Source organism: Xanthomonas codiaei (genome assembly GCF_002939785.1).
Classification (GTDB): domain Bacteria; phylum Pseudomonadota; class Gammaproteobacteria; order Xanthomonadales; family Xanthomonadaceae; genus Xanthomonas; species Xanthomonas codiaei.
In genome coordinates, this window is the sequence record NZ_MDEC01000017.1 from 55,864 (window position 1) to 101,496 (window position 45,633).

33 protein-coding genes, 3 other RNA genes and 1 pseudogene (1 of these 37 only partly in view) are annotated in these 45,633 nt (G+C 64.5%); 23 read left to right on the top strand and 14 right to left on the bottom strand.

Translation table 11 applies throughout. The features are described 5' to 3' along the window. Positions 1–210, bottom strand: partial view of an amino acid aminotransferase gene (locus XcodCFBP4690_RS13170; protein WP_104541387.1) — the 5' portion only. Its footprint begins 993 nt before the window's first position; only the first 210 of its 1,203 coding nucleotides appear in the window; it begins with the start codon at positions 208–210; its stop codon lies beyond the left edge, outside the window. Between the two features lie 156 nt (positions 211–366). Here XcodCFBP4690_RS13170 and XcodCFBP4690_RS13175 point away from each other — a divergent pair, with 156 nt between their 5' ends. The 5 genes from XcodCFBP4690_RS13175 to adh all read left to right on the top strand — a co-directional run bounded on the left by XcodCFBP4690_RS13175 (position 367) and on the right by adh (position 5,531). Further along, positions 367–2,493 (top strand): TonB-dependent receptor family protein, encoded by a 2,127-nt coding sequence (locus XcodCFBP4690_RS13175; protein ID WP_167394611.1) that lies wholly within the window; start codon positions 367–369, stop codon positions 2,491–2,493. Positions 2,494–2,877: 384 nt separating this feature from the next. Next, positions 2,878–2,953: non-coding RNA, sX9 sRNA (locus XcodCFBP4690_RS13185), on the top strand. 152 nt (positions 2,954–3,105) lie between these two features. Next, positions 3,106–3,429: a hypothetical protein gene (locus tag XcodCFBP4690_RS23105; RefSeq protein WP_244183652.1), complete on the top strand. Its 324-nt coding sequence runs from the start codon at positions 3,106–3,108 to the stop codon at positions 3,427–3,429. Then, the gene (locus tag XcodCFBP4690_RS23110) at positions 3,407–3,610 is read left to right on the top strand and encodes a hypothetical protein (RefSeq protein ID WP_244183653.1); all 204 of its coding nucleotides are present in this window, start codon (positions 3,407–3,409) and stop codon (positions 3,608–3,610) included. Before XcodCFBP4690_RS23105 ends, XcodCFBP4690_RS23110 begins: the two co-directional genes overlap by 23 nt. 391 nt (positions 3,611–4,001) lie before the next feature. Beyond that, positions 4,002–5,531, top strand: coding sequence for an aldehyde dehydrogenase (gene adh / locus XcodCFBP4690_RS13195; RefSeq protein ID WP_104541455.1), 1,530 nt, complete (start codon positions 4,002–4,004; stop codon positions 5,529–5,531). A gap of 152 nt (positions 5,532–5,683) precedes the next feature. On the opposite strand, the gene XcodCFBP4690_RS13200 is transcribed toward adh, so the two are convergent. The 3 genes from XcodCFBP4690_RS13200 to XcodCFBP4690_RS13210 all read right to left on the bottom strand — a co-directional run bounded on the left by XcodCFBP4690_RS13200 (position 5,684) and on the right by XcodCFBP4690_RS13210 (position 7,983). Beyond that, positions 5,684–7,018 (bottom strand): peptidoglycan-binding domain-containing protein, encoded by a 1,335-nt coding sequence (locus XcodCFBP4690_RS13200; RefSeq protein WP_167394612.1) that lies wholly within the window; start codon positions 7,016–7,018, stop codon positions 5,684–5,686. 134 nt (positions 7,019–7,152) lie between these two features. Beyond that, positions 7,153–7,713, bottom strand: coding sequence for a hypothetical protein (locus XcodCFBP4690_RS13205; RefSeq protein WP_104541393.1), 561 nt, complete (start codon positions 7,711–7,713; stop codon positions 7,153–7,155). Between the two features lie 194 nt (positions 7,714–7,907). Continuing rightward, positions 7,908–7,983: non-coding RNA, sX9 sRNA (locus XcodCFBP4690_RS13210), on the bottom strand. A gap of 136 nt (positions 7,984–8,119) precedes the next feature. Between XcodCFBP4690_RS13210 and XcodCFBP4690_RS13215 the strand changes: the two genes are divergently transcribed. Continuing rightward, positions 8,120–8,515 carry a DUF779 domain-containing protein gene (locus tag XcodCFBP4690_RS13215; protein WP_104541395.1) on the top strand — a complete coding sequence of 132 codons (396 nt, stop codon included), beginning with the start codon at positions 8,120–8,122 and terminating at the stop codon, positions 8,513–8,515. A 50-nt stretch (positions 8,516–8,565) separates the two neighbouring features. Here the strand turns inward: XcodCFBP4690_RS13215 and XcodCFBP4690_RS22740 are convergent, their stop codons facing one another. After that, complete coding sequence (locus XcodCFBP4690_RS22740) at positions 8,566–8,727, bottom strand: hypothetical protein (protein WP_167394613.1); 162 nt, start codon at positions 8,725–8,727, stop codon at positions 8,566–8,568. Positions 8,728–8,879: 152 nt separating this feature from the next. Here XcodCFBP4690_RS22740 and XcodCFBP4690_RS13225 point away from each other — a divergent pair, with 152 nt between their 5' ends. From XcodCFBP4690_RS13225 to ligD, 3 genes are read left to right on the top strand one after another with little or no spacing between them, the layout of a single operon-like run. After that, on the top strand, positions 8,880–9,278 hold the full coding sequence (locus XcodCFBP4690_RS13225) for a hypothetical protein (RefSeq protein WP_104541399.1): 399 nt from the start codon (positions 8,880–8,882) through the stop codon (positions 9,276–9,278). Beyond that, positions 9,278–10,228, top strand: a complete 951-nt coding sequence (gene ku / locus XcodCFBP4690_RS13230) for a non-homologous end joining protein Ku (protein WP_104541401.1) — start codon at positions 9,278–9,280, stop codon at positions 10,226–10,228. Before XcodCFBP4690_RS13225 ends, ku begins: the two co-directional genes overlap by 1 nt. Positions 10,229–10,232: 4 nt before the next feature. After that, the gene (ligD, locus tag XcodCFBP4690_RS13235) at positions 10,233–12,416 is read left to right on the top strand and encodes a DNA ligase D (protein ID WP_244183655.1); all 2,184 of its coding nucleotides are present in this window, start codon (positions 10,233–10,235) and stop codon (positions 12,414–12,416) included. Positions 12,417–12,822: 406 nt separating this feature from the next. Here the strand turns inward: ligD and lldD are convergent, their stop codons facing one another. Next, the gene (gene lldD, locus XcodCFBP4690_RS13240) at positions 12,823–13,983 is read right to left on the bottom strand and encodes an FMN-dependent L-lactate dehydrogenase LldD (protein WP_104541403.1); all 1,161 of its coding nucleotides are present in this window, start codon (positions 13,981–13,983) and stop codon (positions 12,823–12,825) included. A gap of 263 nt (positions 13,984–14,246) precedes the next feature. On the opposite strand from lldD, the gene XcodCFBP4690_RS23280 reads away from it, so the two are divergent. Then, the gene (locus tag XcodCFBP4690_RS23280) at positions 14,247–15,023 is read left to right on the top strand and encodes a serine hydrolase domain-containing protein (RefSeq protein WP_279628110.1); all 777 of its coding nucleotides are present in this window, start codon (positions 14,247–14,249) and stop codon (positions 15,021–15,023) included. Then, positions 14,959–15,456 (top strand): serine hydrolase, encoded by a 498-nt coding sequence (locus XcodCFBP4690_RS23285; RefSeq protein ID WP_279628111.1) that lies wholly within the window; start codon positions 14,959–14,961, stop codon positions 15,454–15,456. The genes XcodCFBP4690_RS23280 and XcodCFBP4690_RS23285 overlap by 65 nt, the downstream gene beginning before the upstream one ends. Before the next feature lie 33 nt (positions 15,457–15,489). Here XcodCFBP4690_RS23285 and XcodCFBP4690_RS13250 read toward each other — a convergent pair whose 3' ends face one another. The 3 genes from XcodCFBP4690_RS13250 to XcodCFBP4690_RS13260 form a co-directional block, all read right to left on the bottom strand. Beyond that, entirely contained in the window at positions 15,490–17,007 is a 1,518-nt protein-coding gene (locus XcodCFBP4690_RS13250) for a carotenoid oxygenase family protein (RefSeq protein WP_104541405.1), read from the bottom strand. A gap of 24 nt (positions 17,008–17,031) precedes the next feature. Next, positions 17,032–17,424: a DUF2141 domain-containing protein gene (locus tag XcodCFBP4690_RS13255; protein WP_104541459.1), complete on the bottom strand. Its 393-nt coding sequence runs from the start codon at positions 17,422–17,424 to the stop codon at positions 17,032–17,034. Between the two features lie 234 nt (positions 17,425–17,658). After that, positions 17,659–18,225 (bottom strand): methyltransferase family protein, encoded by a 567-nt coding sequence (locus XcodCFBP4690_RS13260; RefSeq protein WP_104541407.1) that lies wholly within the window; start codon positions 18,223–18,225, stop codon positions 17,659–17,661. A 177-nt stretch (positions 18,226–18,402) separates the two neighbouring features. Between XcodCFBP4690_RS13260 and XcodCFBP4690_RS13265 the strand changes: the two genes are divergently transcribed. Both XcodCFBP4690_RS13265 and XcodCFBP4690_RS13270 read left to right on the top strand, forming a co-directional pair. Further along, the gene (locus tag XcodCFBP4690_RS13265; RefSeq protein WP_104541409.1) at positions 18,403–19,629 is read left to right on the top strand and encodes a sensor histidine kinase; all 1,227 of its coding nucleotides are present in this window, start codon (positions 18,403–18,405) and stop codon (positions 19,627–19,629) included. Further along, positions 19,626–20,258, top strand: coding sequence for a response regulator transcription factor (locus XcodCFBP4690_RS13270; RefSeq protein ID WP_104541411.1), 633 nt, complete (start codon positions 19,626–19,628; stop codon positions 20,256–20,258). The genes XcodCFBP4690_RS13265 and XcodCFBP4690_RS13270 overlap by 4 nt, the downstream gene beginning before the upstream one ends. A 1,211-nt stretch (positions 20,259–21,469) precedes the next feature. On the opposite strand, the gene XcodCFBP4690_RS13280 is transcribed toward XcodCFBP4690_RS13270, so the two are convergent. Further along, a complete protein-coding gene (locus XcodCFBP4690_RS13280) occupies positions 21,470–21,871 on the bottom strand; it encodes a hypothetical protein (protein ID WP_104541413.1) in 402 nt (133 codons plus the stop codon). Further along, positions 21,868–25,218: an nSTAND1 domain-containing NTPase gene (locus XcodCFBP4690_RS13285; protein ID WP_104541415.1), complete on the bottom strand. Its 3,351-nt coding sequence runs from the start codon at positions 25,216–25,218 to the stop codon at positions 21,868–21,870. Before XcodCFBP4690_RS13285 ends, XcodCFBP4690_RS13280 begins: the two co-directional genes overlap by 4 nt. A gap of 283 nt (positions 25,219–25,501) precedes the next feature. Between XcodCFBP4690_RS13285 and fabV the strand changes: the two genes are divergently transcribed. Then, complete coding sequence (gene fabV, locus XcodCFBP4690_RS13290; protein WP_104541417.1) at positions 25,502–26,719, top strand: enoyl-ACP reductase FabV; 1,218 nt, start codon at positions 25,502–25,504, stop codon at positions 26,717–26,719. 153 nt (positions 26,720–26,872) lie between these two features. Here fabV and XcodCFBP4690_RS22455 read toward each other — a convergent pair whose 3' ends face one another. Together XcodCFBP4690_RS22455 and XcodCFBP4690_RS13300 are read right to left on the bottom strand one after the other, a co-directional pair. Beyond that, the gene (locus tag XcodCFBP4690_RS22455; RefSeq protein ID WP_146091901.1) at positions 26,873–28,363 is read right to left on the bottom strand and encodes an ankyrin repeat domain-containing protein; all 1,491 of its coding nucleotides are present in this window, start codon (positions 28,361–28,363) and stop codon (positions 26,873–26,875) included. 155 nt (positions 28,364–28,518) lie between these two features. Continuing rightward, positions 28,519–29,541, bottom strand: coding sequence for a sugar kinase (locus XcodCFBP4690_RS13300; RefSeq protein ID WP_104541421.1), 1,023 nt, complete (start codon positions 29,539–29,541; stop codon positions 28,519–28,521). A 284-nt stretch (positions 29,542–29,825) separates the two neighbouring features. Here XcodCFBP4690_RS13300 and XcodCFBP4690_RS13305 point away from each other — a divergent pair, with 284 nt between their 5' ends. The 8 genes from XcodCFBP4690_RS13305 (at position 29,826) to XcodCFBP4690_RS13340 (ending at position 44,660) form a co-directional block, all read left to right on the top strand. Beyond that, on the top strand, positions 29,826–32,606 hold the full coding sequence (locus tag XcodCFBP4690_RS13305; RefSeq protein WP_104541423.1) for a TonB-dependent receptor: 2,781 nt from the start codon (positions 29,826–29,828) through the stop codon (positions 32,604–32,606). A 239-nt stretch (positions 32,607–32,845) separates the two neighbouring features. Continuing rightward, positions 32,846–36,043: a TonB-dependent receptor gene (locus tag XcodCFBP4690_RS13310; RefSeq protein ID WP_104541425.1), complete on the top strand. Its 3,198-nt coding sequence runs from the start codon at positions 32,846–32,848 to the stop codon at positions 36,041–36,043. 12 nt (positions 36,044–36,055) lie between these two features. After that, positions 36,056–37,030, top strand: coding sequence for a pectinesterase family protein (locus XcodCFBP4690_RS13315; RefSeq protein ID WP_104541427.1), 975 nt, complete (start codon positions 36,056–36,058; stop codon positions 37,028–37,030). Continuing rightward, positions 37,030–38,058 (top strand): pectate lyase, encoded by a 1,029-nt coding sequence (gene pelA / locus XcodCFBP4690_RS13320; RefSeq protein WP_104541429.1) that lies wholly within the window; start codon positions 37,030–37,032, stop codon positions 38,056–38,058. The genes XcodCFBP4690_RS13315 and pelA overlap by 1 nt, the downstream gene beginning before the upstream one ends. 64 nt (positions 38,059–38,122) lie before the next feature. Then, positions 38,123–38,198, top strand: a non-coding RNA gene (locus XcodCFBP4690_RS13325) — sX9 sRNA. 77 nt (positions 38,199–38,275) lie between these two features. Then, the gene (locus XcodCFBP4690_RS13330) at positions 38,276–42,121 is read left to right on the top strand and encodes a LamG-like jellyroll fold domain-containing protein (protein ID WP_104541431.1); all 3,846 of its coding nucleotides are present in this window, start codon (positions 38,276–38,278) and stop codon (positions 42,119–42,121) included. A 547-nt stretch (positions 42,122–42,668) separates the two neighbouring features. After that, positions 42,669–43,451, top strand: coding sequence for a hypothetical protein (locus XcodCFBP4690_RS13335; RefSeq protein ID WP_104541433.1), 783 nt, complete (start codon positions 42,669–42,671; stop codon positions 43,449–43,451). A 147-nt stretch (positions 43,452–43,598) separates the two neighbouring features. Next, positions 43,599–44,660, top strand: coding sequence for a ParA family protein (locus XcodCFBP4690_RS13340; protein ID WP_104541435.1), 1,062 nt, complete (start codon positions 43,599–43,601; stop codon positions 44,658–44,660). 46 nt (positions 44,661–44,706) lie between these two features. Here XcodCFBP4690_RS13340 and XcodCFBP4690_RS22745 read toward each other — a convergent pair. After that, positions 44,707–44,856, bottom strand: a pseudogene (locus XcodCFBP4690_RS22745) (IS4 family transposase); the annotation flags it as partial. 124 nt (positions 44,857–44,980) lie between these two features. Here XcodCFBP4690_RS22745 and XcodCFBP4690_RS22750 point away from each other — a divergent pair. Beyond that, positions 44,981–45,565, top strand: coding sequence for a hypothetical protein (locus XcodCFBP4690_RS22750; RefSeq protein ID WP_167394614.1), 585 nt, complete (start codon positions 44,981–44,983; stop codon positions 45,563–45,565). The last annotated feature ends 68 nt before the right edge of the window (positions 45,566–45,633 follow it).

The following is a 45,633-nucleotide window of genomic DNA, read 5'->3' on the forward strand; positions in this document are numbered from 1 at the left end:
GATGGGCAGGTAGCCGCGCGGTTTGGCCTCCTGCGCGAGCTGCTGCTCGATCCTGTGCACGGCGCGCAACAGCGGGATGCGCCCGTTTTCGTCGTAATAGATGCCCACGCCAAGATTGACCTTGTTGGGGCGGCTATCGGCGTTGTAGGCCTCGGTCAGGCCCAGGATGGGGTCGCCTGGAACCTGTTCTACGTTTGCAAAGAAGGACACGGCATGACTCGCTGAAGGACGAAAGAGTGGGGTACTTCCGGATGGTTGGCCGCTGCAGGGCCAAACCACTTCATCGTAGCAGCCCATGGCGGGCGTAGCATGCTTCGTTCCGTACGCAACGATGCGGCCGCAGTACGGATGAGGGACACTACGCCCATGCCCAGACTCACCCTGTTGGCCGCTGCCTGCGGCCTGTTCGCCGCGAGCGCCGCGGTGCCCGCCCTGGCCGCCGAGCCGGCACCCGCGCCCCAGACACTTCCGGCCGTGCAGGTGGATGCCGCCCGGGTGCACGGGGTGGACGACTTCGACCTGCCGGCCTCGTTCACCGTGGTGGCGGCCGACGACGACAACCGCCGTGGCGCGCAGGTGTCCGAGTTGCTGGACGGCATCCCCGGGCTGGTGGCGCGCGACCGCCAGAACTACGCGCAGGACACCCAGCTGTCGATCCGCGGCTTCGGCGCGCGCTCCACCTTCGGCGTGCGCGGCGTACGGCTGCTGGTGGACGGTATTCCGGCCAGCATGCCCGATGGCCAGGGCCAGCTGTCGCACTTCAACGTGTTGGGCGCGGCGCGGGTGGAAGTGTTGCGCGGGCCGTTTTCTGCGCTGTACGGCAATTCCTCCGGCGGCGTGCTGCAGCTGTGGAGCGCCGACGGCGCCCCAGACGACCCCTGGCGGCTGCGCGCCACCTACGGCAGCAACGCCACCGTCAACGTGGGTGCGCAATTGCTCGGCCAGCAGGGCGCGGTGCACTACAACCTGGCCGCCAACCATTTCGAGACCAACGGCTTCCGCGACCATAGCCGCGCCAGGCGCGATTCGGTCAACGCCAAGCTGGGTGTCGACCTGGCGCCCGGCAGCCGGCTGGATCTGGTGCTCAACCATCTCGATGCGCCCGATGCGCAGGACCCGCTGGGCCTGAGCCGGGCCCAGTTCAACGCCGATCCGCGCCAGGCCACGGCGGTGGCCACCCAGTTCAACACCCGCAAGTCGGTACGCCAGAGCCAGGCCGGGGCCATCTTCACCCAGCAGTTCGACGGCCAGACGCTGCGGCTGATGGCCTATGGCGGCACGCGCAGCGTGGAGCAGTTCCTGTCGGTGCCGGTGGCAGTGCAGCGCAACCCGCTGCATGCCGGCGGGGTGATCGATCTGGACAGCAATTACGAAGGTGCCGACGCGCGCTGGGCCTGGCAGGGGCAGGCGCTGGGCCGGCCGCTGCAGCTCACCGTCGGCGCCAACATCGACCGCCAGCGCCAGCATCGCACCGGCTACGAAAATTTCGTCGGCGATACCTTGGGCGTGCAGGGCGCGCTACGCCGCAACCAGCGCGACCGGGTGGAGAACGTGGACCAGTTCGCGCAGGCCTGGTGGCAGTGGAGCGCGCGCTGGTCGGCATTGCTGGGCGTGCGCCATAGCCAGGTGCGCTTCGCGTCGGACGACCGCTACATCGTGGGCCGCAATCCCGACGACAGCGGCCGGCGCGAGTATTCGGCCACCACGCCGGTGGCCGGCATCGTGTTCCGCGCCACCGACGATCTGCGCTTTTACGCCTCGGCCGGACGCGGCTTCGAAACGCCCACCTTCAACGAGCTGGGCTATCGCAACGATGGCGCGGCCGGTCTGGCGCTGGACCTGGGCGCGGCCACCAGCCGCAATTATGAGATCGGCAGCAAGTGGCGCGCCCAGAGCGGCGCGGCGTTGCAGGTGGCGCTGTTCCGTGCCGACACCGACAACGAACTGGCGGTGGCCAGCAACACCAACGGCCGCAGCACCTTCCGCAACATCGGCGCCACCCGCCGCCAGGGCGCGGAGCTGAGCTGGCAGCAGCCGCTGGGCGCCACCCAGCAGCTGCAGCTGGCCTACACCTTTGTCGATGCCAGCGTGCGCGATGGCTATCTCACCTGCGCCAGCAGCGGCTGCGCGGTGCCCACCGCGCCAGTGGCCAGCGGGTCGCGCCTGCCCGGCGTGCCGCGGCAGCAGCTGTTTGCGCGTTGGCAATGGCAACCGATGCAGTGGCAGTTCGCCGCCGAAACGGTGGCCTCCGATGCCACCGTGGTCAACGACCTGGCCACCGAGCGTGCGCCGGGCTATGCAGTGGTCAACCTGGAAGCCTCGCGCCGCTGGACCACCGCGCACGGGGCGCTACGCACGTTTGCGCGCATCGACAACGCGCTGGACCGCCACTACGTGGGCTCGGTGATCGTCAACGACGGCAACGGACGCTATTACGAACCCGGCCCGGACCGCACCTATACGATGGGGTTGCAGTGGGATTTTGGTGGGTGAGCAGAGAGCGACCGTGCGCGTCCTTCGACGCGCATGCCGCTGCACTGCGCTTATCTGAAAAGCGCGTTTGGTGGGCCAACCGGCTATCCGGCTCGTGTCCACCGCAGACGCGCGTGCGGGCGCGCAGAAGCGCCGTCGATCACGCACCAGCAGACCGGTGTCTCTTGCGCGATGAAGGCCGTTACTGGCGGGATACCAACTGCTGGATCTCAGCCGCCGGCTTTTCGATCCTGCTGGTGTCGAACGCAACCGGGCGTGCCAACGTGCTCGCAGGACAACCGCGCACGGATGGCGGCCCTGGTCCAGGCCCGACCACACGACTAAGAGCAGCCAGCAAAACTACTGCACGGCAGTCAGGCGGGCGCGGCCTTGCCCGGAATCGGCATGTAGCACTCGTACACCCCGGTTCCCTCGCGCCATCCGCACCCACCTGACGACCGCTCGCTACGTTTTGTTGGCCGCTCTAAGTAACACGCGAGTGCAGCGCGGCAGACGGCACGCGTGTGCGTGCGGCAGTGTGGGCGTGGCGGCCAACTGGCCCCGCACGACGGTACAGGCACCTCGACCTTGCGTGCTAGCCTTGGCCCCTCACTCAGGGCATGGAGCGCGACGATGATGAAATGGAAGCAGAACCTCGGTGCGTCAGTGATCGTGGTCGGTCTGCTGGCTTGCGGCGCGGCATGGGCAGATCACGTGGACCTGCGCATCGTGCGCGACTACCCCGCTGGTTCGCCGGCCATCGCGCAGATCCACGGTTGGTTGCTGCAGCAGTCCCGGTCCAGTGACCAACCCAGGCAGATGCCGCCGCCGGCCACCGTGACCGGCCTGGGGGATGTCCGTGTCAGTGCGGCGTCCTTCGATAATCCCTTGGGGACGCGTACCGATGCGGGCACCAGACGCAGCGCCGTTGCCAGTGAGCGGCCGGCCGCGCGATGAGATCACCATCGATGCCTGCAATGCCGGCCAGCGCTACCGCTGGGTCTACGCGTGGCAGCAGGTCAATGGCGCTGCTGCATGGCAGCTGCGCTCCTATCGGCAGACAACCGTCGCCGACTGCAAGACATCTGCGGACGAGCCGGTGCAGGCCGAGGCAGGCGCCAAGGCACGGGGATCGTAGGGCCACGTAAAACGCCGCGGCAGATTCGTGTCCGTGTGAGCGAGTCCGGCGGATAGTCGTTCGGCGCGGTGGTCATGCTGATGGCGGGCGCCAGCGGCGCATGCCTGCGGGGTGGTCGCGGTAGTGTCTGGGGCGCCGCCGTTGAGGCCTCGACGCCGCCTTCGGGTACGGACGCATCGTCATCTCCTGGATTGACCGGGACTACGCGCCCCTCGCGGTCTTGCAGCACGATCCTGGCACTGCCGGCGATGATGCGATGCAACCGGATGTGAGCTCGGATGCAGTGCTCATTGCGCTTGGATGATGACGCAGCGCAACAGCATTGTTGCCGACATTGCGCTCGCCCCGCGGCGGGTATACACGTGGGCCGTCATCTCAGCCGGAGCCCATGATGAACGCGCAACCTTCCACCAAGCCGCTCAGCACCGACCCGCAATCGATCTTCAAGCCGCGCTACGACAACTTCATCGGTGGCAAGTGGGTGGCGCCGAACAGTGGCCAGTATTTCGACAACACCACGCCGATCAGCGGCAAGGTGTTCACCTCGATCGCCCGCTCCAACGCACAGGACGTCGAAGCTGCGCTGGATGCCGCGCATGCGGCCAAGGGCGCGTGGGGCAAGACCTCGACCACCGAGCGTTCCAACGTATTGCTCAAGATCGCCGACCGCATCGAACAGAACCTTGAACTGCTCGCCTACGCCGAGACCTGGGATAACGGCAAGCCGGTGCGCGAAACGCTCAATGCCGACGTACCGCTGTGCGTGGACCACTTCCGCTATTTCGCCGGGGCCATCCGCGCGCAGGAAGGCGGCATTTCCGAGATCGACAGCGACACCATCGCCTATCACTTCCACGAGCCGTTGGGCGTGGTGGGGCAGATCATTCCATGGAATTTCCCGCTGCTGATGGCGTGCTGGAAACTGGCACCGGCGCTGGCGGCCGGCAACTGCGTGGTGATGAAGCCGGCCGAGCAGACGCCGGCCTCCATTCTGGTCTTGATGGAGCTGATCGGCGATCTGCTGCCACCCGGCGTGCTCAACGTGGTCAATGGTTTTGGTCTGGAAGCGGGCAAGCCGCTGGCCAGCAATCCGCGCATCGCCAAGATCGCCTTCACCGGCGAAACCACCACCGGCCGGCTGATCATGCAGTACGCCAGCCAGAACCTGATTCCGGTCACGCTGGAGCTGGGCGGCAAGTCGCCGAACATCTTCTTTGCCGATGTCATGGCCGAAGACGACGATTTTCTCGACAAGGCGGTGGAAGGCTTCGTGCTGTTCGCCTTCAATCAAGGCGAGGTGTGCACCTGCCCGTCGCGTGCGCTGATCCAGGAATCGATCTACGACCGGTTCATGGAAAAGGCGCTCAAGCGTGTGGCGGCGATCAAGCAGGGCAACCCGCTGGATCCCAACACCATGGTCGGTGCGCAGGCATCGAGCGAGCAGCTGGAAAAGATCCTGTCCTATATCGACATCGGCAAACAGGAAGGTGCACAGGTCTTGATTGGTGGCGAACGCAATACGCTCGATGGCGATCTGGCTGAGGGTTTCTACGTCAAGCCCACGGTGTTCAAGGGCCACAACAAGATGCGCGTGTTCCAGGAAGAGATCTTTGGCCCGGTGGTGTCGGTGACCACGTTCAAGGACGAGGCCGAGGCGCTGGCGATCGCCAACGACACCTTGTACGGCCTGGGTGCCGGCGTCTGGAGCCGCGATGCGGCGCGGTTGTACCGCATGGGCCGCGCGATCCAGGCCGGCCGCGTGTGGACCAACTGCTATCACGCCTATCCGGCGCATGCCGCCTTCGGAGGCTACAAGCAGTCGGGCATCGGGCGCGAAAACCACAAGATGATGCTCGATCACTACCAGCAGACCAAGAACCTGCTGGTGAGCTATTCGCCCAAGGCGCTGGGGTTCTTCTGAGGGACGAGGTGTGCAGCCCGCCCGCAGGGCGAGGCTGCACACCCTTGCCGATCGCCTGCGGATGAGCGTGCCGGCATCGACGTCTGCAAGGCCACGCTCCGGTGCAGTGCCAATGGCCGCATTGGAGCGTGCGTAATGTCAGAACTGGACGCCTACATCGCCATGGCGCGGTTGGTGTCGCGTGCGGGCGCCTGGTCGACACTGCCGGCCAGATCCTGTCGCAGTCTCTGCGTGGACTGTTCCAGGGTCTGCTGCGCTGCCTGATCGCGATCGACATAGGCGCGGCGGTGCGCCGGGTCGTCCAGCCGACCTTCCACCACGAACAACCCATCGCCGGCCTTGTTGGGGGTGACATGGTCGATGCGGCTCAGCCCGCTGAGGCTGGCGTCCTGCACCAGCGTGCCGGCGGTCTGCTCCAGTTCCTTGCGGTCCTTGAAGCCTCCCGAAGGACCGAGCTTTTCCAGCGCACCTAGCGCTTGCTGATACATCGGGTACTGCGGGTGCCCCTGGTCCGACAGCAGCAGTGGGCGCGATGCCTCGCTGCGCTGGCCCGGCACAGCGGTGGCTGCCTGGTCAGGCTGCCGAGGGTGTGCCGCGGCGAGCGCCTTGAAGGTGTCGCGGCCGACGATGCCATCGTCGCTCAGCTGGTGATCGCGCTGGAATGCCTGCACTGCCTCGCGGGTGCGGTCGCCGAACTTGCCATCGGCACCCAATGCCTGGCCACGGGCATCGGTGTAGCCCAGCGCATTGAGACGCTCCTGCAGCGCTTTCACTTCTGCGCCATGTTCGTCCTTGCGCAGAACGCCATCGGCCATGGGTGCGGCGCTCACGGCCGTGGCGCCTCCCGGGGCGGCAACCGTCCGACCGTTCCCGGAAATGTCCGATACCTGCGCCGGGCCGGTGAGATTGGGCTGTGCGTGCTGGGGGCGCTGATCGGTCGTGATCGCGCCGCTATCCATGTCGCGGATATAGCGGTCGGCCTGCGGCAGGTAGCTGGTGTTGATGTCCACATGCACGTGCTTGCCAAAGGCTCTGGGATCCCCTTTGTTGAAGCCGCCCTGGATGCCGACCGACTGCCCGTATTCGATCCGGTCACCTGTCTCCAGCTGCGTATTGCGCGGGTCCAGATGCCGATACTGGGCAATCATCTCGCGGCGCGGGTCGGAGGCTGGCTTGTCATAGATCTGCACGATGCCATCGCGTGGATCGACTTTGCCGATGTAACCGCTGGCAATGGCCGGCACTGGTACCTCGTCCAGATTGCCGGCTTTCAGCACAAAATCCTTGGAGACATAATGGTCGCCGTCATGCGAGACGGTTGCCGAGCCGCGGTAGTTGCCGAGTAGTTCTTCGCGTTCACCGTTGACTGTGGCATAGACGCGGCCACGCTCATTGCCGCGGGTAGGATGGTGGCGCTCAAGATCCGCATAGTCGTGAGCCGTTTGAACGCCGTGTCCTACCGACTCCACGATTCTATACCTGGGCATCGTACTTCTCCTTTGTCGATGGGCTTGACTCATTGCAGTCCCCGCAGCGCGGCGGGGACTGCAGCATTTGGAGCGGCCAACAAAACGTAGCGAGCGGTTGCCTGGCGGCCGCGTAGTCGTTTTGCCAGCTGCTCTTAGCGCAGATGCTGTGCCAACTGCCAGCAGTCCTGGGTATATTCGAATATATATGCTTCAGGCGCACCGAACGTCTTGAGGACTTCATCATCCGCGGAAAACTCCGCTCTGACAAAGTCCACGCGCATCCGGTCGCCCTCCAGCTTAAAGTCCAGCTTGACCCGGTCGAGTTCGCTCGGGTCCTTGTCCGGCTCGTTGTAGGACCAGCTGTAATCGATCAAGGTCAATCGAAACGGCTCGCTCTGGCGATTTACCAGCTTGGAGGGGTCACGCAGGTCTCGTTCTTCCACCACTGGGGCACTGTAGGCGGCACGCACCGCTGGATCGGCAACCATCGCCTCTAGAAACGCGGTGAATCCATCGTCGGTTTTCTTGCAGGCTCCCGGTGATAATTCGGGACGATGGGCGGCCGTGGCGGGGCGTGCTGTCGGTTCTGGCACGTCTGCAGCAGGCGTGGCCGCCGGGCCAGCCGTGTTGGTCGCCGTGGGAGTGGATTCAGGTGCCTGGCAGCCCTGCAGAAGCAAGGCCAGCAGGGCGGCAGTAATCAAACGTTGAGTCATGGTGGTGTTCCTTCCCTAGGACATTCAAGTTCATGGTGAACCGGCAGCGGGGCAGGAGCCGTGCGCCAGCTGCAGGCACGTCCGTCCCGCGCACGTTGGCAGGCAGTATAAAAATGGGATGTGAGGGAGGCTCTTACAGGGGCGCCCGGTTCGCTCGCCTCCATCGCATCGGCATCAGCGTTTGGATCTGGAGCGGCCAACAAACCGTAGCGAGCGGTCGTCAGGTGGGTGCGGACGGCGCGATGGAGCCGCAGTGTAAGCGTGGTACATGCCGCACCGAGCACCGACCGCGCCCGCCTGGCGGCCGCACAGTCGTGTTGTTGGGTGCTCTTATATGCATGCCAGTACGCGTGCCTGGCGTATCGTGCTCGGCGTGGCGGCCGGAGATGGCTGCGGGAGTGGGCCGATGCAAGACAGCAACACGCGAACTGAGTTACCGGCGCAGGTGATGGCAACGCTTGCCGCGCAGCAGTTGATCGACACGCTGCGTGCGCGGCATGGCGACCTGCTGTTCCATCAATCCGGCGGTTGTTGCGATGGCTCTTCGCCGATGTGCTTTGCAGTGGGCGATTTCATCGTGGGCGACCGCGATGTGCTGCTGGGGGAGATTGCCGGTGCGCCGTTCTACATCAGCCCATCGCAGTTCGCCTATTGGAAGCACACCCAGCTGATCATCGACGTGGTGCCCGGGCGCGGCGGGATGTTTTCGCTGGAGAACGGCGAGGGCGTACGATTCCTGGTGCGCTCGCGCCTGTTCAGCGACGAGGAGATGGCGCAGCTCTCGGCGGCCAGGCGGGTGTGATGCGCTGAGCCAGCATGCGCGGCTGGGAGATCAAACGAACGCGACAGGTGTCACGGTGTGCTGCCTGGCGTCTTGGCCGGGGTATCGTCATCGGCGGGAATCAGGGTGTCTGGCGCGTCGCCGGCGCCCCGGTCCTCGTACTGTTCGGCATCGCGTTTGCCGCGTTGCTCGCCCGGTTGGGCGGGTTGCTCGCGTAGGGGATCGCGGGTCATGGCCAGTCTCCTGCAGTCCATCGGAAAGCCCGAGTTCACCGCGCGCGCGGTGAAGGCCGCGCAAATCGCAAAATCCATGCACATCTCTCACGTATGGATCACGGCAGCGGCGGTACTGATGACAGCCCCATGCCGCACCGTGGAGCAGACCCATGCGCACCCTGGACCGCCGTCCCGACCGCCGCCTGTTCAGCGCCCACCTCGACCCCGCATCGCCCAGGCGCGCACAGCACAACGTGCTTGTTTCCGATCCGGTGGGTGTGGCCCAGGACTTCCACTATTACAGCCTGGCCGATTACCAGCGCCGCCGTCGCCGTGGCGGGCCGACCTGGCGCGATCTGTCGCCGGTCTATGCGTTTGCGCGCGTCACCCACGCAGCCGACTGGCCGCGTGGCGCCGATGCGCAGTGCGAGCAGGCGCTGGCGGCGCAATGGGAAAGCATGCGCGGCAGCTCGCGTCTGGATTGGCCGCATGCACGCGATATCGTCGAGGATGCCTGGCTGGCGCTGGACCATATTCCCGACGCCGCCGTCCACGGAGCAGCGCACTGATGGCACGACCGATCTGGACCGGCACGTTGTCCTTTGGCCTGCTCAATGTGCCGGTGTCGTTGATGTCGGGCGAACGCAAGGTGGATCTGCACTTTCGCATGCTGGATTCGCGCGATAAGAAGCCGATCCGATTCGAGCGTGTCAATGCCGATACCGGCGACGAGGTGCCATGGAAGGAGATCGTCAAGGCGTTCGAGTACGACAAGGGCAGTTATGTCATCGTCGAGGAACAGGACATCCGTTCGGCCGCGCCGGAGAGCCACGAAACCGTGGAAGTGGAAACCTTCGTCGACGCGGCCGACATCGACCCGCGCTATTTCGAGAAGCCCTACATCCTGGTTCCCGGCAAGAAAGCCGAAAAAGGTTATGTGCTGCTGCGCGAAACCCTGCGCGATACCGGCAAGGTCGGCATCGCCAAGGTGGTGATACGCACCCGTGAATACCTGGCCGCCGTGATGCCGCAAGGCGATGCCTTGATCCTGCTGCTGCTGCGCTACCAGCAGGAGCTGGTGGATCCGCAGGACTACAAGCTGCCGGCCGGTGCCGTGGGCGACTACCGCATCACCACCAAGGAACAGCAGATGGCCAGGCAGCTGATCGAATCGATGTCCGGCACCTGGCAGCCGGAGGACTACCACGACGAGTTCCGCGGCAAGCTGGAAAAGATCCTGCGCAAACGCATCCAGGCCAAGGGCGGCACCACCAAGGTGGAGGCCGAGCCACCGCAGCACGAAGACGCCACCACCAACGTGGTGGATTTCATGTCGCTGCTGCAGAAGAGCCTGCAGGCCAATACGCGTACGCCGGCCAAGAAGACCAGCGCTGCCGCCGCGTCGGCGCCGGCAAGGAGGACAGCCGCCAAGAAAGCCGCGAAGAAGGCGACCAAGAAGACTGCCAGCAAGGCGACCAAGAAGACGGCAAAGGCTGCCCCGCGCCGCAAGGCCGGCTAGGCCGATGGCCGCGCGCAACCGCAGGGCCAAGGTTCGCATCGACCCGCACCTGGCGCGTGGCTCTGGCAGTCCGGACAGACGCGCTACAACGGTCTCGCAAACCAGCAAGGTACCGAGCACCCGGCGCAAGCCGAACGACAGCCAGTGGCGCACCCGCGCACTCGCACTGGACGGTGCGCGTGACGCCCGCTGCCCCACCGGCCTGCGAGCGCAGCTGACCTTGCTGCGCGAACAGGCACCGGACGGCGATGCCTGGCTGCACGAAATCAAATGGGACGGCTATCGCCTGCTGGCCGATCTGGTCGACGGTAACGCGCAGCTGCGCTCGCGCAACGACCAGGCATGGACAGATCGCTTTGCGGAGGTCGTCGACGCCGTGCAGGCACTGCCGATACGCGATGCGCGGCTGGATGGCGAGCTGGTGGTGCTGGATGCGCAGGGGCGCAGCGATTTTTCGGCCTTGCAGCAGGCGCTCGACGGCACTGCGCCGCAACCCTTGCGCTACCTGGTATTCGACCTGCTTGGCGTGGCCGGAGTGGACCTGCGCAACACGCCGCTGGTGCAGCGTAAAGAGCTGTTGCGCGCGTTGCTTGGCCAGACGCCAGGCACGCTGGCCTATAGCGACCACGTGATCGGGCGTGGCCCCGACGTCTTCGCCGCCAGTGCCGACAAGGGCTGGGAAGGCATTGTCAGCAAGCGTGCGGAGGCGGTCCATCACGGTGGTCGCAGTGCCGACTGGGTCAAGACCAAGCACGCAGACAGCGACGAGTTCGTGGTGGTGGGATATACCGACCCCAAGGGCGCGCGCAACGGGTTCGGTGCGCTGCTGCTGGCGCAACCGGAGGGTAAAGCGCTGCGTTATGTGGGGCGTGTGGGCACCGGCTTCGATGCCGCGTTGCTTGGCGAGATCATCGCCCAGCTACGCGCGTTGCGCAGCGATACCGCCACGCTGGTATTGCCCGCGCATCTGCCTGGTCGCCCACGCGATGTGCATTGGGTACGGGCGGAGTTGATCGCCGAGATCGCCTTCCGCGGCTGGGCGCGGCAGGGCTTGTTGCGGCAGGCTGCATTCAAGCGGCTACGACCGGACAAGCCGGCGAGGGACCTGGGTGGCGACCGCGGCAGCCCCGGCACTGCAGCGCGCACCACCACACGTAAGCAGCGCGTCGCGCGCCAGGCCACGAGCAGCCAGGTGACCACGTCCAATGCAGCCGACGGGCCTGCGCAGGAACGCGTGAGCGATGTGCGCTCCAGGCGCAGCAGCACCTCAGCGGCAGTCGCCACGTCCGCTGCACGATCAGTCACGTCCCGTGCGGCGACCGGTGTATCCGCAGACGGCGTGACAGTGACCCATCCCGAGCGCGTGGTGTTTCCTGCGCAGGGCATCAGCAAGGGCGAGGTGGCCGCCTACTACCGCGCTGTGGCGCCGCTGGTGCTGGCCGAAGTGGCACGCAGGCCGCTGTCGTTGCTGCGCTGCCCCGATGGCGTGGGCGGCGATTGCTTCTTCCAGAAGCACCAGGCCCGTCAGCTGGGTGCGCATATCAAGACGGTCGCGCTCCAGCAGAAGAGCGGCACCGAGGACTATCTGTACATAAACGATGCGGCGGGCTTGCTCGAACTGGTGCAGATGAACACCCTGGAGCTGCATCCCTGGGGCGCAGGCATCGACGATCCGGAACGCCCGGACCGCCTGGTCTTCGATCTGGACCCGGGCGAGGGTGTCGCCTGGAGCGAGGTGGTGGCGGCAGCGCGCGACATCCGCACCAAGCTGCGGGCAGCGGGCTTGGAAAGCGTGGTGCGCCTGTCCGGCGGCAAGGGCCTGCACGTCGTGGTACCGATCGTGCCGGAGGCGAGCTGGGAGCAGGCGCGCGACTTCTGCGAGGCGTTTGCGCAGGCGCTGGCCACCCAGGCGCCGGAGCGCTACGTGGCGACCATGAGCAAGGCCAAGCGAGAAGGCGTGATCTTTATCGACTGGCTGCGCAACGGGCGCGGCAATACCAGCGTGTGCTCGTGGTCGCTGCGCGCACGCGAGAAGGCCACCGTAGCGGTACCGCTGCGCTGGGAGGAGCTGGGCAAGCTCAGCGGCCCGGATGCGTTTGCGTTGGACAAGGCGCTGCAGCGTGCCAGGCGTCAACGCCGCGACCCCTGGGCCAGCGTGTTGGCGCTCAAGCAATCACTCCCCAGCTAGCTGCTGCTCACGGCAGCGCACGTCCCGTAGGAGCGTGCCTGCGCGCGATAGCTGTCCCGGTAAAGCCCGGTCGCGCTCGGGCGCGCTCCTACGCAGAAAGCGGCCCACGTCAGTGCGACGTGATTGCGTGTATCGATAAATCTGCCGCGTCAGCAACCGCAAGAATCGAAATACGTAACCCGCAATGCTCGGACGATTCCCGATTCCCGATTCCCCCTTGGTGCGACGCCCCTTGGGTATGTCGATCAGTTTCCCGCGTCGGCGAACCTCAAGAATCGAAATAGTAAACGCGCGACGCTTTGACGAATCCCGAATCCCGAATCCCGAATCCCGAATCCCGAATCCCGAATCCCGAATCCCAAATCCCAAATCCCAAATCCCAAATCCCAAATCCCAAATCCCGGCATCAAGGCGACACCACCCCCTCGCGCGTCACCCGGCTCAGGGCATCGGCGCTGATCTCGGCGATGGAATGCGTGCCGGTCAGCGTCATCGCCACGCGCATTTCCTTTTCGATCAGCGTCAGCAGGTTTTCCACCCCGGCCTGTCCGCCTGCGGCCAGCGCATAGACGAAGGCGCGGCCCAGCAACACCGCATCGGCGCCGAGCGCGAGCATGCGCACCACGTCCAGCCCGCTGCGGATGCCCGAGTCCGCCAGGATCTTCAGCTCGCCCTTCACCGCATCGGCAATGGCCGGCAGGGCGCGTGCACTGGACAGCACACCGTCGAGCTGGCGCCCGCCGTGGTTGGAGACCACGATGCCATCGGCGCCGAAGCGCACCGCATCGCGCGCATCGTCCGGGTCCAGGATGCCCTTGATCACCATCGGCCCGGTCCAGAAGTCGCGGATCCATTCCAGGTCCTTCCACGAGATGGAGGGATCGAAGTTGGCCGCCAGCCAGCCGATGTAGTCCTGCAGGCCGGTGGGGCTGCCGCGGTAGGCGGAGATATTGCCCAGGTCGTGCGGTTTGCCGAGCAGGCCCACGTCCCAGGCCCAGCGCGGATGCGTCACCGCCTGCAGCATGCGTCGCAGCGATGCATTGGGCCCGCTCATGCCCGAATGCGCATCGCGGTAGCGCGCGCCCGGCGTGGGCATGTCCACGGTGAACACCAGCGTGGTGATGCCGGCGGCCTTGGCACGCTCCAGCGCGTTGCGCATGAAGCCACGGTCCTTGAGCACATAGAGCTGGAACCACATCGGCCGTTCGATCGCCGGCGCCACTTCCTCGATCGGGCAGACCGACACCGTGGACAAGGTAAACGCAATGCCGCGCGCCGCCGCCGCACGGGCGGCCTGCACTTCGCCGCGCCGCGCGTACATGCCGGTCAGCCCCACCGGCGCCAGCGCCACCGGCATCGCCAGCGTCTCGCCGAACAGTTCGGTGCTCAGGCTCAGGTCGGACATGTTGCGCAGCACCCGCTGGCGCAGCGCGATATCGGCCAGGTCCGCCACATTGCGCCGCAAGGTGTGCTCGGCATACGCACCGCCATCGATGTAGTGGAACAGGAACGGCGGCAGGCGCGCCTGGGCAGCGGCACGGTAGTCGGAAGCGGCGGAAATGATCATCGAGGACCAGGCGAGGCAGGGGAGCGGCCGAGTGTAAGGCGATCGGCATGCGAGGGCATCGCGCGGCCGGCCGGTCATCCGCTCCATGCCGGGGTTTTGCTCCGTGCATCGCCGGTTTCGTCGCCATTGGCAGGGCTTGGCCTCATGGCGCTGATCTCCGGTGCCTGCGGGCAGCAGGATGCAGTCGTGGCCCGCACGCCAATGCGGTCCTGTCCGCATCGGACATCGCAGGCTGCAGGGCGGCCATCCAGGAGACAGTGGCAATGCGCGCAGCGAAAACGATCGGACCGTCTGCATGGCTGGCAGCCAGCCTGGCCCTGGCCTGGATCGCAGACGCGCTGGCAGCCGATGCACCGATGGGGACCAGCGTGCCATCCAGCTTCGAACGGCGCATCGAGCAGCGCATGCAGGAGGCCGGCGTGGTCGGCATGGGCGCGGCCATCATCCGCGACCATCGCGTGGTGTGGAGCGCTGGCTTCGGTTTCGCCGATCGCGCACGCAACCTTGCCTTCACGCCGGACACGGTGATGAACATCGGCTCGGTCAGCAAGACCGTCACCGGCGTGGCGCTGATGCAGGCGGTGCAGGACGGCAGGCTGCAGCTGGATGCGGACATCAATTCCTACCTGCCGTTCGCCGTGCGCAACCCGCAGTTCCCGCAGGTGCCGATCACGCTGCGGCAGCTGGCCACGCATACCTCCAGCCTGGCCGACCGCTGGGAGGTCTACCGCGACACCTACCGCTGGGAAGGGGCCACGGCCGAGCCGCTTTCGGACTTCCTGCGTGGCTATCTGGCACCGGGCGGGCGCGACTATCTGCCGCAGAACTATCTGCCCAACCGGCCCGATACGCATCGCGCGTATTCCAATATCGGCGCGGGCCTGGCGGGCTATATCGTCGAGCGGGCGGTGGGCCAGCCGTTCGAAGCTACACGCGCGAACGCATCTTCGCGCCGCTGGGCATGCAGCGCACCGCCTGGCATGTGGCCGAGCTGTCGGCCGGCACGCACGCCATGCTGTATGTCGGCCACATGGGCCTGAGTGTGCCGGTGCGACCGTACGAACCTATCCGGACGGTGGCTTGCGCAGTTGCGTCAACGACCTGTCCCGGCTGTTCATCGCGCTGCTCGATGGTGGGCGCTATCAGGGCACCCGCATTCTCGATGCGGCCACCACCGCGGAGATGCTGCGTTTTCAGTGCGCCGGTAGCAACGTGCCCGACAACGTCGTCGTCAGCGAAAAGAATGCCGGCATCTTCTGGTCCACCAAGTTCAATGTCACCCGCATCGGGCATGGCGGCTCGGATCCGGGCGTGCGCGCAGAGATGCTCTCGGATCTGGACCACGCAAACGCGGTGGTGACGCTCAGCAATACCTCGCTGGACGGCAGCGACGCCAAGGCGCAGGTGGAGCTGTACGACATGCTGTGGGCGCACGCGCTGGAGCTGCGCCCACAGGCCGCGGCGGCGCGCTGACTGACAGCGCATCGGCCGACGCGGCGCGCCGCGCTAGGCGTTGAAGGCAAACTGCCCGTGGAATCCCAGCGGCACTGCGTACGGCAGCCAGGCTTCGGCGATGGGGCCCGCATCGACGTGGCGCGCGTCCAGCACCATCAGCCCGGTGCGTGCACGTCGGGTGTCCAGCACGGTGCCGACCAGCCAGCCATCGTCGGGACGGTCGCTGCCGGGCCGGGGCACGAACACGTGTTCTTCGGCCAGCACATGCGCGCCATAGCGATGCACCTGGCGCCGGTCGCGCTCCAGGTCGTAGGCCGCCACGGCATTGAGGAACGGCGACTGGTTCGGCCCGTCGATGCACGGCGCGTACAGGCGCGCACCTTGCGTGCCCGGCGTGCGGCGGTCGAACAGCGGCAGTTCCAGGTCGTCCACCGGATGCGCCTGCCAGTGCGCACGGCCACTGGCCAGGTCCAGATGCAGGCTGCGCAGCTGCACCGGGGCCGGCGCCGCCGCCGGGTCGCCGTGCATGGCCGCACGCATCGGCGAGCGCGCTTGTTCCGGGTCGGTATGCACGATGGCGCGCACCACGATGCGGTCGCGTTGCGCGTAGGCATCGGCGAAGTGGTAGGCCACCGCGAAGTCGGCCTCGAACCAGCGCGGCTGGTCCAGCGCATCCTTGGGCACCACCGCAATCCGGCACGGCGCCTCGGGCGTGAAGCGCAGTTGTTCGAAGAAGGCGCCGTCGCCATCCAGCCGCCGATACGGCGCCAGCACCAGGATCAGATGCCGCTGCGTCATCGCAAAGCTGTGCAGGTAGCCGGGCGCGTCGGTCTGCAGCAACTGCACGGTGCGCAGCGTGGCGTCGGCATTCAGATGCCATAGCAGCACGCCGGTGGCGCCCACGATGCTGATCGACCCGAAGTTCCAGGCGCTGCCGTCGGCATCGATCAGCGGATGCGCCGAGAACGGCATGGCTGCCAGATCTTCGCGCCAGGTCACCGGGCCGAGCGTGCCCAGTGCATCCGGGTCCACCTCGATCGCCGAACCGGCTTCCCACAGCGCAAACAGGCGGCCGTTGAGCCGCATCACCGAGGTATTGGCGGTATTGACGTCGTCGTTGTTGCGCGCCGGCTGCATGTCGGGCACCGAGGTGCCGGCGGCACGGTACAGAAAACGCCCGGCCTGTTGCTCCTGGGTGAACTTGTGGGTGGCCACCATGCGCCCCAGGTGCCGCACCTGGGGGCCGCCCAACTGCCAGCGATGCAGCATGCCGTCGCCATCGAACCAGTGTTCGTAGCGGAACCCGGCGCGCTCGGTCCAGGCAGGTCCATTGCGATACAGGCTGCCTGCCAGCCCGTCCGGCAGGGTGCCCTGCAGCGGCACGCTGGTCGGCCCCAAGGTGGCGCTGTCCACACTGCGCCAGCCCAGCAGCCACGGTGTGCGCTGCAACTGCGCATGAAACGCGGCAGCGTCCGCTGCATCGGCCGGCGCGCTGCGCAGTGCCAGGCTGCCGAGCGCGGCGCTGCCGGCGGCAGCCAGCACCGATTGCAGGAAGCGGCGGCGGTGCATGCGGTGCTCCTTTCGCGTGGCAGCTCAGCGCATCTGCACGGCGATGCGTTTACCGGCCGCCGGCAGCGCGAACACGATCTCGTCGAAGCCGGGTTTGCGCATGCCGGTGGGGTTGTTGCTGAAGCCGTAGCCTTCCACCGGCATGCCGATCAGGTTGGTATCCAGCTTGCCGTTGGCGTTCTCGTCGTGATTGATCATCACCGCATAGCGCCCCGGCGGCAGGTTCTTGAACTGGACATGCGGCGCGGTGCTGGCGATGGGCACTGTCTGCGCCTGCACCGGCGGCTGGCTGCCATCCAGTTGCGCGGCGCTGGCGATGACCGCGATACGCAAGGTGCCCTGCTGCGAGCGCAGCCCGGTGATGCCCACATCCAGCTCGACGGCGTAGGCGGCAGCGCTGCCGAGCAGGCCGACCAGGGCGGCGGCACAGGCAAGGGTGCGGGCAAGCATGCAATGCTCCTGACAGTGTTGGACGGCGAAGGCTGGGGCCGATGGTACGCAGCGGGTCACGGCCGTGGCGGTGGCGCCGGTCGCAGATCGGCCCATACGCAGCCTGCCCACACACTGCGGCAGGGCGTCGATCCCACGCCGTGCGGGGCCGAACCTGTGTGCGAGCCGGCGAAGTGCGTTCGTCCGCAGGAAGCGCTGGTTTCACCACACCAGCGGCAGCAGGCGATGGCTGTGCGCCGCGTACGCCGGGTAGGCGATGGGAAAGGCGCGCTGCAACGCGGCTTCTTCGATGCGGATGCGGCGCAGGAACGCCCAGGTCACCGGCAGCACGATCGTCAGCAGCGACGCGGCATTGCCCATGCCCAGCGCAAGCCCGTAGAAGGCCATCAGCGCGCCGGTGTAGGACGGATGCCGCAGCCAGCGATACGGGCCGCTGCGCACCAGCTGATGACCGGCCTGGATGGTGACATCCACCGTGAACCAGCGCGCCAGCACCGTGATGGCCCACACGCGCACCGCCAGCCCGCCGCCGATCAGCGCACACGCCGCCCACCGCAGCGGTTCCTGCCAGGCATGCGGCCAGTGCATGACGCCGGCAGACGCCAGCCCCACCGCCGCCGCAATGGACAGCGACAGCACCCGCCACAGCTGGCCCAGGGTGCCGCGGTCGTGCGCGCCGCCATCGGCCGCACGGCGTTGCTGGCGCAGCCACAGTTCGTAACCGATCCACAGCAGGCTGAGCGCGGTGAGCAGAGGGGATGCAGACATGGGAGAGCTCCGTAGTGGATGGAAGACAGCGTGGATGGATGACGAGGACGCAGACAGCAGGTAGCAGGTAGCAGACAGCAAGCGGTTGAGATGGCGGCAGCGCCACTGCCATCCAGCGCGTGGTCCATGCCAGGCGCTGCGCTGTTCTCACCTGGCATCGGTGTCCAGCGGCCAGTGATGCCACTGTGCCCAGCGCCGGTGCGACCCACAGGAGCCGCAGGTCATCGATCCCACCTGCCAGAAGTCACTTTCTGCGCGCACCCCATTGCCGGGCAGCGGCGCGGCGGTCAGCATCGCCGCATGAAACATGTCCTGCGCGAGGTGATCCAACCCCTGAGCCTGGCCGGGCTGCTGGCGATCGCGGCGGTGGCGCTGTCGTTCAACGCCATCCCGTCGACGCACGGTGGCTGGCGGTGGGTGGGCCTGGCCGGGTTTACCGTCCTGTTCCTGCTGCACGACCTGCTGCCGCGCCAGTACGTGGTGCGCAATGTGTCGTTGCTGCTGCAGGCCGCACTGGCGCTTGGCCTGACGGCGCTGCAGCCGCGTGCCGGCACCACCCCGGTACTGCTGGTCATGCTGGTGGCGCAACTGGCGATGGTGTGGCCGCCGCTGCGGGTGGTGGCGATGGCGCTGGCCATGAACGCGATCATGTACGCGGTGTTCGTGCGCGCCGGCTTCGACAACGCGCTGCTGTCGGTCGTCGTCTACGTCAGCTTCCAGGCGTTTGCCGCGCTCACCGCCTATTACGCGCGCAGTGCCGAGCGCGCGCGCGACGCATTGGCCTACGTCAACGCCGATCTGCTGGCCACGCGCGCCTTGCTGGCCGACAGCGCGCGCGATGCCGAGCGCCTGCGGCTGGCGCGCGAGCTGCACGACGTGGCCGGGCACAAGCTCACCGCCATGCGCATCAATCTGCGCCTGCTCGCCGCCGACCCGGCACTGGCAGGGCGCGACGACATCCGGGTGGTGGAGCAGCTGTCTGCCGACCTGTTGTCGGACATCCGCAACGTGGTGCAGTCCTTGCGCGATGACCACGGCCTGGACCTGCACACCGCCCTGCGCGCGCTGGCCGCACCGTTCCCGCGCCCGGCGTTGCGGCTGCAGATCGATCCCGACGTGCGCGTGACCGACGCCCGCGTGGCCGAGCTGCTGCTGCGGCTGGTGCAGGAGGCACTGACCAACGCGGTGCGGCATGCCGATGCCAACGAAGTGGCCGTGCACCTGCAGTGCCAGGACGCGCAGCTGCGCGTGGACATCCACGACGACGGCCACCGCGCCGAGCGCATCCGCGAGGGCAACGGCATCACCGGCATGCGCGAGCGGCTGGCGGCCCTGCACGGCCAGCTGCAGCTGGAGCGCACCGCGCAGGGCGGCATGCATCTGATTGCTACACTGCCGCGATGAGTCCACTCCGCATCGCCCTGGCCGACGACCAGGTCCTGGTCTGCGCCGGCCTGCGCGCCTTGCTGCAGCAGCAAGGCGTTGCGGTGGTCTGCGAGGCCGACGACGGGCAGGGCCTGCTGGACGCGCTGGCCACCACCACGGTGGACGTGGTGCTCAGCGATATCCGCATGCCCGGCATCGACGGCATCCAGGCGCTGCAGCAACTGCGCGCCCGCGGCGACCGCACCCCGGTGCTGTTGTTGACCACCTTCGACGACAGCGACCTGCTGCTGCGCGCCAGCGAGGCCGGCGCGCAGGGCTTCCTGCTGAAGGACGCCGCACCGGAAGACCTACGCGACGCCATCGCCCGCGTCGCCGCCGGCGACACCCTGCTGCAGCCGGTCAGCACCGACCCGGTGCGCGCCCGCTACCAGTTCCGCGACCAGCAGGCCCCGCGCGAGACCTTCAACGAACGCGAGGTCGCCATCCTGCGCCTGCTGGCCGGCGGCTACTCCAACAAGGAGATCGCCCGCACCTTGTTCCTGGCCGAGGGCACGGTGAAGAACTACGTGTCCGCCATCCTGGAAAAGCTCGGCACCCGCGACCGCACCCGGGCGGTGTTGAAGGCGATTACGTTGCGGGTGATTTGATTGCCTGGAATCGGGAATCGGGAATCGGGAATCGGGAATCGGGAATCCTAAGCCCCTCTCCCTGCGGGAGAGGGGTTGGGGAGAGGGTAAGGGGCGAAGCCACCTAGCAATGGATCACACCAGGCTTCGCCCGTACCCTCATCCGCCCTTACGGGCACCTTCTCCCGAAGGGAGAAGGAAAGCATCAAGCCCGCTCCTGCCGGGGGCGAGAAGGCACCGCTTGCGCGCCACTGGCGCGCGTGCCTTGGAGCGCCCGCGCTGCTGGCGCGGGCTGGCGTGAGGGGGCGGGGCGAAGCCACCTAGCGATGGATCACACCAGGCTTCGCCCGTACCCTCATCCGCCCTTACGGGCACCTTCTCCCGAGGGGAGAAGGTAAGCATCAAGCCCCTCTCCCTGCGGGGCGAGAAGGGACCGCTTGCGCGCCACTGGCGCGCGTGCCTTGGAGCGCCCGCGCTGCTAGCGCGGGCTGGGGCGCGGAGCGGGGGTTGGGATGAGGGGACGGGGCGAAGCCACCTAGTGATGGATGACACCAGGCTTCGCCCGTACCCTCATCCGCCCTTGCGGGCACCTTCTCCCGAGGGGAGAAGGTAAGCATCAAGCCCCTCTCCTGCGGGGCGAGAAGGCACCGCTTGCGCGCCACTGGCGCGCGTGCCTTGGAGCGCCCGCGCTGCTAGCGCGGGCAGGGGCGCGGAGCGGGGGTTGGGGTGAGGGGACGGGGCGAAGCCACTCGGGACACCCGTAGGTCCCCGAATGGGGCTGAGCTATCTATTTGTTTTATATGAAATTTAAAGCGTCAATCAGCCTCAGGCAGCAACCGTAAGGTTGCCGTCAGGTCAGGCGCCGCCCCAGACAGCAAGGTCGTCCGGCGGCCTCTGGAGCCGCCCGGAACCGCGTCGCGCTCCGGCCTGCTGCGGAGCCCGTCATGCGCCCCTTCCGATACCTTGCCTTGCGGTTGATCGTGGCTGTCATGGTCGTCTGGTCGTTCCCGACCCAGGCCGAATTGCCCGGTCCGTGGGTCCAGGCCGCCCTGCTGGCTCAGACGCCGGGTTGAGGCTGCTGCACGCCGTCGCCGGTACGACGCTGGCGTGCCGGACCAGTGGTCCATGGGCAGAGGGAGTGGCTGGGCGAGGACCGCCGTCGGCGGCCCTCGCGGTGCTGCGTGGACCGATGCCGGTGGGGGATGCACATCCCCGTCCCGGCGAGGGCAGGTTCACGGGGTGATCTGCGGATCGTTGCCCACCTCGGGGTCGCAGCTGAAGGTTTCGTGGCGTTGAAGGTCTTCGACGACCACCATGAAGAAGATCAGCGTGGAGCGATCGTTGGCATTGCGGAACGAGACCCAGCGGCCGTCGCGGTCGTACTTGATGTTGCTGATCTGGTTCTGCGAATCGGAACTGATCAGGTTGCGGATCTTGAAGTTGAAGCCCACCGCGTCGTCGAACCGGTAGCACATGGTGACATTGCGCTGGTCGCCGGGCACCAGCATCAGCCCTGGCTTGAAGTGGTACTGGTACTTCCCGTGGCCGGTATTGCCGCCGATTTCCACATACGCCACCGACATGTCGCAATGAATGTGCGTCTCGGGGTGGCACTTGGTTTCCTGTTCCGTCATGACGAGGTCTGTTCCTTGGGGAGCGGGGCATAGAAGGAAACGAACCCCGGATGACGGTAGCCCGCCTGATACAGCCACCCGAGTTGGTGCATGACTATCGCCTGCCGACCCAGATGGATCTGCGCGCGGATCCAGGGATCGAGCAAGGCCTTGTTGTGGCTGGCGCCGGCGTCCTGGCCCAGCACCGCCACCGCGCGTTCCCAGCATTGGCGCGCTGGACCGGCCTGGCCGGTTGCGGCGTGTTGCTCTCCTTGCCACACCAGTGCGTGCGCCAGGGTGGTCGGCCCCAGCGGATCCTGCGGCCGCGCGCGATGCAGCGCCTCCAGCCGGGCGACGCTGGCCTGCAGGGCTGCCGCGCGCGCGGGCGATGCGGCCGGCTGCAGATACGCCAGGCGCAAGCCGATCACCGCATCCAGCCATTGCCATTCCGGTAGCGCCTGGCCTTGCTGCAGCAACGGTGCCAGGCGTTGCCGGGCCTGCTGCAACGCAGTTTGGCCCTGTGCAGGGCGTCCATCCAGTGCCGTCGCCCAGCCGATCTGCGCGTAGGCATGGGACAGGTCGCGCTGCCATTGCAGGTTGTCCGGTTGCAGGGCGACCAACGGTTGCAGGATCGCCACGGTGGCCTGCGCATCGGCCTGGGCCTGTGCGGTCTGACCGCGCGCCAGCGCCAGGTTGGATGCCAGCAGCAACGAGGTGGCCAACCGCCGCCGCCATGTGTCGGCATCCGGCGTGGCCGCCACCAGCGTGCGCAGCATTGCGATCTGTTCGCGGTACCCGGCTTCGGCATCGGCCAACAGGCCTTGGGTTTCCTGTGCGGAGCTGCGCCACGACAGGCCATTGATCAACTCATAGCGCACGCTGGTGTTGCCCGGCGCGGCGGCCAGCACCTGCTGCTTGAGCGCGATCGAGCGGGTGAACAGGGGAATGGCGCTGGCCGCAGCGCCCTGGTTCTGCGCCAGCGAACCGAGATTGGTGAGCGCGTAGGACAGCTCCAGCTGCCAGCGCGGGTCGTGCGGGGCGGTGCGCTGCAGGGCCTCGGCAATGGCCAGGTAGCGCGACCAGTGCTCGCGCGCCACTGCCGGTTGCTTGCGTTGGTACGCAAGATACCCGCGCCAATAGGCGGCCTGCCCTGTCTCTGCGCGCGCTTCCAGCAGGTTCGGAGCATGCTGCACTGCCTGCTCGGCGATGCGCGAGGCACGCAGGAACGCCGCCTGCGCCTGATCCAGCTTGCCCTGGTTCATCAATACCTCGCCGGTGGTGCGCAGGGCACGGGCGTGGTTGACCAGCTCGGTCGGCTGCATGCCGATACTCGGCAGGTTTTCCAGATAGCGCAGCGCGCGGCTGCCCACGCTGTCGAGCAACTTGAGGTTGCCCACCGTGCGCAACTGCTCGGCCAGGTCGCCCAGCATGTAGCTCACCAGTTGCTGCGCCTGGTCGCGGCGTTCTTCTGCCGCCTGCTGCGCCTGGCGCGCCTGCCAACCCAGCAGCAGCGATGCGCTGGCCAGCAGCACCAGCAAGCCGGCGGCGGCGCCATACAGGCCGCGACGGCGCTGCTGGGAGCGCTCGCAGGCACGCAGAAAGGCCAGCTCCGCTGCGTCCAGATCCTGCGGCATGCGCCGCGCCGCTTCGCGCGCTTCGCTCAGCGGGCGCCCGCTGTTGAGCAGGTGATCGCTGCGCCGGCCTTCGGCGGCCCAGCGCTGTGCGGCCAGTTGCAGCCGCTTGCGCGCCTGCAGCAGGCGACGGTTTTCGTGGATCCACTCGGCCGCGCGCGGCCACTGCCGCAGCAGCGCTTCGTGCGCCACCGCGAAGCCCGGTTCGCCGGCCACCAGCTCGCTGACGAACAGGCGCGCCTGCACGAAGGCATCCACCAGCGTGCGCACCGCGCTGGCATCGGGCAGCGCCGACCACAGCGCACGCCGCGCGGTCACCGCGTCGCTGTCGGGGTGGATCACGCTCAGCAGTGTCAGTACCTGGCCCAAGGCGGCCTGCGCAGTGGCCGGCAATGCGCCGAAGGTGCGTTCGGCGTGATGCGCGAGTGCACCCTCCAGCCCGCCCAGGGCGCGGTAGGCCGCGAAGGTCAGCAGGCCGTCGTCGCTGCGTTGCGCATGCAGCGCATGCAGCAGGTGTTGCAGCAACGGCAAGGCATCGGGCTGGCGCGCGGTGGCATCGCGCAGCACATCGTCCAGATGGCTGGCGCTGTCGCGGTCCTGCTCGAAGCGCAGCCCCGCCATGGCGGCGGGCACGCGGATGATCTGGCCGATCTCGCCATCGCGCGGCGGCAACAGGTCCACATGCCCGTCGCCGCGCTTGCGTTCCACGATCTCCGGCACCGCATCGATCAGGCGCGGGTAGAAGTCGCTGCGCGTCAGCATCAGCACCGCCACCTGCGTGCCGCCGCACAAGGCCTGCAATGCCGCCGCCAGTGCGGCGCGGTCGGCATCGGTGATGCCGGGTGTGGCCACCATCGCCTCGGCATGGTCGATCACCAGCAGCAGATGCCGTTGCGCCGCTGCGCCTTCGCGTGGCGGTGCAGCGTGACGCATCGCTTCGGCAATGGCCGCATGCAGCGGTGCAGGGCGCTGCAGCCAGTCCGGCAGCAGCGCCATCTGCGCCGGCGAGAACACCGCGCGCTGGCCCGGCTCCCATCCGGCAAGTGCGCGCGCCAGGGTGTCCAGCACATCGCCGCCGCGGCACTGGGCCAGGTTGCAATACGCCACCGCCAGCGCTTCCAGCCCGTCCAGCCCGCCCGGCTGGGTCAGCAGCGGCACCACGCCGGCACGCAGCAACGAGGTCTTGCCGCAGCCGCTGGCGCCACTGATCAGCACCAGGCCGCGCTGGCTGTGCAACTGCGCACGCAGCGCCGCCGCCACCTGCGCAATGGCATGGCTGCGGCCGAAAAACACCTGCGCATGCGCCGGGTCGAACGCCTGCAGGCCCACATACGGGCTGCCGTGGCTCCAGGTCTGAGTACCCAGCACCGCGCCGCGGTAATCCTCGGGAAACACCACCTTCGGCAGCAGCCGGTACCCGCGCTTGCGGATGGTTTCGATGAAGCGCGGCTGGCGGCTGTCGTCGCCGAGCTTGCGGCGCAACTGGGCGATGGTCTTGTGCACCGGGTTGTCGCCATAGAAGCTGCCGTGCCACACCTCGATCAGCAACTGCTCGGCACTGACCACCTCGCCGGCGCGTTCGGCCAGCGCGATCAGCACTTCCATCATGCGCGGTTCCAGCGCGATGGTCTGGCAGTCGTCGATCACCAGCAACCGTTCCGGTTCCACCAGCAACGCGCCCAGGCGGAAGCGCGGCACCGAGCCAAGTTGCGTGACGCGCTCGCTACGAAGGGACATGCACTCGGACACCGGTCGCACAGCTGGAAGGGGCCTTGACGATCGCCACCAGGCGCGGCCAGGCGCAGCACGGCAGGGACGGAAACGTAGCATAGCCGGCGCCGGTGGACTTCGATTGCGGTCGCTGTTCGCGGCGGCGTGGGCCGGCGATGGTGCGGCCAACGGTGCGTGGCCGGCGGCCACCACGCGCATCCATACAGCAGCGTGTGTTGCGCATCAGGCTGTTTCGCATGCGCCACACGCTCTAAGATGCCGCCAGCATCTTGCTGACCAGGAGTCCACGTTGATCATCCATCCCAAAGTGCGCGGCTTCATCTGCACCACCACGCATCCGATCGGTTGCGAGCGCAATGTGCTCGAACAGATCGCCGCCACCCGCGCGCGCGGCGTGCGCACCGACGGCCCGAAGAAGGTGCTGGTGATCGGCGCATCCAGCGGCTACGGCCTGGCCTCGCGCATCACGGCCGCGTTCGGCTTCGGCGCCGACACGCTGGGCGTGTTCTTCGAAAAACCCGGCAGCCCCACCAAGGCGGGCACCGCCGGCTGGTACAACTCGGCCGCCTTCGACAAACACGCCAAGGCCGCGGGTCTGTACAGCAGGTCGATCAATGGCGATGCGTTCTCCGATGCGGCGCGCGCGAAGGTGATCGAGCTGATCAAGACCGAGATGGGCGGCCAGGTGGACCTGGTGGTGTATTCGCTGGCCTCGCCGGTGCGCAAGCTGCCCAGCAGCGGCGAAGTGAAGCGCTCGGCGCTCAAGCCGATCGGCAGCACCTATACCGCCACCGCCATCGACACCAACAAGGACACCATCATCCAGGCCTCGATCGAGCCGGCGACCGAGCAGGAGATCGAAGACACCGTCACCGTGATGGGCGGGCAGGACTGGGAACTGTGGATCGATGCGCTGGACGGCGCCGGCGTGCTCGCCGACGGCGCGCGCAGCGTGGCCTTCAGCTACATCGGCACCGAGATCACCTGGCCGATCTACTGGCACGGCGCGCTCGGCAAGGCCAAGGTGGACCTGGACCGCACCGCGCAGCGCTTGAACGCGCGCCTGGCCAGCCGTGGCGGTGGCGCCAATGTCGCGGTGCTCAAGTCGGTGGTCACCCAGGCCAGCGCCGCAATCCCGGTGATGCCGCTGTACATCTCCATGGTCTACAAGATCATGAAGGAAAAAGGCCTGCACGAAGGCACCATCGAGCAGCTGGACCGCCTGTTCCGCGAGCGCCTGTACCGCGAAGACGGCCAGCCGGCCGAAGTGGATGACGAAAACCGCCTGCGCCTGGACGACTGGGAGCTGCGCGACGACGTGCAGGACGCCTGCAAGGCGCTATGGCCGCAGGTCACCACCGAGAACCTGTTCCAGCTCACCGACTACGCCGGCTACAAGCACGAGTTCCTCAAGCTGTTCGGCTTCGAACGCAGCGACGTGGACTACGACGCCGATGTGGATCCAGACGTGAAGTTCGATTGCATCGAGGTTGCGACGCAAACGTGAGGACTTTAAAGCGGTTATTAAAAACCTAGCGAGCAGTCGCCAGGAGGGCGGGGAGCGAGCGCAGAAACTGCCGTGTACGTTAGTGCATGGCGATTTCGACCGCCGGCCGCGCCCGCTTGGCGGCTACGCAGTCGTTTTGTTAGTAGCCTTTCGTCAAACAGCCGAACTCCTGGTTAATGGCAGGCTTCTCAGATATGAATTGAACTCCTGCAATTGCTCAATCGAGGCATTTTCGATGGCTGAACGCATTTCACAGGGAGCGTTTCCGGTCTTGAGAGCCAGCGCGTCAACGAGCGCGGCTTCGAACTGCGCGCGTTGACCTGATGTCAGATAGTGAGCAGGCGGCGATTGAGCTGCCCGTTGCTTCAGTCGAATCGTGACGTCCTCGGAGATGATTACACCGCGTGCTATACAGCCGAGGCTAAGTGTCGAAAGATCCCGCAAGTCACGCACTTCGACCTCTTTGAGTTTGCCACCCTTAGGAGAACCGCTCAAAGGATGATTTCCGTCCTGATACGAATAGCTCTTGGAACCCTTGGGAGGCTTGTACTCAATTCTGTGAGATTGCAACTCGAAAATTTTTTCAAAGCCAAAGACCACCGGCACGACACGCCCTTCGTTGATCATCGCAAGGAACGGTGTTTTGCCGTTTTCGAGTTTTTTCTTCAACTCCATGGCTGCCTGCTGGTAGAGCTCCACCAGTTCTCGTCCTCGGATTACTTTGGTGGTCGCCTGCCCGATTTCAATCGTTAACGATGACGGGAGTTTTATGGCCTCAAACATTTCATGCAGGGAAGCCTGATCGAAGCGGGGATTTTCGAACGACCCGGTCTTGTGCAGTACTTCTCCTAGATGATCCACAACTTTTTGCAAGAGATGGTGAGCACTGGCGACCTCGATCTTTTCGGGGGTACCTTGCATATCCAGAGGCATTTTTTTCGCCAGCCCGTCCAGCATGGCTTGCGTCATCCGATACTGAAATCCACGGCTGCCTGCAGTGGATGACTTCCACCCATGGCCGTTCGAGTAGGAACGAGCGTTTCTGCGTAAGTCAGTGCGTGTGGTCACTTCGCTGGGTGAAGCTGGCGTCCTATCTGAAAAAAATACCTTGCCTTCGAGGGATTGCGTTCCTCCTTTCGCATCATTGACCCCAGCCATCAGCTCACCAGATACAAGAATCTCTAAACCCCATGCACTTCCATGAAATGCTTCCGGCTTGGCATAGCCAGGCGGAGCCGACAAATTCTGGGAGCGCAACAGTGCATTACGGATGACTTGACTCGAACTCACATCGAGAGTCATCGAGTCGAGGATATCGAGCGGTGTTCGACGGTTGTTATCCAGATGCACTGGCCTCAGGCCCAAACTGACAAGCTCGTTGACGGAAGCAATGTCTGCAGTGGCGACTGCGGAGTGCAAGCGCATATCAGCCGGCCCAGCCATGGTGGGCTTCGCTGGTGTCGCGTCTTGTGTCTTGCGACGCTGTCGTCTCATCTCCATGAGCCTAGACAGCGCATCCGTTCCTTGCGGCCGCACTGGTTGGGATAAAGTGACCTCATGATGACTGTGCGCACGCTCTTCGTTTGAAGGCGAGGATGTGTCCACGTATTGCGGGGTGGACGATGAGCAGTCTGGAGTTTTCATGACGGTAATCACTTGAAAGGTAAGCGTTGCAGACCCCATTGTCATTGCGGTGTAGGTCGTTACGGCTACGACAGCGCAATCTTTCAGAATTTATCGGTGTCGAGCACTTGGAAAGTTCGATAACACGCACTTTCGAATCGGTTCGCGAAATTTATTTAACGCCGCACATCAAACCGCGCATCCCCCACGCAGGCCTGCACCTCGGCCACCGACAGCGGATTGAAATCGCCGGGAATCGAATGCTTCAAACAGCCGGCAGCCAGGCCGAAGCGCGCCGTGTCCTGCAGCGGCCAGCCCTCGATCAGGCCGTGCAGCACGCCGGCGGCAAACGCGTCGCCGCCGCCGATGCGGTCGATGATCGGGGTGAGTTCTTCGCTGGGCACATGCGCCAGCGCGCCTTCGCGCGGCACCAGCATCGCACCCAGGCTGTGGTGGTCCACGTTGTGCGCCACACGCTGGGTGCACGCCATCAACTGCAGCTGCGGGAAGGCGGCAAACGCCTGCTGCGCGGCCGCTTCCACCCGCGCTTCCAGCGTGCCCTGCGGAAACTGCCCACCCAGCACCACGCCGATGTCGCGGTAGTCGGCAAACACCACATCCGCGCAGTCAAACAGCTGGTGCAGGATGCCGCGCGCATCGCCCTGCCAGCGCTGCCACAGCTTGGGCCGGTAATTGCCGTCGAAGGAGACCTTGACCCCGGCCGCACGCGCGGCGCGCGCTGCCGCCAGCGTGGCCTGCGCAACGTCGGCGCCCAGCGCCGGGCTCACCCCGGACAAGTGCAGCCACTGCACGCCCTCTAGCAGGGCCGGCCAGTCGTAGGCATCGGCAGGCGCCAGCGCAAAGGCCGAGTCGGCGCGGTCGTAGACCACTTCGCTTGGGCGGTGGATCGCGCCGGTGGTCAGGAAGTACAGACCCATCCGGCCCTCCACCCGCCGTACGTGGCGGGTGTCGACATCGTGCCGGCGCAGTTCGCCCAGCACCGCCGCACCCAGCGGGTTGTCGGCCACCGTGCTCACCATGGCCACGTCATGGCCAAAGTGCGCCAGCGAAACGCCGACGTTGGCTTCGGCGCCCCCGCAGTGCACGTCCAGTCGCGGCTGCTGCAGCAGCAACTCGTGCCCAGGCGCCCCCAGGCGCAACAACAACTCACCAAAACACAGGATGCGGGCTCGACTCATGCGGCAGTACCTCGGCTGTGTGGTGCGTCACGGGGTGGGGGAACCGCAGCGCGTTAAGATGACCATCGGTGTCATTCTAGCCCTGCCTGGAGACGGTCGGACAGACCCAGCATGCGACACGAGGTGACGGCCTGCGCCCCATTTAGGCGAAATCGGGACGCATTTCTGCTGCGCTGCAAGATGTTGAACGACGATTCAGCTGGTAACGTCGTTTTGACCAGCGGTGTCATTGCCGCTCACAACCAGACATTTATGTTGTTCATGGACCCTTGGGAGGGGAGGACATGCAATTTCGGACCACCAACCGGAAGACACCGGTTACCTTGCTGGCATTGTCGATCGGCCTGGCGCTGAGCGGCCAGGTTGGCGCGCAAGATGCCGCCCCATCGGCTGCCGAGCCCGCTGTGGACCTGGATACCGTCACGGTCACCGGCTACCGCGCCAGCGTTGAGAAGGCCCTGGACATCAAGCGCGGCGAAGCCGGCGTGGTCGATGCCATCGTCGCCGAGGACATCGGCAAGTTCCCCGACCTCAACCTGGCCGAGTCGCTGCAGCGCATCCCCGGCGTGGTGATCACCCGCGACGCGGGCGAAGGCCGCGCCATCACGGTGCGTGGTCTGGGTCCGGAGTTCACCCGTGTGCGCATCAACGGCATGGAAGCGCTCACCACCGTGGGCGCCGGCGACCAGAGCGGCGGCACCAACCGCGGCCGTGGCTTCGACTTCAACGTATTCGCCTCGGACCTGTTCTCGCAGCTGATCGCACGCAAGACCGCCTCGGCCGACGTGGAAGAAGGCTCGCTGGGCGCCACCGTCGACCTGCGCACCGCGCGTCCGTTTGACTACGAGGGCTTCACCTTCGCCGCGAATGGCCAGGCCGGTTACAACGCCATGGCCGAAAAAGCCAATCCGCGTATCGCTGCACTGATTTCCAATACATGGGCCGATAACACGTTCGGCGCGCTTTTCTCGGCGGCATACACCGAGCGAGAAGTGCTTGAAGAGGGTTCCAACACCGGTCGTTGGGCAAATGGCCCGAGCAACGGTGGTTTCAGTGCGACTTCGCCGTTTGCCGCCGCGCGTTCGGCTGACGTGTATCACCCGCGATTCCCGCGCTATATCCAGCTGGAACACAAGCAAGAGCGCTTGGGCCTCACTGGTTCCTTGCAGTGGAAGCCATCCGATCGCACGACGGTGTCGCTGGACATGCTGTACTCCAAGATCGATGCCAAGCGCGACGAGCACTACATCGAAGCGATCTCCTTCAGCCGCGGTCGCGACAGCAGCATCCCACGTCGTCCTGATCGCGACGGCAAGCCCACGACCATCGTGCGCAACGGTGAGATCCGCAACGACGCGCTTGTCTACGGCGAGTTCGACAATGTCGATATCCGCTCGGAGAACCGCCACGACGAGTGGAATACCGAGTTCAAGCAGATCAGCTTCGACGTGGAGCATCGCTTCAACGATGCCTTCAGCGTCAATGCCCGGGTCGGTACCTCGCGCTCGGCACATGAGAATCCGATCCAGACCACCATCATCATGGACAAGTACGACGTCGACGGGTACAGCTACGACTACCGCGGCAATAGCCGCGCGCCGGTGCTGAACTACGGCATCGATCCGACCAATCCCGCCGGTTGGGAGCTGGCGGAAATCCGTCTGCGTCCGCAGACGGTGGACAACGACTTTGATACGGCGCAGATTGACTTCAACTGGAACATCAGCCCCGGCTTCCGCCTCAAGGGCGGCGCGCTAGCCAAGGATTACACCTTCGACACGGTGGAACTGCGCCGTGCAAGTGAAGTGGCGGTGCCTTCCTTCGCTAACGGCACACGCATCGTGCCAGTGGGATTGACCGAACAGGCTGGTTTGAAAGGTATCAACGGCAGCCCTGGCGCATGGGTCGTCCCGAACTTGGACGCGGTGGCGGATCTTTTCGGCATCTATAGCAACAGCGGTACGTTTGCCGTGGCTCCGCGTGTCAACAACACGCGTAGCGTCGAAGAAAAAGATCGCGGCGTGTGGTTGATGGGCGAGTTTTCTACCGACCTGGGCTCCATCCCCCTGTCAGGCAACTTCGGCGTTCGCTATGTCCGTACCGAGCAGGAATCCAGTGGATCTCCTGTCATCAACGGCGTACCAACCCAGGTGACCGTCAGCCGCAAGTACAACAACACGCTTCCATCGTTCAACCTGGTCGCCGAGCTATCCCCGGACCTGCTGCTGCGTCTGGGAGCGGCCAAGGTCATGAGCCGCCCCGGCCTGGGCAGCCTGACCCCGGGCGTCACCGTGGCCGTGGCTGGCGGCGCACGCACCGTGGCGGGCGGTAATCCGGACCTGGACCCGATCGAGGCCACCAATGTGGACCTCGGCCTGGAGTGGTACTTCAACGAAGGCGCCATGCTCGGTGTCGGCCTGTTCTACAAGGATATCGAAGGCTTCGTCCAGACGGCACGAGAGGTGCGTCCGTATTCCACCAGCGGCCTACCTGCCGAGCTGCTGGCCGGCACCGGTGCCAGTGTCAATGACGACTTCACTTTCAGCATTCCGCTCAACACCCCGGGAGGCGAGTTGAAGGGCGTCGAAGCCAATTACGTGCAGCCTTTTACCTTCCTGCCGGGCAAGTGGGCCAACCTGGGCGTGCAGCTCAACTACACCTGGGTCGATTCGCAGATCCAGTACCTGGGTAGTAACGGCGCGCCGGTGATGAAGAATGATCTGCTCGGGCTGTCGCGCTCGTCGTGGAATGCCACGCTGTTCTACGAAGGCGAGTCCTTCGCAGGCCGCGTGTCGGCGACCAACCGCGATGACTATCTCACCGCAGCCCCGGGCCAGGAGCAGGGATTCAATCTGGATGGCGTGCACGGCATGACTGGCACCACCATGATCGACGCCTCGCTGCGCTACAAGATCAGCAAGCAGCTGGAGCTGAGCCTGGAAGGCATCAACCTCACCAACGAAGCCCAGGACGAGTGGGTGTCCTCGCCGCGCACCGGCCAGTTGCCGCTGCAATACGCCGAAACCGGCCGCCAGTACCTGCTGGGCCTGCGCTACAAGTTCTGAGTATTGCCCGCCCGCTGCGCACAGGCGCAGCGGGCCCCATTTGAACGCCTGATCGCATTGCCGCCTGCGCCGCAGTTCCGTGCGCGCATGCAACGCGGTGGGCGTGATCCACGCCGCAGCACCGCATCGCGCCACAGAACGGCGCGCCGCGCGGTGGCCGGCGATGTAACGAGTTCACGCCCGTGGCCCGTGGGAGGCCGCAAGCGTCTTTGCAGCTGTGCCATGGAGAGAGCCGCATCATGCAAGTCCGTTCGTGTCGTTCTGCCGCACTGGCGGCCGCTCGCCTGCCCGCCGCGCGTCTGTCGGTGGCCATCGTCCTGGCACTGCATGCGGCCAGCGCCGCGGCGCAGACCGCCCCGGCCACACCCGCCACCGATGCGGTGGATCTGGACCGCGTGCAGGTCAAGGCCACCTATCGCGAGAGCCTGCAGCAATCGCTGGACACCAAGCGCTACAGCGTCGAACAGGTCGATGCCATCCATGCCGAAGACATCGGCAAGTTTCCCGACCTGAACCTGGCCGAATCGATGCAGCGCATCGCCGGCGTCTCGATCGACCGCGAAGGCGGCGAGGGCAAGCAGATCTCCGTGCGCGGCCTGGGCTCGGACTTCACCCGCGTGCGCATCAACGGGCTGGAAGCGCTGGCCACCGCCGGCAGCGGCAGCGATGGCGTCAACCGCAGCCGCGGTTTCGACTTCAACACCTTCGCCTCGGAACTGTTCAGCCGCGTCACCATCAGCAAGACCCAGTCGGCGCAGACCGACGAAGGCTCGCTCGGCGCCACGGTGGACCTGCGCGGCTCACGCCCGTTCGATTTCGACGGCTTCGAGGCGGCCGCCTCCACCCAGTATGGCTACAACGATCTCTCGCGCGAAAACGATCCGCGCGTTTCCGGCCTGATCAGCAACATCTGGGCCGATGGCCGCTTCGGCGCGCTGATGTCGGTGTCCTACAGCGAACGCCATCTGCGCGAGGAAGGCTACAACCCGGTGCGCTGGGAGCACGGCAACTACCGCAATTCCAACCAGAGCACCGCCACCAACAACGGCACCTACGGCTTCTGCTCGCCGGTGGGCTACAACCCGCAGACCCCGCGCAACCCGCTGTCCAACGAAACCCGCGCCGGGGTCGGTTCGCAGGCCAACCAGGACCGCAACAACGGCTGGGGCAGCTACGGCATCAGCGCCACCACCTGCGGCACCGGCATCGCGCGCCCGGCCAATACGCCGGAGAACATCCAGGCCTATGAGACCGCCACCAATGCGTGGATTCCGCGCTACCCGCGCTATATCCGCACTGATCACCAGATCGAGCGGCTGGGCGTCACCGGCGCGTTGCAGTTCAAGGTCAGCGACGACACCCTGCTGAATTTCGACCTGCTGTATTCCAAGCTGGACAAGGACCAGCGCGAAGACTCGGTCGGCGCCAATCTGCACCGCACCGCCAACTTCGGCGGCAAGACCCAGATCGCCGTGCGGCAAGCCCAGGTGGACGAGCAGAACCGCCTGACCTACGGCGTGTTCGACAACGTCGACTTCCGCACCGAATCCAGCAACATCGAAGAATCCACCGAGTTCAAGCAGTTCAGCCTGGACCTGCAGCACCGTTTCAACGACCAGGTGCGCGTCAACGCCCTGGTCGGCCACTCGACCTCGGACTACGAACGCCCCGAGTTTTCGATGGTGAGTTTCGACAACACCAACCTGGACGGCTTCGTGCTCGACCGCCGCGGTGGTGGCGACTACCCCAGCATGACCTTCCCGTTCGATGCCGGCAGCACCAACAACTGGCAGTGGCTGGGCTATGGCGCGGTACCGGTCAACAGCAATGGCACCGCACGCGGCACCAACATCAGCGAAGTGCGGCTCAATCCGCAATCGGTGAGCAATACCTTCGACACCGCCAAGCTGGATCTGGAATTCAACATCAGCCCCACCTTCACCTTCCGCACCGGGCTGGCCTACAAGAACTACGACATGGACACGTCGGAGTCGCGCAACATCTCCTACGGACGTCTGGCGCAGGCACTGCCCGCCGGCGTGGGCGTGGGCGACCTGAGCACCAACCTGGATGGCTTCGGCCGCAGCTTGAACGGCAGCTTCCCCACCACCTGGGTGATTCCGGATTTCCAGAAGGTCGCCGACCTGCTCAACATCAATTGCAACTGCGATACCGGCGTGCCCGGCGGCGATTACCGCCTGGCCGATGTCGGCCACTTCGGCTCGTCCAACAACAATTTCGCCGTCAACGAAAAGAGCCTGGGCACCTACCTGCAGCTGGATTTCAATACCGACCTGTGGGGCCGCGCGCTGCGCGGCAACCTGGGCGTGCGCTACGTGCAGACCCAGATCGCCGCCAGCGGCTATGCGCCATGCACGGCCACCGCCGCCGGCGCCATCTCGCCCAACTGCCAATCGTTCTTCGGTGTGGCCAGCGCCACCGCCAACCCCGGCGAGCGCCTGCTGGTGCCCACCACGGTCAACCACAACTACCGCGATGTGCTGCCCTCGTTGAATCTGTCGTGGGATGTGGGCGAAGAGGTGGTGTTGCGCTTCGGTGCGGCCAAGACCATGGCGCGGCCCACGCTGGCGTATCTGTCGCCCAGCGTCAGCGGCGGCCCCACCCAGTTCTTCGACGATGGGCGCTTCTTCTCGATCAACCTGGGCAACCCCAAGCTCGACCCGTTCCGCTCCACCAACTACGACCTCAGCGCCGAATGGTATTTCCGCGAAGGCTCGCTGCTGTCGGCGGCGGTGTTCTACAAGGACATCGACAGCTACGTACAGCGCACCCGCGTGCTCACCACCTGGGAGGCGATGGGCTATTCGCTGGACCTGCTGCCCGCAGGTTTCACGCCCGACACCATCTTCAACGTACAGAGCTACTTCAATACCCCCGGCGGCCCGCTCAAGGGCTTCGAGCTGACCTACCAGCAGGCCTTCGACTTCTTGCCCGGCTTCTGGCGCAACTTCGGCGTGCAGCTCAACTACACCCAGGTCGATTCCAAGATCGATTACCTGTTCAGTACCGCCGGCAACAGCAATACCAGCATCACCACCACCACCACCGAACGCGACCTGCTCAATCTCTCGCCGCAGTCCTACAACGCCACCGTCTATTACGACGACGGCCGCTTCAGTGCGCGCGTGTCCACCAGCTATCGCGACGGCTACATCAACAACATCCTGGCCCAGGAAGACGTCTACGACCTGGATGGTCGGCGCCTGGCTACGGCCGATGTCACCGGTAAATACAGTGTTGAAAACGTCGATTTCAACATGTCCTACAAGCTCAACGACCACCTGTCGCTGACCTTCGAGGCCATCAACCTGCTCGACACCCCCGACCGCCGCTACGTCGATTCCACGCTGGAACTGCCCGACAAGTACACCGTGACCGGGCGTCAGTATTACATCGGCGCGCGCTACAAGTTCTGACAGGAGCAACCCATGCAACTGCATCGCAGGATGGTATTACGTACGCTCGCCGCCACCGCCGTGGCGGCGGGGCTCTCCCTCAGTGGCATCGCTATCGCCGCCGACCCGGTCTACACCGTGGCCAAGCAGGGCAACGCCGGCTACCGCACCGTGCAGGCCGCCATCGACGCCGCGGTACAGGGCGGCAAGCGCGCGCAGATCAAGGTCGGTGCCGGCGTCTATCAGGAATTGATCGTGGTGCCGGCCAATGCCCCCGCATTGAAGCTCACCGGCGCCGGCGCCACCCAGACCGTCATCACCTACGACAACTACGCCTCGCGCATCAACCCGGCCACCGGCACCGAATACGGCACCTCCGGCTCGTCCAGCGTCATCATCGCCGGCAACGACTTCACCGCCGAACAGCTCAGCCTGGGCAACCACGCCGGCCCTGTGGGCCAGGCAGTGGCGGTGCGTGTGGATGGCGACCGCGCCGCGTTCCGCAACGTGCGCTTCCTGGGCTACCAGGACACGCTGTACCTGCGTGGCGCCAAGCTGTCGTACTTCCTGGATTGCTATGTCGAAGGCACCGTGGACTTCGTGTTCGGCGCCGGCACCGCACTGTTCGAGAACGTGCAGCTGCATTCGCTGGGCGATGGCTATCTCACCGCCGCCTCCACCCCACAGGAAGCCGCGCGCGGTTTCGTGTTCCGCAATGCGCGCGTCACCGCCGCCAGCGGCGTGTCTCGGGTGTTCCTGGGCCGCCCATGGCGCCCCTATGCCAGCGTCAGCTTCATCGGCAGCCAGCTGGGCAAGCACATCGTGCCCGAAGGCTGGAACAACTGGGGCAATGCCGCCAACGAGGCCACCGCCCGCTACAGCGATTACCAGAGCAGTGGCGACGGCGCCAACCCCTCGCGCCGCGTGAAGTGGTCGCGCCAGCTCACCGCCGCGCAGGCCGCCGCATTGGACCGCAACACCATTCTTGGCAACTGGAGGCCGTTCTGATGATCAAGTTCTCCACATTAGCGCTCAGCGGCGCACTACTGCTGGCCCCGCTGTCGGCCATGGCCGACAAGATCGCCGACAACATGCTGCTGTTGCAGACCGCCTCCGGCGGCTGGTCCAAGCAGTACAAGGGCGTGGCCGTCGATTACACCCGCACCTTCACCGCCGCCGAAATCGCCGAGCTGCAGCAACCCGGCCGCAAGGACGATGCCACCATCGACAACAAGGCCACCACGTACGAAATCGCGTACCTGGCCACCGCCTTCAAGAACGAGAAGAACGCCAAGTACATCGCCGCCGCCCGTCGCGGCGTGGATTATCTGCTCAAGGCGCAATACGCCAACGGCGGCTGGCCGCAGTTCTACCCGGACCTGTCGTCCTACCATCACCAGATCACCTACAACGACGACGCGATGGTGCGCGTGCTCAACCTGCTGCAGGACATCGGCGAGGGCAAGGGCGACACCGGCGCACAGCTGCGTGGCAGCCACGGTGCCAAGTCCACCCAGGCAGTGGCCAAGGGCCTGGAATGCGTGCTCGCCACCCAGGTCAAGATCGGCGGCACCCTCACCATCTGGGGCGCGCAATACGACGAGGTCACGCTCAAGCCAGCCAAGGCGCGCGCATACGAGCTCGCCTCGCTGGCCTCGGGCGAATCGGTCAGCATCGTGCGCTTTCTGATGCGCCAGCCCAACCCCTCGGCCAAGATCAAGACCGCGGTGCAGGCGGCCGCAGTCTGGTTCGACACCCACCGCATGCGCGATCTGGCCACCAAGAAGATCGACGACCCCAAGCAGGAAACCGGCAAGGACGTGATCCTGGTCGCGCAACCGGGCGCCTCCTTGTGGGCACGCTTCTACGACCTGCAGAATCAACGCCCGCTGTATGCCAACCGCGAGGGCAAGGCCTTGACCGACTACATGCAGGTGCCCAACGAACGCCGCGTCGGCTATGCATGGCACGGCACCTGGCCGGACAAGCTGCTGAAGGACGAAATTCCCAAGTGGAGGGCAGCCAACGGGCTGTAACCGTCAGGGCGGCTGACACGACTGCGCAGCCGCCAGATTGGCGTGGCCGGTGCACGAAACCGGCATGTACCCCTCGTACACTGCGGTTGCGGATACGCCGTCCACGCCAGCTGGCAACTGCGCGCGATGCGCCGTTGGCTGCTCTCGGTATCCGCCGCGCGGCGCCCCCGCGCGGCGATGTTTTTCAAGAAGTGAGGTAAGCGTGCTGAAGCTTTTGATGGGTGTGGTGTGTCTGATCGCGTTGCCCGCAAGTGCAGCGTCCGTGGCTGCACCGGAACTGCTGTTCCGCGTGTCCGCCGATCGCAGCCTGGAGGCCGATGTGGCCCGCGGCGACGGCGTGCCCAACTTCCGCGACAAGATCGCGCTGGTGCCCACCGGCAAACGCGGCAACGCCATCGAATGGGCCGACGACGGCGTGCTGTCGTGGAATGCGCCCGGCAACCTCTACACCCAGCGCGGCACGCTCAGCTTCTTCTGGCGTTCGCGCTATCCCGTCGGCGAAGCGCCTTTCGTGATCTTCCGCGTCGGCTACGCCGACCACACCAGCTGGGACATGGCCTGGCTGCGCATCGACTGGAACGGCCATGGCTTCGATGCCTTCGTCACCGACGCCAACCTCGCGCGCACCCGCGTCTCCTTCAAGCTGGATAAACCCCCCACTGCCAGCGACTGGACGCATATCGCCTTCGCCTGGGACGAAACCCGTGGCGTGCGCCTGTATGTCGATGGGAAAGAAGCCGCACGCGTGGACTGCGGTGCGCCCTGCGCCAATGGCGGCGCGCTCGACTACGATGCCGCGCTGGACCAGTTCGGCTTGGCCGGCCGCGTGATGTCGCCGCACCAGGTGCAGAGCCGCTACAACTTCCTGCGCGGCAGCGACTTCGACGAACTCCGCATCTACGACCGCATGCTCGACGCCAGCGGCGCCGCCGCGCTCGCACGCCTGCAGGAGCCCGCCACCGCCGAGCCGGCCACATCTGCATCGCAACACGCCGCCTTCCTGCACCGCTACGGCTGGGACAACGGCCACGCACCGCCACTGCTGAGCGCACCGGTCACCCGCATCCGCAAGGTGGAATTCACCGACGCGCGCGACCTCAAGCAATGGATGTGGAAGGCCACCGACGGCATCGCCGAAACCACCTGGCCCGGCGTCTACAACCGCTCGCGCCTCCCGGGGCGGAACGATTACTTCCAGCTGCCGGACTGGAACACCTACGTCGAAGGCGGCAAGGCGCTGGACCTCACCCTGCCGGACGAGCCGGTCAACCGCATCGAGCTGCGTGGCGCCGCCTATGGCCAGGCCACGTACGCCACATCCGACGCGCAGCCGCAGCCCTTGTTCGCCCGCAGCCAGGGCGTGGTACGCAGCGTGGATCAGTTCCCCGAGCGCCGCGGCGGCACACTGCGCTTTGCCAACACCGCGCAGGAAACCCCCATCCAGGAAATCTGGGCCTACAACGTGCAGCCGGGCGCCGTGCCCAAGGGCAGCGCGCAACTCAGCTACACCGTGCGCAGCGACATCCAGCCGGACTACGACAACCTCGCCCCACTGCGCGATGTCATCGCCGGCCGCTACCCGCCGGGCGAGCGCCAGACCGTGATCGCGCTGCCCACCAAGGCGCCCGCGCGCAAGCGCCCCAGCGACAAGGCCGCAGCAAGCGCGCAGCACCCCATCGTGCACATCCTTGTGCCGTCCAGCCTGGGCGACCCGCCGCCGGACCAGGCGCTGATGCGCAGCTGGTCGTACGGTTGGGAGAACATGCACGACGGCCTGGACGGCATCGCCATCACCCTGCCGGCGCTCAACTTGCCGGCCACCCACAATGGCAGCATCCCGCTCAACATCCGCATCAAGGACCCCATCTGGCCCGCACGCGACATGATCGATGTCTCGGTCGCGGTCGTCCCCGGCCAGGCTCGCACGCTGTGGCTGGACCTGCGCGACAGAATCCTCAGCAACGAAAGCCTGATGCTCAGCATCGCCGCCGCCGCGCCCGGCTTCGATGCCAATACGCTCGACGGCACCCAATTGCAGCTGGTGTTCAAACCGCGCAATGAGGCCGTCAAAGAGCACGTGGCCGACCGCTTCAACCAGGTCAAGGACAACTGGGGCTTTCTGGTGGAAGAACACACCACCTCCAAGCGCCAGCTGCTCTACAAGCGCCTGGACGCCGACATCACCGACCTGCTGCGCGTGGACCCGGACAACGCCCTCGGCCGCCAGTACTGGAACGACATCAGCTACGCCAACCAGGGCGCGTTGCCTGTCGAGCTGCCCACCGTGCCCAAGGGCGTGCCCGCTTGGGCGTTCTGGCAGCTGCAAGACCTTAGCGCCACCCGCCGCTACATCCGCTGGTGGATCGAGCAACGCCAGGTGGCCTATGGCGATTTCGGCGGCGGCATCTCGGATGATTCGGACCTGGTGCAGCAATGGCCCGGCGTCGCGCTGATGGGCGTGGACCCGGACATGCTCAACGCCTCCATGCTGGCGCTGTCCGATGCCAACTACCGCAACGGCATGTTCACCAACGGCCTGTCCACCATCGAAACCGACGAGCTGCATTCGTATGAGGAGGGCATCAACCTCAACAGCGCCCTGCTGTACCTCAACTGGGGCGACCCGCGCACCGTCGAGCGCCTGATGGAAACCGTCAAAGCCTTCGACAATGTCATCCAGGTCAACCCGCAAGGCCACCTGCTGTTCGCCAGCAACTGGTTCGGCGGCCGCAAGGTCTACCGCGAGCCCAACTGGCAATGGCAAAAACCGTACTCCTTCCCCATCGTGCACCCGGCCATCCTGCTGGGCGGCTATAACGCCGACCCCAACAGCCGCCGCATCGTCACCGGGTTAGCGGATGGCTATCTCGCCCACGCCTACACCAACGCCAAGGGCAACTGGGCGCTGCCCAACGAGATCAACTGGCAAACCGGCAAAACCCGCGGCGGCGAACTGTTCGAAGGCAGCGGCGGCGCCGACACCTTGCACACCTTCTGGGCCGCCTACCGCTTCACCGGCGAGCAGCGTTATCTCAAAGCCATTGACTACCGCGTCGCCAACAGCGGCCCGAATGGTTTATCGCTGCTCAACGAGAACTTCCTCGACGTCATGGGCAAGCGCAACGACTGGAGCGGCAAGCTCATCGATGCCGCAAATAAAGACGACGGCAGCGCCCCGGACTTCCCGCACTTTGTTGCCTGGGAGCAGACCGGCAATCTCGAGTATCTCGCCGCCATTTACCGCAGCGAGGCAAGAGAGAAACTGCAGAACTTCTACATGAACACCGAAGGCCACTGGTGGAGCGACCGCGTGGAATCCCCCACGGTCAACCTGCAACGCGCACGCCTGGGCGGCGTGGCGCTCAAGCGCAACCAGACCTACCCCGGCCACACCGTGAGCTGGCGCTTCGCCGACCCAGAGGCCGCCACCCAGGTCGCCATCGCCATCCCCGCACCCCAGCAAGACCGCTTCACCGTCATCGCCTACAACACATCGAATAAAAACCAGCGCGCCAGCATGACCGGCTGGAACGTCGCCCCAGGCCAATGGCGCATCACCCAAGGCGTGAGCAAAGGCAATGACGGCAAGCTCGACAGCAACGCCAAGACACAAGAGGTCGCTTTCGAAAAAAGCGCTTCCATCGATATCGACTTCCCCGCAGGCCGCACCACCGTCCTGCAGCTCGAACGCATCGCAGCCACCACCCCGGTCGAACTACGCCCGGACCTGGGCATCGGCCATGGCGACGTGCGCGTGACTGCAGCCGCTATCGAGGTGACCGTGCACAGCCTCGGCCATGCAGACGCACCGGCCGGGTTTGTGGTGCTGGAGGATGCGCGTGGCAAGGAGTTGGCACGGGCCGCCTTTCCGGCGCTTGCCGCACCACGCAATCTGCAGCCAATCACCGCCCAGGTACGCCTGCCACTAACCAACGCGGCAAATCAAAAAACCGCGCAATTGCGTGTGGTGACCGAAAGCAACACCCCAGAGATTACCGACCTCAACAATAATCTCGCTCTATCCACCCCAGCCAAGCCGGCAACCGCAGAAAACAACCAATAACCCGAGACACCAAGCCCTTCTCCCGAACGCGGGAGAAGGTGCCCGAAGGGCGGATGAGGGCAAACCCGATAAAGCCAGCGATCAGCCGCGCAAGCGCATTGACGCAACCCAAAAACTCGGCGAGGATCAAAACACGCAGCATGTAACGCAGCCGCAAAGCCACACATTTCTTCAGGGGGAAGAAACAATGTTGAGCAAGGCATGGAGCATCGTGGCACTGACTGTGGCCGCATTCGGTTTGTTTACCCCAACAGCGCAAGCGCGCGTCAGGGCCGCCGGCACGCACCACACCACCAGTCACGGCGGTCACTACAGCGCAGGCCACGGCGCCTTGTATAAGGACAGCTGCTATTGATCAAGAGGATTGATATTGGGGGATTAATTGTCTTCATCCACCTGTTTTACCTGTTTCCCCTCAAGTCGAATTTGCTCCGTGCGTGGCTACCTATGGCGTTAGTCTTCATGTAAGCAATCTCAGTCAGTGAGTAGTAAAGCTCAGTAGGATTTACCAATTTTTATAAGTTTCAAAGTTTAACTGGGGGATGGGATGGCGAATTACATAAAAAAGGAAATTCTCGCAGAGGCCTATACTCACTTGGATATCGAGATATTCGATGACAAGTTGCGCCTTGACCAACTGCGTAGCGAGTTGACTGCTTTCTTTAAAGAGCGAGCTAGCTTCTTATTCGGAACCGACGTCGACATCGTTGTTGAGTTCGAAGAGGGTAGTTTGAAGACTCGAGTCATTGCATTTGGCTCGGCCGCCGCCGTCATAGCCGGCGCCATCGGTGCTTATCCTTCCTTCAAGGAGGGAGTAACTCACATCGCGAATGATGCAGTCGCGATAGCGCAATCCGCCAACATTGAGGTCATCTTCAGAACGCGCACGGCGTATTGCGACCGTCTCCGCGTGGAGAAGCGAAGAGGTGTATTTGGCCGTGTTCAAGCCCTTCTCGTAGAATTGGAGGGAATCACCGCAGATATCGAGGCCTCCAAGTTGCCCACGGGGCGAAAATCAATTGAAACAATAGACACCTTGAATGATCGGTTGATTAGATGGGATGAAAAGGCTGACATATTGTTTTCAAAGTTTGAAGATCAAGATACTGAAGCCTGTATTGCAGAAGGCCTCTTAGAGGAGGCAGCCAATCTGCCGGCAGATTTCCCCTGGCAAAAGGAACTCGTGGCATCAAGCCTCAGGTCACAAATAGTTGACAGCGATATCCGGGTGGCTTCGCAAATTGCAGGATTATCCAGTCGCTACAACGCTGTGCTAAAGTCGATAAAGAAAAAGCTTGAGAAGCGACTTAAACAAGCAGGGGAGGGATAAAGATCATTCAAGCCTCCATTTCGCGGGGAAGGCGTGATGCAAAAACCTATTTAATAATAACTGGAATAGGGGCGGAATGAATAGAGAATCCAGCTTGACCTCCGCTCCCCTAAAATCTACTACTAATAGAACTAACAAGGATGCCTCGTGTCAACGTCATATGTAATCTGGAATAATAAAGGTGGCGTGGGAAAAAGTACGATCACGTTCAACTTGGCATCTAGATATGCCGAGTTAAATCCAAAGAAAAATGTTCTTGTTATAGATATGTGCCCGCAAGCAAATGCCAGCATGATGCTTTTGGGGGGAGGGTTAAAAGGAGAAGCCGCAGTTCATGCTCTTTGCACAAGTCCGGACTCGCCTACAATTGTAGGATATCTAACAAAGGCCCTTGGTGGCGGGCCTCTAGCGCCGTCACCTAATCCTTTAGATTACGTAAGTAAAGTTAAGAAAACTAATTCTAATCTTCCCGAAAATTTGTTCTTGGTTTGTGGAGATCCAAATCTTGAGCTGATAGCTGCATGGATATCAAATCTGGCATCATCGCAGCAAGTCTTGCCGAATGTGCGTCCATGGGTATGGGTCCATGAAGTGATGCGGCGCTTCATCGACCTGCTAAAAATAGAAATGCCTGGCGACTGGAGCGTATTCATAGACACAAATCCAAGCTTTTCTAGTTACACAGAATTGGCGATCTGTGCTGTCGATAGGCTTTTGCTTCCAGTAAATGCGGATGATTCTTCTCGGACGGCTATTGGAGCCATGCATTCGTTGCTGTATGGCCAAAACCCGCCGCATCCGATATATGGTGCATGGACATTTGCACATAACGCGAGTGTCTTCAAAGTGCAAGTTCCAAAGATACATTTAGTAATAGGAAATCGCCTCACCCAGAATCTTGGTGCTGCTGCAGCTTTCGCTGCACTTTCTCAGGCAAGTGTTGAGTCCCTGTATGATCTGTTCTTAGTAAATCCAAGTAGATTTACATCTAGAGTCGCAGTGCCAGTGAGTGAAGTTGATTTTGTTGGAAAATACTCAGTACTTCTTCGTGACTTCAATACGGCTGGTGTCGTTGCTGCTCATGAGGGAGTTCCAGTTTCATCTTTGCAAAGTGGAAGTCACAATCTGCATGGAAGAACGGTGCGCGTTGATAACGATAGAATAACTGATTGTAGGATCGCCTTGGATACTTTGGTTAGGTTAATCTAGTTAGAAAAATGAAAAAGGTTTCCGCATCTTAGGTATCCCCACGTTCCTACGGCACCAGCGTCATCTGCTCACGCACTGCGTCGGGCAGTATGCGCAAGCGTTCTAGCCAGCGTGAGACAGGTTCCATCGGCCAACGTCTGATCAGCGCCTCGCGGCCGAAGCGCAGCGCCGAATAGAGCTTGCGTGTGCTGCTGCGCCAGGAGAACGGGGTCAAGTGCAATTAATAAGTAGACGTGACTAATTTTCCTTACTTAAAATTTGACCTTTCGTGTCCTACAGTCCGGATTAATTCAGAGATTTAGTTTTCGGGAGAATCGCAGTTGAGAAATCCATGGCTGGCTCTTCCAAAAAGTGCGCCTTACATCCTGCCTGACGACCGCCCGCTGGTCGAGGAATTTAACAGCCGAGCCGTGCCGGAGAAGCGGTATGATCTATCGCTGTTTCCCGAGCCATACTTTGGTCGCTTAGACGCTCCAGTAGTGTTTCTTGCTCTCAACCCTGGCTGGAATCCTCTTGACGCGGCCATGCATAGTCGCCCAGATTTTGCCACCCAATGCGAACTGTCGTTGGCGCACTCGCTTGCACCATATCCCTTTCTTCACTTGCAACCGGTTTGCGACACGCCAGGTAGCTTGTGGTGGCGTCGCATCACTAAGCCTTTGATCTCTGATGCTGGCTTCGATGCAGTCGCAAAGAACATCTCCTGCCTTCAATTTTTTCCATACCATTCCCGTAAGTTTGGTTCTCATACCACCTCTATTCCGTCCCAGTTGTACGGCATTGAACTGGTCAGGGAAGCCATGGCCCGGGGTGCCGAAATCGTGGTGATGCGTTCTTGGAAGTTATGGTCCAAGGCGGTTCCAGATCTCACCTGCTACTCCCACTTGCACCTAGGAAAGGTCTGATCAACTCACCACAGATGCGCGACACTACCGCCTCATGTAGAGGATTCATCCATGCAGCTGACGTTCGG

What these genes read in the sequence shown, in the direction of transcription:
- XcodCFBP4690_RS13175 (WP_167394611.1), top strand. Translation starts at nt 367, where the DNA reads ATGCCCAGACTCACCCTGTTGGCCGCTGCCTGCGGCCTGTTCGCCGCG.
- XcodCFBP4690_RS23105 (WP_244183652.1), top strand. Translation starts at nt 3,106, where the DNA reads ATGATGAAATGGAAGCAGAACCTCGGTGCGTCAGTGATCGTGGTCGGT.
- adh (WP_104541455.1), top strand. Translation starts at nt 4,002, where the DNA reads ATGAACGCGCAACCTTCCACCAAGCCGCTCAGCACCGACCCGCAATCG.
- XcodCFBP4690_RS13200 (WP_167394612.1), bottom strand. Translation starts at nt 7,018, where the DNA reads ATGCCCAGGTATAGAATCGTGGAGTCGGTAGGACACGGCGTTCAAACG.
- XcodCFBP4690_RS13205 (WP_104541393.1), bottom strand. Translation starts at nt 7,713, where the DNA reads ATGACTCAACGTTTGATTACTGCCGCCCTGCTGGCCTTGCTTCTGCAG.
- XcodCFBP4690_RS13215 (WP_104541395.1), top strand. Translation starts at nt 8,120, where the DNA reads ATGCAAGACAGCAACACGCGAACTGAGTTACCGGCGCAGGTGATGGCA.
- XcodCFBP4690_RS22740 (WP_167394613.1), bottom strand. Translation starts at nt 8,727, where the DNA reads ATGACCCGCGATCCCCTACGCGAGCAACCCGCCCAACCGGGCGAGCAA.
- XcodCFBP4690_RS13225 (WP_104541399.1), top strand. Translation starts at nt 8,880, where the DNA reads ATGCGCACCCTGGACCGCCGTCCCGACCGCCGCCTGTTCAGCGCCCAC.
- ku (WP_104541401.1), top strand. Translation starts at nt 9,278, where the DNA reads ATGGCACGACCGATCTGGACCGGCACGTTGTCCTTTGGCCTGCTCAAT.
- ligD (WP_244183655.1), top strand. Translation starts at nt 10,233, where the DNA reads ATGGCCGCGCGCAACCGCAGGGCCAAGGTTCGCATCGACCCGCACCTG.
- lldD (WP_104541403.1), bottom strand. Translation starts at nt 13,983, where the DNA reads ATGATCATTTCCGCCGCTTCCGACTACCGTGCCGCTGCCCAGGCGCGC.
- XcodCFBP4690_RS23280 (WP_279628110.1), top strand. Translation starts at nt 14,247, where the DNA reads ATGCGCGCAGCGAAAACGATCGGACCGTCTGCATGGCTGGCAGCCAGC.
- XcodCFBP4690_RS13250 (WP_104541405.1), bottom strand. Translation starts at nt 17,007, where the DNA reads ATGCACCGCCGCCGCTTCCTGCAATCGGTGCTGGCTGCCGCCGGCAGC.
- XcodCFBP4690_RS13260 (WP_104541407.1), bottom strand. Translation starts at nt 18,225, where the DNA reads ATGTCTGCATCCCCTCTGCTCACCGCGCTCAGCCTGCTGTGGATCGGT.
- XcodCFBP4690_RS13265 (WP_104541409.1), top strand. Translation starts at nt 18,403, where the DNA reads ATGCCACTGTGCCCAGCGCCGGTGCGACCCACAGGAGCCGCAGGTCAT.
- XcodCFBP4690_RS13270 (WP_104541411.1), top strand. Translation starts at nt 19,626, where the DNA reads ATGAGTCCACTCCGCATCGCCCTGGCCGACGACCAGGTCCTGGTCTGC.
- XcodCFBP4690_RS13280 (WP_104541413.1), bottom strand. Translation starts at nt 21,871, where the DNA reads ATGACGGAACAGGAAACCAAGTGCCACCCCGAGACGCACATTCATTGC.
- XcodCFBP4690_RS13285 (WP_104541415.1), bottom strand. Translation starts at nt 25,218, where the DNA reads ATGTCCCTTCGTAGCGAGCGCGTCACGCAACTTGGCTCGGTGCCGCGC.
- XcodCFBP4690_RS22455 (WP_146091901.1), bottom strand. Translation starts at nt 28,363, where the DNA reads ATGAAAACTCCAGACTGCTCATCGTCCACCCCGCAATACGTGGACACA.
- XcodCFBP4690_RS13300 (WP_104541421.1), bottom strand. Translation starts at nt 29,541, where the DNA reads ATGAGTCGAGCCCGCATCCTGTGTTTTGGTGAGTTGTTGTTGCGCCTG.
- XcodCFBP4690_RS13305 (WP_104541423.1), top strand. Translation starts at nt 29,826, where the DNA reads ATGCAATTTCGGACCACCAACCGGAAGACACCGGTTACCTTGCTGGCA.
- XcodCFBP4690_RS13310 (WP_104541425.1), top strand. Translation starts at nt 32,846, where the DNA reads ATGCAAGTCCGTTCGTGTCGTTCTGCCGCACTGGCGGCCGCTCGCCTG.
- XcodCFBP4690_RS13315 (WP_104541427.1), top strand. Translation starts at nt 36,056, where the DNA reads ATGCAACTGCATCGCAGGATGGTATTACGTACGCTCGCCGCCACCGCC.
- pelA (WP_104541429.1), top strand. Translation starts at nt 37,030, where the DNA reads ATGATCAAGTTCTCCACATTAGCGCTCAGCGGCGCACTACTGCTGGCC.
- XcodCFBP4690_RS13330 (WP_104541431.1), top strand. Translation starts at nt 38,276, where the DNA reads ATGGGTGTGGTGTGTCTGATCGCGTTGCCCGCAAGTGCAGCGTCCGTG.
- XcodCFBP4690_RS13335 (WP_104541433.1), top strand. Translation starts at nt 42,669, where the DNA reads ATGGCGAATTACATAAAAAAGGAAATTCTCGCAGAGGCCTATACTCAC.